Source organism: Microcoleus sp. S13_C5, assembly GCF_036700845.1.
Taxonomy (GTDB): domain Bacteria; phylum Cyanobacteriota; class Cyanobacteriia; order Cyanobacteriales; family Microcoleaceae; genus Microcoleus.
The window spans coordinates 1-57671 of sequence record NZ_JAUBPR010000029.1; the positions used below are offsets into that span (position 1 = coordinate 1).

The following is a 57671-nucleotide window of genomic DNA, read 5'->3' on the forward strand; positions in this document are numbered from 1 at the left end:
ATGGTTATTAAATGGGAGCGAAAAATCAAAAATAAAGGCAATGCTATTTTATCCGGTTTAGCTGCGTAGCAGCTTATAAAGCAGGGGAATGCCGAACAAAAAGCCACCCGATGCACCTCGAATTATGTCGTTTAGTTCATTTAACAACTGATTTTTGCGTCTTTTTGATTTGTTCATTTTTTAGTGAAAACGCACCTCAGAAAAGGCAATCTCTAATTTTACATATTTCAAGTGTTATCGTAGATAGCATCTGCACTCAAGTTGGTCTATAAGCTATTAAAAATTCCTCTCTATAAATTCCCACCTCAGTACAAATTGCTCTCAGTGTCCCTGATTTTATTTGATCGTGGTTAGGCATTACTAACGGAGTCTCCGTGCCCTCCTGATTTTATCGCACTATGACAATATGTTCGCGTTCTCTAATAATCCGAAAACCAAAACCATCGGAATGTTTCTCACTGACGAGCTTACATTGTTTCATCTTCGCCTCTTTATTTTTAAAATAATTTAATTCACCAAACCCGCGCGATCGCATAAGAATCAAAAATAGCATCAACGCTCAAAATCGGTATCTGTTGGGCCATAGATTGTGCAATTATCAGCCTGTCAAATGGGTCACGGTGATGCAAAGGCAGTGAAGCCACAACCTCAATGTGGTCGAAAGTTATTTCCAGTATATCAATTCTATTAACTGCGATCTGCTGCTTGATAAACTCCATAAAAGGCATACTAAAAGTTAGCCTGCCTATACTATGTTTGATCGCCATTTCCCAGACGCTAGCTGTACTGAGGAGAATATCGTCTCTCCGTTGTCAATTAACGATCGCCTGCGGTGAGTCTCGAACTGTCTGTCGTATACCAAATAAAGGCATGAGTGTCCAACAACAACCTCATTCCATGTACTCCTTAAACTCTTCTAGCGGTTCGTCAAAATCATCAGACATCCAAACCATTCCTTTGGCACTTCCTGCTTGCCGATTGGGTTTAGCTTGTTTGGGAATTACTACCAATTTTACAACAGGCTGGTTATCTTGAGTAATCGCCACTTCTTCGCCTCTCATCGCCGCTTCGATTAATTCCAGAAGCTTTTCTTTGGCCTCAATAATGTCTACTTGATACATGATTTGTGCCTCCTTACTATCAATTTATAACATCACAATTCTAACTCAATTAAACAAATCCTCTTCCTCCAAATCAACCGACTGCAATTCCATATCAGCAGACTGCAACTGAGCGGGAGTAGCCGGAATCGCCGCAATAATTGCATCGATTACTTTCGCCACCGGAATAATCTCCATCCCCAACTCTGGCACCGGTTGATTCTTAGGAATAATCGCCCTTTTGAAACCCAATTTCGCCGCCTCCCTCAGCCGCAACTCTAATTGGGAAACCGGCCGCACCTGTCCTCCCAAACCCACTTCCCCAAGCAAAACAGTGCGCGCATCAACAACCCGATCGCGAAAACTGGCCACAACGGCGATCGCAACTGCCAAATCCGCCGCCGGTTCATCCACCTTCAACCCGCCCACCGTTGCCAAAATCACATCTAATTTAGATAAAGGAATCCCCACCCTTTTCTCCAAAACCGCTAAAATTTGCTGCAATCTAGCATTGTCCACACCAGTAGTAGTGCGGCGCGGCGAACCAAAACTCGCAGGGCTGACTAAGGCCTGAATTTCCACTAAAATCGGTCGAGTTCCTTCGCAAGTAACAGTCGTCGAAGTACCGGGAGAAAATTCATCTCTATTTCCTAAAAACAACTCCGACGGATTATCTACTTCTCGCAAACCGTTGGCTACCATTTCAAAAACACCGATTTCGTGAGTCGCGCCAAAACGGTTTTTCATCGAGCGCAAAAGTCGATGAGAAGCAAAGCGATCGCCCTCAAAATAAAGTACAGTATCTACCAAATGTTCCAAAACCCTTGGCCCGGCCAAAGCTCCATCTTTCGTAACGTGACCGACAATAAATAAAGTAATATTTTCCCTTTTCGCAACCTGCATCAAAGCAGACGTACATTCCCGCACCTGAGCCACCGAACCCGGAGCCGATGTTAAACTAGCAAAATAAATAGTTTGGATGCTGTCAATCACCGCCACATTCGGTTTCAGCGCTTCCAACTCCCGCAAAACAACTTCTAAATCCGTCTCTGGAAGCAAGTAGAAATTCTCCGCTGAATTGTCCTCCGAATCCTTTTTAGCTTCCCCGTTACTGCCAGATTTATGTCCGCCGTTGCTTGACAACTCAACCGGATTAGCGACGCCCAAACGCTGCGATCGCAACTTCACCTGCTGGCCGGACTCCTCCGCACTCACATACAGTATCCGATCCTTGCGGGCCAACATATTCGCCACCTGCAACAGCAGCGTCGATTTCCCGATTCCCGGTTCCCCGCCAATCAACACCAGCGATCCGGGAACAATCCCGCCTCCCAAAACTCGATCGAGTTCCCCGTAACCCGAAGGCCAGCGAGACTGAGTTTGGTCAGCAATCTGCGATAATCTGAAAGATACCCTTGGTTGACCCTTCGACTTATCAGGGGGCGAACCGCCCACTGTCTTAGTTGTCACCCCAGTTAAACCAGCCCGCGGCACACCAGCAGTAGGTTGTTCTATCTGCTCGTCAAAAGAATCCCACTTCTGACAGCTAGGACACCTGCCAAAATATTGTGGTGAATCATAGCCGCATTCCCGACAAATATATTGTATTCGAGGTTTAGGCATTGTTTACCAAAAAGATGGGTCTAAAGCCCCGCTCTTCAGGGCTACTTGTTAATCCATAGTAGCATCTCAAGCCCTTCTTATATTAGGTGTGCTACTATAAGAATAGGAGGAAATACCATGCTAGTTCTTGAGTTCAAAGCCTACGGCAAAGCGTTTCAATTCGTTGCAGTAAACGAGGCGATTCGGATAACTCAGTTTATTCGGAACAAATCGCTCAGGCTGTGGATGGATGGCAAGGCTAAGTCTTGGTTAGAGATGTCTCGGAACTGTGCTGTTCTGGCAAAAGAGTTTGACTTTGCAAATAGATTAAATTCTATGGCAAGGCAGGCTAGTGCAGAACGGGCATGGGCTGCAATAACTCGGTTCTACGAAAATTGCCAGAAAAAGACTCTCAAGAAAAAAGGTTTCCCTAAATTCCAGAAAAATTGTCGCTCTGTAGAATACAAAACCTCTGGGTGGAAACTGGCCCAAGACCGAAAATCCATCACCTTCACCGATAAATGTGGGATAGGTAAACTCAAGCTGAAAGGGACTCGCACTCTGCTGTTCTATAGCTTAGATCAAGTAAAACGGGTTCGACTGGTGAAGAGAGCTGATGGTGTCTATGTTCAGTTTAGTATTTCCGTAGACCGCTCTGAATCTATCCCCGCAACGGGTAATGCTATAGGGTTAGATGTGGGTTTGAAGGAATTCTATACCGATTCAAACGGTGAAACAGCAATCAATCCCCGATTCCTCCGCACAGGTGAATTGAGATTAAAGAAGGCCCAAAAGCGCTTATCAAAGCGGGTTAAGGGTTCAAACAATCGTCGCAAAGCACGGGTGGTTCTGGGTAAGAGGCATCTCAAAATAAGTAGGCAACGTAAAGACCATGCTGTCAAGTTAGCGCGGTGCGTAATCACATCAAACGATGTAGTGGCTTATGAAGATTTGAGAGTGCGAAATATGGTAAAGAATCACTGCCTTGCAAAATCGATTAACGACGCATCTTGGTATCAGTTCCGTATTTGGCTGGAATATTTCGGCAAGGTGTTTGGGAAAATCACGATTGCCGTAAATCCAGCTTATACGAGCCTTGAATGCTCTAGCTGTGGGACAGTGGTGAAAAAGACTCTATCCACCCGTACCCATGCTTGTCAGTGTGGATGCGTCCTAGATAGAGACCACAATGCAGCTAGAAATATCCTGAGTCGAGGATTAAGTACGACGGGGCACGTCGGAACTTTTGGACGAGATCCAATAAACGTTTGGGGAGTTGAGACCGCTACTGAGGTTGGTGCAAACCTATCTCAGCAAGTCACGACGCGGAACCAAGAATCCCTGCGCCTTGAGGCCGGGGAGTGTCAATATGATAAATAGTCACCCTAACATTTAGAAAAGTTTGAGTTAAAGCAATTATCAAGCTTTCAGACCGAGCCCCACACATGATTCAATTGGTGTCTTCTATGATAGGGTACAAAAAATTAACATTATCTGAAATGTAACTTAAGGAGTGCTCGGTAACTTGGAAAACCATAAAGAAAAAATCCTGGTAGTCGATGACGAAGCCAGTATCCGTCGCATTCTGGAGACTCGCCTTTCGATGATTGGCTACGATGTCGTCACCGCTGCTGACGGCGAAGAAGCTCTCGAAACATTTCGCAACACCGAACCCGACTTAGTGGTTTTGGACGTGATGATGCCAAAGCTCGACGGTTACGGCGTCTGTCAGGAGTTGCGTAAAGAGTCAGACGTACCAATCATCATGCTAACCGCTTTGGGAGACGTAGCCGATCGCATCACCGGTTTAGAATTGGGCGCCGACGATTACGTCGTCAAACCTTTCTCTCCCAAAGAACTCGAAGCCCGCATCCGTTCGGTACTGCGGAGGGTTGACAAAAACGGCGCATCGGGGATTCCCAGTTCCGGAGTCATCCACGTCACCAATATTAGGATTGACACCAACAAGCGCCAAGTTTACAAAGGCGACGAACGAATTCGGCTCACGGGGATGGAATTCAGCCTGTTAGAACTGCTTGTGAGCCGTTCAGGAGAGCCTTTTTCGCGATCAGAAATTTTGCAGGAAGTCTGGGGATACACGCCAGAACGCCACGTAGACACCCGCGTAGTAGACGTTCACATCTCGCGGCTTAGGGCAAAGTTGGAAGACGACCCCAGCAATCCCGAATTAATTCTCACCGCCCGTGGCACCGGCTATCTCTTCCAGCGAATTGTCGAAATTGGAGAAGTAGGATAAAGTCACTTGGCAGTTGGCAGTTGGCAGTTGGCATTAGTTAAATTACCAACTACCAATTACCAATGACTAATGATTACTGACTAATGACTAATGACTAATGACAAAATCTGATCCCAATAAAGTTTTGCGGCAATTGCCCTTAGTTGCAGGAGGCTTAGCAGGTACGCTGCTAATGGTCAACCGCTTGCTGACAGAGCAAATCACAGATTCTCAAGCTCGCTCGGACGCTTTGGGAGTAATTATTAGCGCTTTGCTGATTTTAACAGGTTTGCTGTGGCAGCAGGTGCAAGCGCGATCGCCGGATTCGGTAAAACTTATCGGCGAAGAAGGTTTTGAATTTGCGCCGGATTTGCCTGAGGCGGTGAAAATAGAATTAGCCTGGGCGTCGCGTTTGCTGTTGACAAATACCGCCACAAGGTCGATCGTAATTGTGTATCAGGGAAAAGTCCTATTGCGGCGCGGCATTTTAGGCATCAATCCCGAAGTCAAACCAGGGCCGATATTGCAGCGAGTGCTCGACAAAAATAAACCAGTTTATTTAGTAAATCTCAATATTTATCCCGGAAAAATTGAATTTGACTATTTGCCAGAAAATACTCAAGGAGTCATCTGTCAGCCCATCGGCACCCAAGGCGTTTTAATCTTAGGTGCTAACGCGCCCCGCAGCTACACCAAACAAGATGAAAACTGGGTTGAAGGCATTGCTGACAAACTAGAAAATACCATCAATCAATTTTAGATTTTAGATTTTAGATTTTAGATTGTGGATTTTAGATTTTAGATTTTAGATTGTGGATTGCACAATGCCAGCTCTGTCAAGGTGCGATCGTCTTCGAGGGCTGCGCTAACGACGGATTTGCCACATTCTAGGTGTGGGCTATCGGCAATAAACAAGATTTATTACCGATATCTTTTGAAAAGAAGAAGAGCGAGCGCTCCCCCTAACGAAATTTCCAGGGTTTGAGGGTCTTCTTTCTTCTTAACCACCAAGACGCGGGCTGCCTTTACAGGGCGCACCTTAACCTTAGTCCTCAACAAGACTCTCCGGGTGCGCTAGGCGCACCTTACTAGCTCAAAACTCGCAACTCAAAATTCAAAACTACTACCGAGCCCAGTCAGTACCGCGCCACAGCGTAAAAAACAAAACACTAGAAATCAGCGCGCCCAGCAGCCACTTAATAGCATTTTTAAATAACCCCAAGCGCTGACTAGACTGAACCGCAGCACTTTGCGTCTGTAACCGTTCCTTAGCCGGAGTAATTCTCGAAAGAATTTGCTCTTTCAATTGCTGTGGGTTTTGCGTATCCGCTTGTACCCCCAAACGGGTGAGTTCCCCCGCCAAATTCCTTAAATCTTCAGGACTACCCTTCTTTAGCCGATCTTCCACCTGCTGCAACTGAGCTAATTGTTGGTTTGCTTGAGTAGTAATTTGCTGGTTGTTTTGATTGTTGACGTAGATAGTGCCAAAAATTCCCAAAGGCAGCATCAACAGAAAAACCAGACCTAGCAGCAGACAAACCCAAGACAAAACCTTCAAAAAAACGTCTTCCAAACTTCTGCGATCGTACCCTTCGCCAAAAAATATCAGCGCCATTGCTAGTAAAGGAACTGGCACCCGTTCCACTACAGCCCCAATCGTTTGCAATTCCCAGAGGCGATTGCCAAAATTGGCCGGTATAAGAACTGCAATCGCATCTAATACAGACAGAATTAATAGACCGTAGCCAATCCAACGCAGTCTGTAGATAGAAAAACCTTGTTCGCCTTGTAAGTCATTCATAAAATAATCAGAGTTGTTGTTAAGAAAAATCTCTCTTGACGCCGCCCAAGAACGGATACAATCGCCCGACAACAGTCGTGGAGAGTCAAAAATTTTAGATTCTTGTTCGAGCTTCCAGATTCACCTGTGGAGTAAATATAAAAGCTAAAAGCTAAAAGCTAAAATCGACTGAATCGAGTCAAGGCTCGGGGAATCGCGGCTGCCACCACTCATACCAAGAAACCCAAGCATTCTCTAGAATTTTTTTGGCATCTTCTGGAGTTGTTTTATCCAAAGGCACAGACATCTGAGTCCACAAACAGCGCCGGTCTTGAATATTTCCCCTACCCAACAACCAAAACAGAATACGGTTTGGCTGCCAGTCGCGAGTATTTCGATTATATCTAAACTGTTGGGAAGTTACTGTAGCACTGCCATGAGGATTGATACACGAACTCAAATACAGTCGATTTTGCTGTTGCAAAATTCCGTGAAACCCCGCGCCTTGAGTGTTTGCCAATGCTAGTTTACCAGGAGACGACTTGAGAATAGTATGTCCTTTCATCATACCTTCCACATCCCCAATGGTGTTGACCGCATAGCGCATCTCTATTTCTAGAACCCTGCTATTTTTTTGATATTCATATTTCCTAGCAGCTTTGAATTCAGAATTTTCGCTAAGTTCGATCGGCGCGCTCTTGTTTAGTTTCCAATCGGCTAGAGGCACCGACTCGGGAAACTCAAACGGAGTTGCCACATTTTTGCCGTCCGATGGATAGAAAACTACTTTTCCTGCCACCAACAAAACCCCTCCCAAAGTAACAGCCAACAGGGAAAGCCTAAGTGGTTTCCAAGAGGTAATAGCCATTAGCAATTCTGTCCTTCCTTATTTTGGGGTTGGTCTTTCAAAATTGCAAACCAGCAGAATAAACCGAAAATAAATACAGCAATCATCGAAAAGATTACCGAACCATTTCCTTCGTGCCAGTATTTAAATGCTTCGGGTTGAGATAGCGAGACCAGCACGGCCATGAGAGCAACTCGCGCAGCATTCACTACAAATGCACTCATTATTGCCACGAGTGGCACTACAATTTTCTGACCCACCGTTGTTGGGAACATCAGCAAGAAAATTACAGCCATTCCTAACAATTGTAGAATCACATTCGCCCCCGAACAGCCGTGATAAACTTCCACGCTGCCCTTTTCCAGGATTAGCAAAACCCCTTTCCGCACAACTTCAAAGCCTAGATAGTGCAGGATGAAAGCTGAAAATTTTGCTGTTAATAGGGCGACATCAACGAATACTCCGATCAATCCTGGAGGAATAGCTGTATAGCCAAGAATTAGGAGTTCCTGCCTATATTGTTTCAGTCCTTTTGTGCCGGAAGCCAGCAATGCGAGACTGATTCCAGACAAAAAAGGCGTTGCTCTGATAAAAAAGTCGTATCCTGATATCGACGAACTTTTGAGCAATATTAAAGCAATTAACGATGACCCAAAGAAGCTGGCGAAAATTCCGCTTTCAAAAGTTAAGGATTCGTGCCTTTCCCAAATGAGAAATGCTACGACTCCCCAAAACAGGAACATTGTGCCGAACAGGTCAGTGTCGTTTGTTCGGGAAGTCAGAGTTAGGTGTAGGACAATCAAACCGGAGGCGATGCCTAACAGCCAGTATTTAGGTTCTTGGACGTGCTTGAGCCAGTTTATTTCGGTCATTGGTGCTTTTTGTTTTTCCTAAAAGCTTCTAAAATGCTTAATGTTGTAACTCTATTAAAATTATCAGCTACAAACCCTTGAATTTATGCGTTTAGGATGATTTTTAACTAAATCTTTACAATAATTGACAAGAGTAAATATGTGTGATAAGTACCTTCTCCCAATTAATTCTGAAGTGAGAACCAAAGACCAAAGAAAACTGGTTTTTTAACTCGGATCGATCGCACTCAACTAAAAATTTTCCTTTCTCTAACCCGGTTTCTGCGCCGGGAGTTTAAATGTAAGCTTGAAGGCAAGACAGAAACCTTTCTGGACGCACTCTTGAGCTGGAAAACCAGTTTTTTACTGGTTCTGGTTTGTGGTAGCCCGTGCGTCCAGGAGTAGATTAGTTAGAGTAGACTTTCCGGTAGTAAGTTTGATATTCCTCCGAAAGCAGGGGATCCCACCAATCCCGATGGGCTAAGTACCATTCTACAGTCTGTCGCAAACCTTCTTCAACTGTTACTGAGGGAGTCCAACCTAGCTCTGTTTTAATTTTGGTGGCATCAATAGCATAACGCCGATCGTGCCCGGCTCTGTCTTTGACAAATGTGATCAATTGTTCGCAAGGACGGGCGGGTAAATCCTCAGCTAATTCGTCCATTAGCTGACACAGCATTTTTACTAAATCGAGATTTTTTACCTCGTTGTTGCCGCCAACATTGTAGGTTTCCCCAGGCTGACCACGGTGAATAACGACATCTAAAGCACGGCAGTGGTCGAGAACGTAGAGCCAATCTCGCACGTTTTGACCGTCGCCGTATACTGGCAGCGGTTTGCCCAATAGCATATTGATGCACATTAATGGAATGAGCTTTTCTGGGAAGTGATAGGGGCCGTAATTGTTGGAACAGTTGGTGATAATTGTCGGGACGCCGTAGGTATGGAAATAGGCGCGGGCGAGGTGGTCGCTGCCAGCTTTGGAGGCTGAGTAGGGACTGTTGGGCGAGTAGGCAGTGGTTTCTGTGAAGGCTGGGTCATCGGGGCCGAGACTGCCGTAAACTTCGTCGGTAGAAACGTGGAGGAAGCGCATTTGTGCTTTGAGAGATGCCTCATCAATTGCTTCAAAATGCTTGCGGAAGGCTTCTAAAAGTGTGAAGGTTCCAACAACGTTTGTTTGAACAAAGGCTGCAGGCCCGATAATTGACCTGTCAACGTGGGATTCTGCAGCAAAGTGCGCGACTGTGGTGATGTTTTCTTCTTTGAGCAAGGTATCGACTAAGGTACGATCGCAAATATCCCCCTGCACAAACCGAAAATTTTCGCCTCCTTCCAAAGTTGCCAGGGTTTGTCTGTTTCCGGCGTAGGTTAAAGCGTCGAGTACGACTACTCGATCGCCCAGATAGCTTTTGCACCAGTGATGCACAAAATTCGAGCCGATAAATCCAGCCCCGCCCGTCACCAACAATCGGCGAGGGGCTCGCTCAATGCCTTGATTCGCGCTGTCTGTCATAAAAATAAGAGTTTTTCCAATAACTAAGCCTTTACAAAAGTAGCCTTAAAAGTAGTTTGTCACCAACTGTTTGCCGCCATGTAATTAAATTTTCTACTGTCTCACCTCAGATTTTCTTATTTGGCCGCGATCTAAAGTATTGGTTCACAAAACTTGAATTTCTATCGATTTGTGAGCCGAAACGCTTACAGAGCAACCATTGCAAATTTTTAAGCCGGCAATTTTAAATTTGAATTGCGTGAGGCTATAGTTGACATTTGCGATCGATCCGCGATTTGGAAGGCGCGCAGAGTTGATACATTTGTAAAGAGCTGTTACCATTAATTTTTTAATTATCCTTTACAATCTCCAGAACACCATGAAGAAGTTTCAAGTGTTAGCTGGCATTGCTTCCGTCGTCGCGATCGCAAGCAGCATCGCCATAGGTGACGCCGCATCTGCTTTCCCCTGTTCCTACAGCAAATCTAACACGGCTAAATCTGGTTCTCCGACAACGCTCCTAGGTTCCGGCGGCTCGGAGCGAATGAATCCGTGGAAATCATACAAAACAGCAGCTCTCGGTTTCCTCGGTTTGGCTGGGCTTGGGGGCGCAGGTGCGGCCTACATGAGCTACCGCGCCGGCAAGCGCGCTTCTGCTGCTTGCGCTGCGATGACCGATAATTTTGAAGTTTTTGAAGAGTCGATCGATCCGATCGCAGATGCAGGTGTTTCTGGATACATGGAAGTTCCGGCGTTGCTCGATTTGGTGCCGGCGGGTGCTGTAGCTGAGTCAGCAGATGCGGTTGCAGCCGTTCGCGAACACCCAGAAGCTCCAGGCGGCGAGCTGGATTTGCCAGTTTCGCCAGTTGCTGAGTTGAGTTCTGAAATTGCGATCTAACAAGTCCAAAGCGCGATCGTCTAATAGTTATCCCAAACCAAAGTATTCACTTAGCGCACCTCCAATCTTGCAAGATTGGAGGTTTTTTGAGTAGAAATTATCTACCCTACAATTTCTTGTCATTGCGATCGCGAAGCACTGCAAACAATAAACAGATGAATCTATAGCACACAATATCATATTCCGACTCAGCAAATGAGCGTTAAATTAATATCAATTAAAAAAAACTCTTGCTAGAATCATCAATCTCATAGCAATTATTAAAAGTCGCTGCTCCAAGTCAGGACAAGGCTGTGCGGTTTCCCTACTGTATTTGAACTGTATTTGATCCTATTGAAAACTGCTATAAAATTAGATGAGTCAAAGCGATACAGTAGGCTGCGGAGGCGATCGCTAAAAATACTCTTCAGATCAATCTGAGGGTAGACGGCAAGAGTTCAAATCCCCTGCTATGGTTGGAAATATAGCCCTACAGATTACAACTATAGGTTATTATGAATGCTTGGCGCGATCGATTCAATCAATTTACAGGTCAAACTAGATTGGCAGTTTGCCGGGTGTTCGTTCACCTAACAGGCGAAGAAGTTGCACCGCTGTTAGGAGTTCTCAACCGCACCGCCAGACAAGCAATTGATGCCGATGGCGACATAGTAGTTTTAGGAGAAGGTCTTGTAGAAATTTGCAATCACCTGTTGCAGTACGACAGCTACTGGCAATCAGCAGCCAATGAAGGCGATGTTTTTTGGAATGAAGGCGAAGCGGGCGATTATGTGGATGAACTTTTCATTGATTCAGCCGATCGCTATCTCAGCGAGCCTCAATACAGTACATCTGTTTACGATAAAAATTCCCCCTTGTCTTTGCCGGTAACTAGAAATATAGTAGTGATGCTGACAGTTGCATATAAAGGCGAAGTTCCGGCCCTAGAAACTGACCTCGCTGACATCAGCGCGCTGAAAGTCGGTTTAAAAGCCCTGATTAATTTACATTACCAAGAAAGGCTCCGAGCTGTGCAAGTTCACTTTTCTCCCGCACAGTTGGGAGACGAACTTACCAACGACCAAGTGTTGGTCAATTTCCCCGAACTTATTCCCATTTAAGGAAGGAAGAAGTTCGGCAACGGATTCAGTAACGGATGTAACTGATATCGGGAGTAAGGAAGAAGGATCAAGTCTCAAACAACCCATGCCCACTTAAAAATTAAAAATTAAAAATTACTATTTATGATGCTGCGAAGACTGACAATTTATTTAATGGCTTTAACTTTGTTGTGGACGGCAATCGGCTGCGGTTCACCTCGCACACAAACTTATACAAATCCTGCTGGTAATCCAAATATTAACACAGTGCGTCCTGCACCAAATAATAACTTGAGTCAAGGTCAATATCCTGTACAGCAAGCTACCTACGACGATGCGGATGGCGAATACAGTTTAATGTTGCTGAATACTCCTGCCGGCAGTCCCCCAGTTTACCGCACTAGGGATTTGCAAATGGCTCGCTTAACAGAGGAAGAAATATCGGCAGGCAAGAAAAGTTATCTAAATTTGGATAACAATCAAGCGGTTTTGCATTTGACAGAAGATTTTAAAATTGAGTACGTTCACAATGTTACCGAAACTGTCAATAACCCTCAAACAGGTCAGCCACAAACCGTAGTAGTGCGGCAGCAATCTGGCTTCTGGGCACCGTTTGCTGGAGCTGTTGCTGGTCAGGCGATCGGCAGTTTGTTATTTAGACCACAATATTATATGCCGCCAGTCTATCAGCCGGGGATTATGACAGGATATGGCGGCTATGGCAATACTTACAGCCAAGCTGTTAACCAATATCAGACTCGCTACCGAACTCCGCCTCATGAGGTGAGAAACCGTCAAGTTTTAAGGACGACCGGCCGCTTGCGATCGCCCACATATAACCAGCCAGTAAGACCCTCAGCACGGCCAAATGGCAATCGATCGACCGGTTCGGGTTACGGTGGCAGCACTTTGAGGCGAGATCCCAACTCAAATTCCCGGCAGCAAAGGCGGAGTCCGAGTTTTGGTAGCGGCAGGAATTCTCGTCAACCGAGTCGGAGTCGTTCTTTTGGCAGCAGAAGGCGTTAAGAATGTAGGGTGCGTCGCCCTGGAATATCTGCGCCTTAGTGGGAAGTTTCCTGCAGCGACACACCCTACAACTACCAAGGTAGATCGAGTTATATTGTTACGCGGGGATTTTTACCGACTTATAGGGTTGGATGAGCATTTCAGCGGGAATCCCCAGTTCTTGATTCAACTTCCGAATCATCTCCAATGTCAAGGAACGTTTACGAGATAAAACCTCGGATACCCTAGCCCGACTACCGAGACATGACTCTAAATCGCGACGAGACCATCCGCGAGTTTCCATGTAATAATACATCGCTTCGATCGGATCGGGGATTGCGATCGGAATGTGTTTCTTCTCGTAGGCTTCCACTAAGGTGCTGAGTACATCTAATCGATCGTACTCAGGATTGTTTGGGACTGCATTAAACAGTAACTCAATCTCTCGAAGGGCTTCCTGATAGTCATTTTCATTTCTAATGGGGCGCAATTCCATACATTCACCATAACTAATTATAACGTATTTTCTTCACTAATTGGATTAATTGTTACTACTGCCAACCTCTTTGATTACAACTTGGTGAATAAAAGCAAACTGATTTACAACTTTTTCGTCTAAGGATCGCTGCTGATTATTTGAATCGTAGTATTCTGGATTATCTAGATTTGAGCCATAGATATTCCGAAGTAACTGATATATGAGACTAGGCTCTATATATTCAGCTAAGCTATTATATTGATTTCGTTCAAAATCCCATTTACGCGCTCTATAATCTGGGAAACTATACAGTGTCGGCAGATAACATTTCAGAAATTCAACTACACTTTTAGGATTCTCAGTTAAGGCTTCTAAAAGATACTGTTTTACTTCCTCTTTATCTCCCCAATGAGACCATACATATAATAAGCTGCTAAAATCTTCAGGAAATTGAAGATAGAGGGGAGATACTTGAGATATTTCTTTAATTTTATGACTGAAAGCTTCACCGATAATACGAGCTTGATCGACAGAAAGATGCCGTTCTATTTCCTCTCCTTCTTTAAGTGGAACCAGACATCTAAAGCATTTAATTGCAAATGCAATAGGCTTTGCATCTAAAACTATTTGCTTTGCAACGTCCACTTTTATTTGAGCGTCCGAAATATTTTCAACAAGTTTGCAGATAAGTATCTCAGCACTAGACAAATATTTGCTCAAAAAAGTCTTCTCCTTTGAAAAAATATCTCCACTCTGAGAAATTGCCAGGGCAAGATTTTTGGAAGTGGACGAAGAAAGCTTTTCTATTCTACTATTTAGCTTCAGGATAAATAGGTCGGCTCGTCGATCTCCAACAATTTGATGGATGTTCGATATAGTCGTTTCAACAGACTGATCCTCTATCTGAGATAGAAAGGACGTAATTTCTCCATCGGAAATATCATTATCTGAGATTGAGTAGGAGAAAAATCGGGAAAAATAGTGAGAAGAAGAGGCTCTTTGCTCTATATCCCATTCTCCTTTCCAACCACTAGAAATATAATTAATATTGCCAAGTATACCAGTCTGTTTTAGGCATGGAAACAAAGCTTTTAAGAGATTTTTAGCAGATTCTCCTTCATCAGTAGTTAAACCCTGAATCCCCTTGTTTATAATTTCAAGGCTGCGCTGTTTGTAATCTTCACGATTATAAGTAAACGGTGAAATTGAGAAAATCTCAGGATTATTTTTCACGACATCGTATAATACTGGATAGAAGAGTCGCATTCCCTCAATCAGCATTAAATCTGGAGAATTAACTTCTCCTTTCAATATAGGTAGAGAAAACGCAAGGGCATTTATATAGCGTTTTACCATTCTCGGTGTTTTAACCCGTATCTCTAAACCTTCAATGAAATGAGTAAGGAAGTGAGATCGAAATTCTTCCTCCGAAATTTGAATATTTGCATCTTTTAGAACCTCTTCTATTCCTACCATACAATATTCAAGCAAAGCTACTCGATCGGCCTTGGGTAAGTTTAACGGAACCTGAATTATCTTTTCTAAAAAATTTCTTCCCGCCTTAATATCTCCAGAGCCATACCTTTCACTAAGAGCAGAAGCTACCATTTCCTCATCAAAGGCTAAAACATAGGCTGTATAGTCAAAATCCGCCGATAATTTGACAAGTTTAAATACAGCTTGAATCTCGTTCTTCTCAAGCCTGTCTATATCATCCATTAGAACAACTACACGCTTCCCCTCATTTTTAAGAAGGTCCTCGATTCTCTTTTTCAATTCCTCTAGTTCAACAGATGAAAGTCCCTGAATACTTTGACTGGGATTAAATCGAAAACCAGGAAAATTGAAAGTGAACCCAGTCAGTCCAAGTCTACCTAAACGCTTGTCAAGCCATTTGCCTATCTTTTCTGGGTAGGAATCTATAGATTTTCCAAGCGCTTCCGCCAATGCTTGAAAAAATCCTTTGATCAAACTGGCTTCATCAGTAAATCGCCAAGGATTAAATTTGACACAAATGATTTCATCCGATTCTTGAAATTTTCTTTCAATAAAATTAAGAACTGTTGTTTTACCGTCACCCCAAGGACCATAAATTCCTATAACAATGCTGCTTGGATCGCTTCGAGAAGCAATCGTTTGTGCAACTCTTTGGGAAAAAGACCAGCGCTTAAACTTGTCTTGTTCCGGGTTGTTAACAGGAGCATCAATGGTATAGATATCTTTTGGCTCCAGAACATTTGAATCGGGTGCACGAGCATTTACTTTATCTTGATGCTGTTGATTATTCACAAACAATCTCTTGAAAAACTTTTTCATACTACTTTAAAGTCTAACACTAATAGCCTCAGTTGGCTTAAGGTCTCATCCCCAGAATAGGTTGCACAGCAGCGCTTCGGATTTCGTTACGTCGTCCAGTGGTTCGCGATCGCGGCAATAGTGAGCGACAAACATTTTATCAGACAGTATAAAGCCCCTCAATCTACGATCGCTATGCTCTAATTAATAAAGCATCTGTCCTTTCACCACCGGATAGCTGACATGACACAAAGCCTCAACCCCACAACATTACCCCCCGCCTTTCCCGATCACACCCAACTACCTGAGTCCGACGGCACGTTTGTAAAAAACTTCCCAGAACATCCCCAGAGTATCCTACTCACCGACTCCCTGGAAACTACACTGCAAACCCTCCACCCGGACGGACAATATGCGATCGGGCAAGATTGTGGCATTTACTGGCGCGAAACCGACCCTCCAGAAAAGGGAGCCGAAGCGCCTGACTGGTTCTACGTTCCCAACGTTCCGCCCCTAATAGATGGGGAAGTTCGCCGCTCTTACGTGATTTGGCGCGAGTATATGGTGCCGTTGATTGCGATCGAATTTGCTAGTGGTAATGGGGCTGAAGAACGAGATAATACTCCTTTATCTCGCTTACCAGAAGGTATCAACCAGAAACCAGGAAAGTTTTGGGTATACGAGCAGATTATTCGCATTCCTTACTATGCGATTTACATCATTAAAACGAGCGAATTGGAAGTCTATAACTGGGTGAATACTCGCTATCGCCGTTTGCAACCAAACGATCGCGGGCATTATCCGATCGACCTGATGGGAGTAGAGTTAGGTGTGTGGGAAGGTAGCTATCAAAATCAGCATCAGCGATGGTTGCGTTGGTGGGATAATCAGGGGAATTTGTTGTTAACTGGTAGCGAACAAGCTAAACTAGAACGCCTCCATACCGAACAGGAACGCCAAAGAGCCGATCGCGCAGAACAAACCCAACGGGATGCGATTCCCCAACTGCTGGCAATGGGTTTAACCGTAGAGCAAGTGGCTCAGGCGCTGTCGCTGTCGGTGGAAGATGTACAGAGATTGGGCTGACAGTTAACTTTGATGATTCAGAAACCAAATCTCTTTTCTCGAATTGCTGGTATTTCTACGATCGCCCTTTGTGCAGTCGGCGGATTATTTTTACTTAAAAAACCCGTACAATCTATTCCCGCAAAACCAGCACCAGAGGAAATTGTACTAGATGCCGAAGTGCGATCGCTCCCCGGAAAACTCGACAACATCCCCCTCTTCAACAGCGACAGTCCCGAATGGGTCAAAAAAGAAGGCATTTTGCTCTCAACCTTTCCCCCAGACGGCAAAAAAGTCCCAGCGGCTCACCTTAACTTTGCCTTTCAAGGGCAATTCAACCTGTTTGCTCACCATTTTTCTCACACTCCGCTGCATTCTAGAACTTTGTATATCGGCGCTTTGCTCTACAATCCCAGCTCCGAACCCGTGACGGTGGAAGTTTTGCAGGCAGCCAGTTACCTGATGGAACCGGACGCGCCGTTTAAACAAAAACCAGCACAAAGTGAGAGTCCCAACGGCGAAGTATATTCCGGCCCTGGAATTCGCGCTGTCGATAGCGTTTTGCGGGGAATGCGGCAGCCGGATTTTCCCGAAAAACTGCTGATTGCACCGGGAGAAACCGCATTGTTGATGAATCGCCCCATTCCCGTGCGGGGTCTGGAAAAGCCGATAAATGGTCGTTCTACCTTTGTGCGGCTCAAAAGTAGCGGCAAGGTTTATGCCGCTACTTTGGCAATGTATGCACCTCAAAATGCTGATGGGGCCGATCGCGCGCCAACTCTGGAAGAATGGCAGCAATTGCTGAATAATGGCGGCTTGGCAGGCCCCCGCGACAAAACCCCGACTCCCCCCGACGCGACTGCGGGAAGCCTGATTTACGGCCGCGTGGCAGGGGTGCAGCAAGGTTCTGGATGGGAAGCGGAATTAGTCGATCGCGATGCTAAAAATCTGGCAATTCCCCCGACTGGAAAAGCGATATCCTATGCGATCTCTACCTTGCGCGGGGGCACTTTGGGAACCCAACAAGTGCAAGCAGGAAAAATGCTGGCGCGCTATCCCGACACCGCTTACGAAGCCCACGGCAATTACGGCGTACACTACAATCTGATTTTGCCACTGCATAACACTGCCCAAAAACCGCAAACGGTAGCGGTGAGTTTGGAAACGCCTTTAAAAGAAGATCGACTCTCAAAAAATGGATTGCGATTTCGCCAACCTTCCTTAGATTTTCCCTATTTTCGAGGTACTGTGCGGCTGCGCTACCGAGATGATGGAGGTTACGATGTAACTCGCTACGTGCATTTGTGGCACCGTTTCGGTCAAGTTGTGGAACCGATGGTAAAGTTGAGGTTAGCTGCCACAGAAACGCGATCGGTAAAAGTTGATTTTATTTATCCTCCCGATTCCACGCCGCCGCAAGTATTGACAGTGAGAACTTTGGAATAGTTGATTTATTTATTTCAGTCACTACCCGACCCAAAAAATATGTGATTTAATTTCTACATTGGTATGTAGGTGACAATATGTCTTCTTCACAACCCCCGTCAGGGGAAAGAAACCCTCTAGGATTAGATGAATTGATTGCTATCTTGGTTGCCTTCGGCACGATGGGAGCAATTTTATTTTGGGTAACAGGTAAAAATCCCGATCGATTGAATGCCAGAAATTGGCAATTTCCAGCCGTTTTCTCTCAACCTGCTGTGACGCCCGCGAGCCCGGGAATATTAACACCTGCGTCGCCCAATTCGGATTTGCGATCACCCGCTACAACCCTCATTCCCTCACAACGGGAAGTCGCACCTGTGGCACCTTTAGGGCCGGTTTTACCGCAAACTCCTCCGGTGGGTGTAATCGTTGTTCCTCCCAAGCCAATTGCGCGATCGACTCCCGCTCCAGCAATTACCAAACCGAAAGGCGATAAACCCAAAGCCGATAAACCCAAGGTTGGGCCCGTTAGATTCTCTGATGTTCCCGACAAATATTGGGCGCGTCCGTTCATTGTAGCTTTAGTCGATCGTAAAATCTTTACTGATTTCACCGACAGCAAATTTCGGCCCGACGAACCGATGACGCGAGCCGAACTAGCGCGCTTGATTCAGCGAATGTCCGACGACAAAAAGCCGATCCGAAAACCGATTGATTTTAAAGACGTAAAAGACAAGAGTCCTGCCGCTCCTGCGATCGAGCACACCGTCACAACGGGATATCTTAAAGGATACCCAAACAATGAGTTCCGTCCCGAAAAACAGATTCCGCGTGTCGAAGTAATCGCAGCTTTAGCGAGCGGTTTGAGCCTGAAACCATCAACAAAAGCAACCAAAACTTTACAGGTTTATACAGACAGGACAAAAGTGCCGAAATGGGCAGTTAACAAAGTAGCAGCAGCCACGGAAGCTGGCATTGTTGTCAACCACCCGAAGCGCGCACTTTTGCAGCCTAATAGAACAGCAACTCGCGCTGAAGTAGCAGCCATGATTTACCAAGCTATGGCCAAAAAAGGCCAAGTACCTGCTAAGTCTTCTGAGTATGTTGTGAAGCCTGTAAAGTTGTCCAAGTAATATTTTAGGGGCGTTGCTCCTAGGCCGCCCCACAATAACATTTAATCGTTATTGTTTGTAGTCAGGACTGAAGCCTTCACTACGAAGCAGCTAACTTAATCTTGAAACACCATAATACTCCCCGAATAGCAAGCTACCCAAACCTGATTAGTTTGCGGATCGTAAGTAATTCCGATCGGACTTGAATTAACCTTCACTGTTTGCAGTACCTTCATATCGCTCGTCCTAACTTTGCTAACAGTATTCGAGAAATAGTTGACCACATAAAGCCGTTTTCCCTCATCAGAAATCGTCATGCTGCGAGGTGCTTTTCCAGTCGAAACTTTGTCCACCACTTTACCAGTTCTTAGGTCAATTTTGGCCACATTTCCTTCACCGTTCAAAGTGGCATAAAGATACTTTCCGTTGGGATCGATTGTCAAATGACGCGGCGCATTGCCAATATTTCTCAGCCATTCTACCGAAAAGTCTATGAGATTCACTTTCGCAATATTGGAAGAACCCATGATGGCAATATAGGCATCTTTTGAGTCGGGAGTAACAACAATACCCCGAGGATATGCACCCAGTTTCACTCGCTCGATTTCAAGATTTTTATTGATATCAACTACGCTCAAATCCCAACTGCACCAATTGCTAGTGAGGGCGAAGCGATTGTCAGGCGAAACAGCATTGAATTTCGGAACTGCACCTACAGGAATTACCTTTTCTATTTTCAAATTTTGGGTATTGATGCGGTAAAGAAAACTTTGGTCGTGTTTTGCCGCTGGAGAGCACCTGTCGCTCCCCGGATTGCTAAACCCCGAACCGTACATTTGATAGTTGGATACGTAGGCATATTTGCCGTCCGTTGAAAAAGCAGCTTCTACGGGAGAGCCTTGATAATTGCCTTTGAATTTAGAAAAGCCAAACTTCGACAAGTTTACTGTATCGGGAATAGTCTTGACTAATTTAAAGTTCCTGTCGTAAACTGTGATTGTGTGGCTGTACATCATGTTTTGAGCAAAAAACAAACCCGCTCCCGAATAAACTATTGATTTTGGCGATATCTTGCCGTAAATAGTTTTTTTCAAGGTCATTTTTCCTTGAGTGTTGTCGGGAGGATTTACTAGCTTTGTGGGGGGTAATTCACTTTCTCTGTTCTCGGAGTTTTCAGTTTTAAATGGTGGCAGAGAGGGTTCTTGAAAGAGAGGTTCTTGGGGCTGACTTTTAGTTTTATCTTCGAGTTCGTTTGTGTTTTCTGTGGGGGTAGGAGATGGCGAAGATTGATCGTGATTTGGCGCGATTTTTTCCGCAGCTTCAATACTAGCCTCTTCCGGCTTACCTTTCAGCGCGGACAAGGTTTTAGGGCCGACAATTCCGTCAACTTTCAGGTTGTTGTCTGCTTGGAACTTTTTCACAGCAGCCTGGGTAACAGAACCGTAAAATCCTGTAGCCTTACCGCCAAAATATCCTGCTGTTTGTAGAGTTTTCTGGAGTTCCGCTACTTCCTGGCCTGAATCGCCTTTTTTGATGGCGAGTGCGGGATTGATTAAATTTAAAATTGTGAGAGCGATTGTAAAGAAAAGTAAAGGAGTTGAGGCTAAATTTTGGTGCATTTTTGAGTTGGTCGATCGAGTTTGACTCGCAGCCGTTTCCCAAGTTTCAGCTAAATGTAGGTAGGCCAGTCCGTCCATAGTTTTTACCGGGTATTTTTGGTGCTATGATACACCAGTTAATACCATTTTAGATTTTAGATTTTAGATTTTAGATGGGGAATGACTGATGCAATAGGGGTTTCCAGCTTGCCTACAGTTGCATTTTTTTTTTACTTGTATAACATTGATTAAAGGAAAAATCTTATTATAATCAAACTGAGGGTAGAATATCCTAGCAGTTTTTAGAGCCGTTTTTAATGGTGTAAGCAAGTAGGAGCGATCGACAATGTGGAGTGGGGAAAAAACAACTGCAGAATCAACGACAAAAGAATCCCGCCAGACGTTGCTGTGGGACGGTGACGGGGGACTTTGCCAACGGGCTTGGGTAGAAATCGATTTAGCAGCTTTAACTCACAATGTAAAACAGCTTAAAAAGCTCTTATCTCCCCACACAGAACTGATGGCAGTTGTGAAAGCCGATGCTTACGGGCATGGTGCTGTTGCAGTCAGTGAAACAGCATTGCAAGCAGGTGCTAGTTGGCTGGGAGTGGCGACAATTCCCGAAGGAATAGAATTGCGAGAAGCTGGGATAGAAGCGCCGATTTTGCTGTTGGGGGCAACCCATACACCGGCACAGGTAAAGGCGATCGCCCAATGGCACTTGCAGCCCACTATTTGTACTGCCAAACAAGCCCTAATTTTTTCGGAAGTTCTCGCTGGTCTTAACCAATCTTTGCCAGTTCACGCTAAGTTGGATACGGGAATGTCTCGCTTGGGTACGCCCTGGCAGGAAGCTACAGAATTTGTGCAATTAGTCAAGCGGTTGCCCAATTTAAAATTAGCCAGTATTTACTCTCACTTGGCGACAGCCGACAGTCCAGATCCGGCAGTGATGAGAGAGCAGCACCAGCGGTTTAAACGGGCGATCGAGCAAATTAAAATAGCAGGAATTAACCCCCCTCGCCTGCACTTGGCAAACTCTGCTGCTGCCCTCGCTGACCCGGATTTGCACTACGATTTAGTGCGTGTCGGTTTAGCTACCTACGGTCTTTATCCAGCACCTCACTTGCAGTCGAGATCCAATTTGAAGCCAACAATGCAGGTAAAAGCTAGGGTAACGCAGGTGAAAACAATTGAAGCAGGAACCGGCGTCAGTTACGGCTATCAATTTATAGCTCAGCGGCAGACACAGATTGCCGTAATTGGTATCGGCTATGCAGATGGCATTCCGCGCAATCTTTCTAATAGGATGCAGGTTTTAGTCAGGGGTCAATTCGTGCGGCAAGTGGGAGCCGTGACGATGGATCAATTAATGTTGGATGTAACCGATATTCCAGATTTAGAAGTCGGCGAAGTGGTGACGCTGTTGGGCCAAGATGGGGAATATCAAATTACTGCTGACGATTGGGCCGCAACTTTAGGAACTATTTCCTGGGAAATACTCTGCGGTTTTAAACACCGATTGCCCCGCGTAGCAGTGGGACAAAATTCTGTTGACAGTTGACAGTTGACAGTTGACTGAAAAATTACCAATTACCAAATACCAATTGATATGACAGCGAACGGGACATTTATACTAATAGGTCAAACCTTGTATTCCCAGCTAAATGCAGAAAGAACACAAGCCTTAGAAGTAGCCCAAGAATTCTCGAAAAAATTCGTAGAATTGGGGTTTAAAATTGTACCTCAACTGCTGTGGGCGATCGGCATTTTGTTAATTACGCGATTTGCGATCGGCATTGTGGGGCGCGTGACTCGCCGAGCACTGAGTCGCACCGAAGCCACACTGCGGAAATTCTTAGTTCAAGCTGCTGAAATTACAATTTTGGTAGTGGGAGTAGTCGCCACTTTGAATCAGTTGGGAATTCAAACTACCAGCGTGGTGGCGGTGGTGGGTGCAGCGGGTTTGGCGATCGGTTTGGCGTGGCAAAATACTTTGTCGCACTTTGCTGCTGGGGTAATGTTGATTAGTTTGCGACCATTTGAAGTCGGAGATGCGATCGAAGCTGCGGATGTTAAGGGAGTGGTGGACAGCATCGGGATTTTTTCCACAACCGTGGTGACAGACGATCGCATAAAAATTATTGTCCCGAACAATCAGTTGTTTAACGGTACACTGAAAAATACAACGGCAATGGGAACGAGGCGAGTAGACTTGAGGATTGATATTGGCGATCGGCCAATTCGTCCAACTGTAGCTGAGTTATTAGAAATTGCCCACTCTCACCCGCTGGTGCTGGAGAATCCCCCCCCGACTTGTTTGGTCGCCGAGATTACTCCCGATACAACTATTTTATCTCTCCGACCTTGGTGCGCGTCGGTGGCCTACGAACAAGTGCGATCGCAAGTTCAACAATACGTCAAAGAGGCAATGGATGCCGACAAAAATCAAGAACAATAGATATAAATCTAAAATCTAAAACCCAAAATTTATCCGAGGTATTTCCCATGAGCAAGTGGTATCCGCAGCAAATTTTGCAAGAACCCGGTGTCAGAATCACCGCCACCGAGAAACAAACAATTCTCAGCAAATTCCCGCCTCCCGATGAAAACGGTGAAATCTATGCAGACGGCGTTTTTGAAGGCGGCGGCGTGCGCGGAGTTGCGTTTTTAGGATCACTCAGATGCTGCAGCGATTTAGGCATCCGGTGGCGAAAATTGGCCGGCACTTCGGCAGGTGCTATTACTGCCGCAGTATTGGCAACCGACTTGTCAATAGATGACTTAGAGGAAATTTTAGGACAGCTCGATTACACCATATTTTTAACTAAAAAAAACAGTCCTCTAATTTTAAACGGCGACCCCGCAGACGACTTGCAATCTCCTGCTTGGACGCTGCTTTTCCTAACAGTTAGCCGTCAGATGGGAGAATATTCGGCGCAGCCGTTCCGGCAGTGGCTGGAAGCAATACTCGGTCGAGGTAACTTGCACACTTTTGCCGATGTCAAACAAATCGTAAAAGACCGGGAATTAAAAGTAGTAATTTCCAACCTCACTCGCGGTGAAATGTTGGTAATACCCGACGACTTACACCGACGCGAATCGACGGATTCCGATCCTTTGTACGAGCAGTTGCGACTCCAAAGTGCTGAACATTTTAGCGTGGCTGAAGCCGTTCGGTTGTCGATGAGTATTCCGCTATTTTTTGAACCTGGAAAACTAGGCGATGACTTAATTGTAGATGGCGGAATTTTGAGCAATTTCCCCCTGTGGATTTATGACAAACAATCCGTCGGTTCGACTCCCGCTGTGCCCCGCTGGTTTACCTTTGGGTTTCGATTAGTTGATACTGGAATTGAGAGTAAAGTTAAGATTGAGACTCCGCTGTCAATGCTGGCGGCGATGTTCAGAACGATGATGAAAGCAAGAGACCGCTATCACCAGCGAGAAATGGATAAGGGCAGGGTGATTAATATTGATGTGACTGAAGCTGGGGTGACGACGACGGACTTTAATCTAGATGCCGATCGCAAGGCTCACCTGTACCGCTTGGGGTATTTGTATACTAAGAGGTTCTTTTTGAGTTCCAATTTTAGTTGGGAAAAGCACTTGAAGGCTAGGGGCTTTGGGGAGTAGGTTTCGAGTCTGGAGTTGGGCAAGAGGCGGATCTTGGGGAAAATCTGCCTTTTGCCTGCGACGGAAAGTATACAGAGTAAGGGATTGAGGAATTTTTAAATTAGGGGTTGGCAAGAAGAGGATGTGTGTGCTATAGTTAGTTACTGTCATCTTGGAGAGGTGGCTGAGTGGTCGAAAGCGGCAGATTGCTAATCTGTTAAGGGTGTTAACATCCTTCGAGGGTTCAAATCCCTCCCTCTCCGTTCTATTTAATGCTTTATGAATCAAGGGTGACGCTACCCGGGGCGATAGAACGTTAATGAATTTAACGTTGCAACGTAATTTTGAGACTGCACTAGCTATCTCACCAGGAGTACCAACCCAAGATAGACGCAAAGGTTTTAAATACGCCGACGAATCCTTGGATTTTGTAACCCAAGTAAACTCGGATTGCCCACTGCTTGAGATAACTTCTAGGAGCGAAAAAAAACAAACTTTTGAGGGTTGACCAGAGACCTTGGGTAGCATATGTAGTAAAAAGCACTTCAGGCAAACTCTTAAAGAATTTCGGTTTCCCATCTCCTATCCATAGCAATGGTTCGCTGTCCCAGGGATCGAAAACAATAAACCTTGAGGAAAAGTTCCAGTGTGGACGCACAAACATTCGACCATGTTCATTCAATAGACAAGCGGCAAAACTGAAAACACTATTGCTCGTAGCAACGATATCGCATTTACTCAAGATAAAAAAATCAATGTAGAATTCTATGTTTTTATCTTGCATTACTTCAGGTAGTTTGACCTGCAAATCTCGCGCTATGACCGGAGAAAATTTTTCAAAAGCAGGCAGAATTCGATCTATATCGTCGCTACATAGAAAGAGAATTGGGTCTTCCAAATCATTCCAAATTGTATCTAACCATTCACAATACCAACTTTCAGGGAAAACTAAAGTAAAGCCTGTTCGTACTTGAGTAATGTAATCACCTCGACGAATATGAATTCCCACAAGTGTTTTGCCTTTAGAGCGAAGAATCTTCAGGCCTTCTTCCAATGAAAAATTTAACTCACTCACAGGTTGAAATAGTGAGCGAATATAGTCCTGGTAGGGGGCAAGGAAACGAGTTGATATCTGGAAAAAGCCCCACAAATCGACATTTTCTATCCCATTCTCAAGGACTTCTGATCCAAGACGACGGCTCTTTGCTCCGGCAATTTTTTCAACGTAAGGGACAAATTCTGGAACTATATCGAATAAATTTTTTTCATCATCTTTACGCTCAATTGCAGGCTCTAGCCGACGGGAAATTGGAGCGTCATTATGTCCAAATAGAAGTTGACCAATCCAGGGCGGGCATTCCACTATAGCTCCGGTTTTGTGGGCACAAATTCGCAGAAAAGCGTACTGAAAAAGTTGGTTACCAAATCGTCCCAGTTGTCCTAAAGAAGACATAGTTAAAACTGACTGACTGGAGGTTTTAGTGTCAAGGTTTAGGGGAGATTGAATATTTTTAGCATCTTTATTGAAAGTTGCCAAAACCTCGAAAACTCGCTCTGTTTCACTTTTAGTTGTGTATTTAGGCTTGGTCATGTTTTCAATGATTGATTTTAGTGCAATAGTCCGGACAGTTTTCATATTACCCAATGGCTTATTCTATATGACTTTGAGCCCCTGTGGATAATTTAAATCCATGTCAGCTCCACCCCTGACGCGGCATTTAATTCGACTTTATTTATGATCCTTGCCCCGCGTAAGCTTGTAGTCTCCTTCCCAAAATTGTCCGGAGTATTGTTAGTGGTGCTTATATAAAATGTTAGACAGATTAACTTACCTTTTCATCAATACCAGTCTCATTTATACTGGGAGTTTGCTGGATGTAGTACACCTTCTTACCCTTATCAACAATAATCCCAAAGTGCTTAGAAGCTTGGCTAATGGTGCCATCATCCGAAATGGCTGAATGACTAAAAACGACTGTACAGTCGCTAGAAACCTCATAGGTACCTTCAACTCGGTAATTCTTCACATCACCTCCAAGGCTTAAAGTACCGCGTCCTTTTACTTTTCCATTCAGAATCTCAGCAGTTCTAAGTGTTGCCAAGGGAATAAATGGAGCAGCGGTACCACGAAAACCAGAAGAGGTATGGACATAAAGTCCTTTCAGAGTTTCATTTGAGCAAGTAGGCATGGCAGTAACTTTGGAAGTCAGACTGCTCAAAGTAATGATGGTAAGTAGTGCGAAAGAAATTAAGCCGATAAAAGCTTTTCGTAACATTATATTTCTCATATTTTTGGGTTGTATTTTAATTTCCTATTGTATGTAAGTTATCGGCAAAATAAAATTTATTCCTCGTTTTACTGCAATCCATTTTAAGTTTCTGTATTATCCATCACATTTTTACAACAAAACTGACTCACAAATCTCACGAGGTGACAAGAAATTTAAAATCCTTGCGCTGACAAGGTTTTAAGCCGATCGCGCTCTCAAAAATAGAGGCTGGCGATCGCCTCAAAGCATAGTCCCTAAAGATTTTAGAGCCGTTGTCACCCCGTCAGCTCACAAATATTACTTCTTTCCGCATAAACTCTCTCTTGAGGGTTCTTTGCACTCCGCACCTTACCTCTAATAACAGTGCTCCAAAGCAGTTTTTGTGTAAGTTTCGCTCTAATTAAACACTTTCATTGCTTCGACAAATTGCCGCGATATAAATGGCAAAATCTCTTCATTCTTGCTATTCTCTTTCCCCTCGGTAAATACAACCAACAAATACGGCCGCAAACCCGGTACTTCAATGTATGCAGCATCGTGACGCACTTGACTTGTCAGTCCCGCTTTTGACCACAATTTTGCTGATTCTGGCAATCCCCCGCCTAAAAAACCCGTTACTTGATTTTCAGGATCTGCCTCTAATTCTGCTGGGTCTAAACTGCGTTTCATTAAACCCATCATTTCTTGCGATGCTTTGGCAGAAACAGCTACGCCGCCGATTATACTGTGCAGCAAACGCGCCGCTGCATTTGTGGTCAGCATATTTCTATTTTCCATTAATTCTCCCAGAAATGCTCGCTCGCGACCGTAGGGGCCGTCACACCAGGTTTTTTGATTGGCGTTAATATTTTGTAATTCCGGCCAATCCAATGATTGAAAGTAACGATTGACGAGGTTTCGCTGCTGTTTCCAAGTTTCAAAGGGGCCTGGTGATAATTCTGGGCCGCTGGTGGTGCCGGTGAGCGCGTCTACTACTAAACTGGTGGCGTCGTTGCTGGAATCAACTATCATATCTCGCACGGCGCGTTCTAATTCTGGCGATGTTTGAATCATGCCTTTTTGCGCCCATTCCCAGATGGCAACGAGGTAGAATAATTTGACGATGCTGGCTGGATAAATTCGTTGGGAAGCTCTAGCGCTAAAACCTCGCGGTTGATACTTCCAAAATTCTTCTGGACTCAGGGCGCCGCCTGTATTGACTCGCACCGGCGGATCGTAGACTATCCAGGTAATGGCTGTACGATCGCCACTTAATCCTGTAAATTCTGACAATGTGGAGTCTATAATGCTACTGCCGAGGTTTTCTAATTGTTCGTCTTTGTGAAAAAATGTCATGGTTAATGGCTGACGGTTAACGGTTAACGGCTAGCAGCTAATGGCAATCTCTCGTTAAATGCGAACAATAAATGCGAACAATTAACAGCACACAATGAGCAATTAGCAATGGCCAATTATCAATTATCTGATGTTGTGCAGTACCGAGTCCGATCGCACATAAATATTTACGATTCCCCAAAGTGCGATCGATTGGCAACTCAAGCAGCGCTGGGGCGACATTTGCGAGTAGTTGACCCCCCCCTTCATAAGGAGGGGAGAAATGACATAGACTCGGTTGTTGAGGGGGATACAACGGCTGTAATGGTGCGACTGTGCGAAGATGATTATCCGGGATGGCTGGATATTCGAGATGTTGAGTTGCTCGACCCGACAGAAACAGTGTATCATCCTCTGGTGCTTTCTGAGGGCCAAATCAAGGAAAAATTACCAATTGTAATTACTTTCGCTCGCGAGGCTATGAACCAATCCAATTATTATCTTTGGGGCGGTACAGTCGGGCCGAATTATGATTGTTCGGGCTTGATGCAAGCTGCTTTTGTGGCTGCGGGCATCTGGTTGCCGAGGGATGCTTATCAGCAGGAAGCTTTTACTAAACCTATTAGTATCAGTGCTTTAGAACCGGGGGATTTAGTATTTTTTGGTACGCCCGAAAAAGCAACTCATGTAGGATTGTATCTCGGAGATAATCGCTACATTCACAGTTCGGGACAAGCACAAGGTCGCAACGGTATCGGTATCGATGTTTTGTCGGAGGATGGCGATCGAGTCAGTCAAGCTTATTACCAGCAATTGCGGGGATATGGTAAAGTTGTGGCAAGTTATCAACCTAATTAGTTGTTGACGGTTGACTGTTGACGGTTGACTGTTGATATTATCGAATAAATAAATGGACGCTGCATTATTTTTGGAAAAATTGGCTGCACAGCAGGCTGGCGCTGAGGTTGTTCTCGACGTTTCAGTGGTGGTGCCGGTGTATAATGAGGTGGAAAGTTTGCCTCATTTGATTGAGGCGATCGCCTCTTCTATCCAACCATCTGGACTCAGCTATCAAATTATTTGTGTAGATGACGGTTCTAAGGACGGTTCTGCTGAACTTCTCCAGCAGTTAGCCAGCACTCGCGATGATCTTTGTGCTGTAATTTTGCGCCGCAATTACGGGCAAACTGCTGCCATGTCGGCAGGTTTCGATCGCGCTCGCGGTCGTGCTATTGTTACCCTAGACGGCGATTTGCAAAATGACCCGGCTGATATTCCGCTATTGTTGGCAAAGTTAGATGAAGGCTACGATTTAGTTAGCGGCTGGCGCAAAAATAGGCAAGACAATACTATTAGCCGGTTGATTCCTTCTAAAATTGCGAACTGGTTAATTGGTCGCGTTACAGGCGTAACTTTGCACGACTACGGCTGTTCTTTGAAGGCTTATAAATCCGAGTTGGTAGCAGACTTAAATCTCTACGGGGAATTGCACCGCTTTTTGCCAGCGTTGGCATTTATTGAAGGGGCGAGAATTGCAGAACTGCCGGTGCGACATCACGCCCGCCGTTTCGGTCAAAGTAAGTACGGAATTTGGCGGACTTTTCGGGTGTTGATGGATTTGTTAACTATTTCTTTTATGAAAAAGTTCCTGACTCGACCGATGCACGTTTTTGGACTTTTGGGACTGAGTTCTATGACGTTAGGAACGGTTTTAGGGATTTATTTGACAGTCTTAAAATTTGCTTTTGGTCAAAGTATTGGCAATCGTCCTTTGCTGATTTTGGCTGTGGTTTTACTGTTAACTGGAGTGCAGTTATTTTGTTTTGGTTTGTTGGCGGAAGTGATGATGCGGACTTATCACGAGTCGCAGGGAAAACCGATTTATCGGGTGCGCGAGGTGTTTGGTTCTAAATAAGAGGTTGATCCAAATTATACTCGGTGATAAAAAGAGGAAAAGTTTTGAGTTTTAAGTTAAATCATTTAAAACTCAAAACTCAAAACTACTTCCTAATCTTCAATTATCCCATCTAAAATCTAAAATCTAAAATCTAAAGTTGAGTGACTTTTTGAGCTTGTCGGAGAGATGTAATAGTTGCGATCGCGTGTTCGGCGACTGCATCTATTTCTGCTTCGGTATTGAACCGGCCAATACCAAACCGAATTGAAGCATAAGCTAATTTGTCCGATCGCCCGATCGCTGCTAAAACATGAGATGGAGATATTTTCGCCGAAGTGCAAGCAGATCCCGAAGAAACTGCCGCCGCCGGTTGCAAACCCAACATCAACGCTTGACCGTCAACGCCGCCTACACTAATATTGAGATTCCCCGGCAATCTCTTAGTAGGGTGACCGTTGAGAAAAACATCGCCCAATTCACTCAAATTTTCCCACAAACGCTGCCGTAAATTAACCACTCGTTCTGTTTCCGACTCCATTTCCGTAATTGCCAATTCTACTGCTTTGGCAAACCCAACTATTTGCGGTGGGTAGAGAGTTCCCGATCGCATTCCGCGTTCGTGGCCTCCTCCGTGCATTTGTGGCGCTAGCTGCACTCTCGGTTTGTTGCGGCGCACGTAGAGAGCACCGATCCCTTTTGGCCCGTAGATTTTGTGGGCTGTCAAGGACATTAGATCGATATTCATCTCCTCTACATCGAGGGGAATTTTGCCGATCGCCTGTGCCGCATCTGTGTGGAAAAGAATGTCATTTCCCCGACAAATTGCTGCAATTTCTGCGATCGGCTGGATGACACCAATTTCGTTGTTAGCCGTCATCACTGAAACTAAAATTGTCTCGGCGCGAATCGCTTTGATCAAATCGCCTATATCAATCAGCCCGTCGCTTTTCACCGGTAAAACAGTAATGTCAAACCCCAATTTTTGCAAATAGGTACAGGGGTCGAGAATTGCATTGTGTTCGGTTTTTACTGTGATAATGTGCTTTCCTTTACTGAAATAAGCTTCGGCGATACCTTTAATCGCTAAGTTATTTGCTTCGCTGGCACCGCTGGTAAAAACAATTTCTTCTGGGGAGGCGTTGATCGCTTCTGCTATGATTTGTCGTGACTGTTTTACCGCTGCTTCTGCTTCCCAGCCGTAGACGTGGTTGATACTGGCTGCGTTGCCGAATTGTTCGGTGAAATACGGCAGCATCGCCTCAAGTACCCGTGGATCTACGGGGGTTGTGGCGTGGTTGTCGAGGTATATAGGGCGTGCGGACATAGTGCAGTTTTGGGTGAAAAAAGTGTTAGGTTTATTGTAGACGAGCCCCTTGTTCTACTACAAAACTTTATAATTAACAAATATTTGTAAAGATTTATGCGAGCTGACATTCAGGGATTAGAAATTACTCTCGGTGAGCTCAAGCACCTCACCGGCGCGGGGCCTGATCGCGTATACCGGCCGCCGACAGCGACTAAGTTTGCCCGCGAAGCTTTGAAAACAGTCGGTTTAATTGTTTTGGTTCTAATCAGTTGTTGGCTACTGGTTGCGATATTTCCTAGAGCTTATTTGTTGTGGTTCGCCCTCCACTTGGTTGCGATACTCGGTTTAATCCTTGAGGATGCGTGGAAAATTCGATGCAGTCGGCAAAACAAAGATTTAATCAATCTTTTTGATGATGTGGATCGCTATAATGGTATAATCGAAGCGATCGCCATTAATGATCAGATAGAAGATGCTGGAAATGCAGAAGTCAAAATCGGCGATCGAGCAAAAGTTATTGAAGCCTTGCAGCTCATCAGAGACGATTTAGTTCGAGCTTTGAAAACCGAAAGAATTCTTAGGGAAAACAAAAAATTTGTCGATACTAACTCCGAATTGTTTGCCAATAATTTGAGAACTTTGAATGCCCTGCAAATTAGCGATCGAGCCAGCGAACAAGGACGATTGCTCAACGAAGCTTTGCAGGTAGCCGTGGGAGTTCAAGCAGAAATGAAAAAGTTGCAAGCTCGAAACGCTGCTAATTTTAAAAATGGCAAAAGTAAGTAGCGTGCACGGCTGCGTGCGCCTCTTATCCAGTAGCAATATGCAGCTTACTGAACCGATCGAACTCAAAGACATTTTTAAAATTATGAGTTAGGAGAATTCTTAAAAAAATATCATAATTATTGTAAATTTTTTCCTGTTACGTAACAGGTAAGGATATCTTGGAAAGGTGACGTTAACAACCAGGTCAGTATGTCTTCTGCCAAACCCAAGATTATAGTTCTCGACGACGATCCGACAGGTTCTCAAACCGTGCACAGTTGCTTGCTGCTGACACGTTGGGACGAAGACACCCTGCGTTTGGGGCTGCGGGACAAGTGCCCAATTTTCTTCATACTGACAAATACTCGATCGCTCACTCCCGAAAAAGCAGCCTCCGTCACCCGCGAAGTGTGCCAAAATTTAAAAAGGGCGATCGCCAACGAAAAAATCGAAGACTTCCTAATAGTTAGCCGTTCCGATTCTACCCTGCGCGGTCACTATCCCATCGAAACCGACGTGATCGCCGAAGAACTTGGCCCCTTCGACGCCCATTTTCTAATTCCCGCCTTTTTTGAAGGAGGCAGAATTACCCGCCACAGCGTGCACTACCTAGTAGTTAACAGTGTCCCGACACCAGTACACGAAACCGAATTTGCCAAAGATTCAGTCTTCGGGTACAGTCACAGTTACCTGCCAGACTATGTAGAAGAAAAAACCAAAGGTCGCATCCCTGCTGATGCAGTCGATCGCATTTTACTCGGAGACATTCGCTACGGAAGTTTAGAGCGACTGATGGACATGACAGACAACCAATGTGCAGTTGTTGACGGCCAAAGCCAAGGCGATTTAGACACATTTGCCAAACACATTCTCAATGCAGTCAGTCAAGGCAAAAAGTTTTTATTCCGCAGTGCAGCGAGTATTTTAACATCCTTAGCTGACCTCGGCCCGCAGCCAGTAGCAGCCGACGAAATGGCAAAATATGTGAGGGGTGGCAAACCCGGTGCAGTAATAGTTGGTTCCCACGTTAAGAAAACTACTGAACAATTGGAACGCTTGTTAAAAGAACCCAATATAGTTAGCATTGAAATAGATGTATCTCACTTGCTAGAAGATTCACCCGAGTATCGCACCCAAATGCTCGATGAAATTCTCGAAAAAGCCAGCACTGCTCATGCAGAGGGCAAAACGCCTGTAATTTATACCAGCCGCAAGGAACTCGAGTTTGAAAATACCGAAGTCCGGTTAAAATTTGGAGAGGCGGTTTCTGCTTTATTGATGGATATCGTGCGGGGACTGCCTGCAGATATCGGGTTTTTGATTAGCAAGGGCGGCATTACTTCTAATGATGTTTTGAGTACAGGTTTGTCGCTGAAAAGTGTCAGGCAAATCGGTCAAATTATAGCAGGTTGTTCGGTGGTGAAAACCGAGGCAGAGCATCCTCTGTTTCCCAATTTACCAGTTGTTTTGTTTCCGGGAAATGTGGGGGATAGCCATGCTTTGGCTACGGTTTACAAGCGGCTGAGCAAGTAGTATAGCTCGTTGAATCGCAGATTAACGCAGATGAATTTAGCTTCTAGTCAGGGAGGAGAATGTTCATCTGCGGTTGGTCGATGGGTTTCAATGCTCGATCGAACTTTATGGCAACTGCCACTGCACGACCACTTCAAAAAAAATCTCTAGTCTACTTTTTTCTTGCTAAATCGACCCAAGTATGATAGGATAGAGAGTCTGTCCATAACTAAAGCCGATCGGCAAAGTTGAAAATCGCGTCATCGCTAGGCACTCTCAAAAAAATTAGATTTCTCAAAAATAGTTACCTCCGAACTCTACATATAGGGCCAACAGCACCAGAGCTACTGCTATCAGTAGCGTTTCCAGCTCGTATCAGCCTAAATTTTAAAATTAAGTAGAAATTTCCACATAGTAATTTTTAGCTGAAAGGATTAGCATATAAGGGTGACAGAACATTATCATCCCCTAAACTCATTAAAAGGTGGCCATTGGTTCAAGCTGATCTGTGGGGCGAGCTTTCAACACCTGCCTGCTGTACGAAATCTCACCTTGGCTTACACCTTAGCAGGCGCTGACTGTATCGATGTCGCGGCAGATCCCGCCGCCGTCGCCGCAGCGAAAGAAGCCCTACAAGTGGCCAGCGAATTACAGGCAAGAACTCAAAACCGCAGGTTTGGCGGCAAAGGGTTGCCGTTGCTGATGGTGAGTTTAAACGATGGGGAAGACCCGCATTTTCGCAAAGCCGAATTCAACCCAGCCGATTGTCCGGCGGACTGCTGGCGGCCGTGCGAAAAAATATGTCCAGCCGAAGCAATAGTTTTTCAGAGGGCTGGCAGTGGTTTTTCCGGGGTGATAGACGAGCAGTGCTATGGCTGCGGTCGCTGTCTGCCGATTTGTCCGAGCCAACTGATTTATACTCGTTCTTACGTGTCTGCTCCCGCCGCGATCGCACCTTTAATCTTGCAATCCGGTGCCGACGCCCTAGAAATCCACACGCAAGTAGGCAGAGAGGCAGATTTTGGGCGACTTTGGTCGAGCATAGCTCCCTGGGTCGGTCAACTCAAGGTAATAGCAATTAGTTGCCCGGATGGAGACGGTTTGATTGATTATTTGCGGACACTCTATCAAATAATTTCCCCCCTTCCTTGTCCCCTAATTTGGCAAACCGACGGTAGGCCAATGAGCGGAGATATCGGAACAGGAACTACTAGAGCCGCGGTCAAACTCGGTCAAAAAGTTTTGGCTGCCCAGTTGCCGGGATACGTGCAACTTGCAGGCGGCACTAATGCTCACACTGTCAGCAAGTTGAGAGCCGAGGGACTGATGAGGGAGTATCGGAAAAATTTGTCCATTCCTGATACCCCACACATTGCAGGTATAGCTTACGGCAGCTATGCCAGGGTTTTGCTGTCGCCAATTTTAGAACAATTAGACACAATGCAGACCGATCGAGCCTATGCCGTTCCGGTGGCAGTCGCGCGGTCAGCAGCCGGAGTTCAAACATCTCGGCTACCTCAGCTTGAAGCCGTCCCAGAACTTCTCTCGGAGGCCGTGAGTTTAGCTCGTTCTCTAGTTTCCCAGCTCAAAGAATTTTAGTCATTGGGAATTGGGCATTGGGCATTGGGCATTGGTACTAATGACTAATGACTAATGACTAATGACCACTGACTAAAAAGTTGAAAACGTCACCGAACACATCGAGGCGAATGCAGATTACAGACGACCTCAACAGATTATTAGACATCGTGCCAGATGAGATCCGGCAGCCCTTAGAGCAGCACCCGCAGCGCAACAATCTCATTGAGATTGTCATGGATTTGGGCCGCCAACCTGAAGCTCGTTTTCCCTCGCTGGCCGAACCTCTTTCTCAAACGCCAGTTTCCAAGGCACACCTCAACTATTGCATCGAGCGAGTCGGCCACTTCGGCGGCGACAATCGAGCCGGTATCGAGCAAACCCTGCACCGAATTAGCGCCCTACGCAACCGCAGTGGCGAGATTATCGGCTTGACTTTGAGGGTTGGCCGCGCTGTGTTCGGGACGATCGGCATTATCCGCGATTTGGTGGAAACCGGTCAGTCAATTTTGATGCTCGGTCGCCCCGGAGTCGGCAAAACCACGGCCCTGCGGGAAATTGCCCGCGTGCTCGCCGATGACTTGGAAAAACGGGTGGTAATCATCGACACCTCCAACGAAATTGCCGGAGATGGAGATATTCCCCACCCAGCGATCGGCAGAGCTCGCAGAATGCAAGTTTCTCGTCCCGAACTCCAGCACCAAGTCATGATCGAAGCAGTGGAAAACCATATGCCCGAAGTGATCGTGATTGACGAAATCGGCACGGAACTCGAAGCTTTGGCGGCTCGGACGATCGCCGAAAGGGGCGTGCAGTTGGTCGGTACCGCCCACGGGAACCGGATCGAAAACTTGATGAAAAACCCAACTCTGGCAGATTTAATTGGGGGCATCCAAGCGGTGACGCTGGGAGATGACGAAGCAAGACGGCGCGGTTCTCAAAAGACGGTTTTGGAGCGCAAAGCACCGCCAACTTTTGAAATTGCCATCGAAATGCTCGAACGCGAGCGCTGGGTAATCCACGAGCGAGTCGCAGATGCGATCGACACTTTGCTGCGGGGACGCGAACCGCACCAGCAAATCAGAAGCGTCAGCGAGACTGGAGAAATAATTATCGAGCGCGAGTCAGCCGCTCCCCCCGCCCGGTTTCCGGGCATGGCAGCTTCCAGCGGCCCGGCTGCTGTATCAGCAATCCGGCCCGTCACACCGATCTCAGGGTGGCGGAGTGCTGGCAAAATGGTGCCGATGCCGGCTCCCAGCGAGAACTTCGCTGCTAAAAGCGCGCCGGTTTCTGAGACTCGGTATTTCGAGCAACTGCTCGAAGAATCCCTGTCCGTCGATCCGGGACCTAAGCCCGGACGTTTTTCCCAGAATGTCGGCCCTAACGGCGAAGATTTGCCCCTCCACGTTTATCCTTACGGCATAGCTCGCCACCAGCTCGAACAGGTGATTTCGACGCTGAACCTGCCGGTACTGCTGACAAAGGATATTGAGAGCGCTGACGTGGTTTTGGCTTTGCGATCGAACGTTCGGAACCAGTCGAAATTGAGGCACTTGGCCAAAACTCGCCAAGTTCCCCTGCATACAATTAAGGCCGGCACTATTCCCCACGTAGCGAGAGCTTTGCGGCGTCTGTTAGACATGGATGACCCCGGTACCCCGGAAGTGGCAGACCTCGCCTTATTCGCCCGCAGCGGTTCTTCTGACGAGCTCGAAGCTCTCGAAGAAACGCGCTTAGCAGTCGAGCAAATTGTCATTCCGAAGGGACAGCCGGTGGAACTCCTGCCCCGTTCTCCCAACGTCCGCAAAATGCAGCACGAACTTGTGGAACACTATCACCTGAAATCCCACAGTTTTGGAGAAGAACCCAATCGCCGCCTGCGGATATATCCAGCTTAAAGTTGGAGATTAGTACCTTTGAAGGCAGAAGGTGGAAGACAGAAGGGAGAATTTTTTCCTGGCTTCTGTCTTTTACCTTTTGCCTTTTTCCTTTAAGTAGCTGACCACTTTCTGATATTATGATGTTGTGTGACAGTGTTCTTGTTAATGCGATCGGCTAAATTCCCGATTTCTAATTTCCAATTCCCCAATTTCCCATTACCAATACTTCGACTACACGAGCTTACAAGTTTCCCAATTCTCAATAGTTCAGCTACGCACTTCCCTTCGGCTCCCTTCGGCTTCGCGAACGGACGAGCCACAGGCTAGCAGCTATGCTCAGCACAAACTCAGCACCAGCTCAGTAAAAGTTGCCACTTCCCAAATTATTAAATTAATCTACATGAGTTGACATGAATGATTCCATAGTTCAGCTATTTATCAACTTAATTACAACGGAGATGGGTGTACGAATTCGCTCCCAAGATAGAGCGGGTTTGTCTCATAAAATCATGACTAGAATGAGAGAAAAAAAAATTGCAGAACCAGAAAAATATTATAAACTTTTAACCGCCAAAACTTTTGAAAGTAAAAATGAATGGGCAAAATTAGTATTGCTATTAACCACAACTGAAAGTTATTTTATGCGAGACAAAGGACAGTTTGCTCTGTTAAACAGAGTAATTTTTCCTGAATTGATAGAGCAGAAAAGAAACTTGCACAAGACCTTGGGAATGCAGCCTACACTGCGAATCTGGAGTGCAGGCTGCTCAACCGGTGAAGAACCTTATTCTTTAGCTATTGTTTTAAAACAATTGATTCCAGATTGGGAGCAATGGAAAATATTGATTTTAGGTACAGATATTAATGAAAAAGTCATCAAAAAAGCGCCCCAGGGAGTTTACAGTCATTGGTCGTTTCGCTTGGTAGAACCGCAGATACAAAAGCAGTATTTTCATCAGAGGCCAAATGATTGGGAAATTAATCTAGAATTGCGAGAAAGTGTCAACTTTAGTTGTGTAAATTTAATCACAGATGAGTTTCCTAATATTTACCAAAATATTTATAACATAGACTTAATTTTGTGTAGAAACGTTTTTGTTTATTTTGAACATAAGTATATTTCACTGGTACTTAAAAAATTTTCCAAGACCCTGAGACCGGGAGGATATTTAATGACCGGTCACGCTGAAGTTTACGGTCAAATTATGAACGAGTTTGAACCCAAGATTTTCCCGGAGTCGGTGGTGTATCAGCGGCGGGATGCAGTACCCGATGAAGGCTCTCAAATAAAGTCTAGGGTTGCGACGGTAGGGGAAGCCAACTCGGCATTTCGGGAATTCCCGAAAGCAGATACTATGGGCGATGATAGTGGTGAGTTGCTAACAGGGGAAACTATGCCACCTCGTTTTACTACTAACAGCAATTTTCCCGAGATAGAGATTCCACCCGTATTAAAAATAAGTAATCCGTTGGGGAATATGCTGCCCTCTCGCTATCTGGAGGACGGCTTGCCGAACAATGCCGTGTCAGTTACAGAAAAAATAATAGCAGAAAATACTCAAAATAAAACGCCTCAAATGCTAATTTTAGAGGCTAAACAATTATTTAAAAATCAAGATTATGCTGCGGCTATCAACAAGGCACAAGAGGCAATAAACTTGCAGGGACATAATTTTGATGCTTATTTTTTAATCGCTCAAGTTCAGGCTAATGCCGGCAATTATTCTCAGGCAATAGAATACTGTAATAGAGCGAGAAAAGTCGATCCTGGATCAGTATATACTGATTATTTACAAGCTCAAATTGCTGAAGAACAGGGGCAATTGGAAACAGCAAAGAATTTATTAAAGAGGACTATTTATATGTGTCCATCTTTTGTTTCAGCTTATATAGAACTAGGGAATATATACAATAAGGAAGGTCAAGTAAAAAGAGCTCTTAAAATGTACAATTCATCTTGTGAAATCTTGAAAGCACTACCGCCAAACACTCCCATAGATTCACAGGGGAAAATGACAGCTAGTCAAGTCCTGATGAATGTTAAAAAAAAATTGTTAAAATTATACAGTAAAGAAACTGTACACTAAAATATGGAAACTAAACCGTATCTTATCTTTGAACAGAACGGTTTTCTCTGCGGTATAGAAGCCTGCTACGTTCGGGAAATTTTCTTTCTGCCGGAGTTGACAGCAATTGCAGAAGCACCTCAAGATATTGTTGGGGCGATCGACCTTCGGGGCGAAATTCTGCCCGTGATGGATCTGAATCTTCGTTTTGGATACGTTTGGCAGGAGTATTCTGTGACAGATAGTACGATCGTCATCGAGTGGCAAGAATCGAAAGTCGGTATAATTGTCAATCAAGTTCGCGAAGTTAAGGAAATCTCAGAAGATACCATCACTCCGCAGCTATCTTACGGACGAGAGAATTCAGAAGCCTCTCATTATTTTGTAGCTGGACTTGCCCGCTGTGAAGCCGATATTATCATGCTGCTAAACCTCGATCACTTAATTCGATATTCTCCCGAAAGGTCACAGGAAAGCTGGCCTGTTTCTCCAAGCAATGCAGGTAATCAAGAAACAGCAGGTGAGTCAGATACGGAAAGTTTACGGTGGCAAATAGGTGCAAAAATGTTAGGCAAAAATCCTAAGATTTTGAGCAATCGTCACGTTTTTTGCCCGCAGGCTACCCCGGAAGAAAAAGCAATTTTTCAATCGCGGACTAATAATTTGAGGCTGGGAGGCGAGGGGGAAAATGATGCTGCAATCAATATGTCCCTGGCGGTGTTTGTTTTGAATGGCGAATACTTTGGTATTCATTTAGATCTAGTCCGCGAATTTACTGATATCAACCAAGTAACTCCGGTTCCTTGCACTCCCGATCGCATAGTGGGAAATATAAATTTACGGGGAGAAATTGTGACGCTAATTGATATTCGCAGTCTTTTAAATATGTCTTTAAATATGTCGGAGGCGGCAAATTATCTCTCTAAGGCGATCGTTGTCGAAGTGGCGGATGTGGTCGCTGGTATAGTGGTTGACGAAATATTAGATATTATATACTTAAATGTGTCGGAAATGGCGGCTATTCCGGCAGCACTGCATTCTGCCAACCGCGAATATTTACGGGGGACAGCTATTTACGGGGAAAAAATGATGGCTATTCTGAACTTGCAAAAACTGCTGACAAAAGGAGGAGTAGTTGTTGATGAAGAGGTTTGAATCAAGAAGAGGACTTATACAAAGCATATGTGTCATGAGTCTAGTGAAGCATCTGGCTTAATACTTCATTTCCTTAGCAATCCCTATCCAACGCACAGATCAGCACTGGTAACCAGCGGGACTTAGCATGAGAGAATTATCTTGAAATGCGTCCAGGACTAAAGAAGTTAGTTATACCACAATACGGTTGAGTTAAGCCCGAGCCCCCCTTCTCAAGGCAGGGACCAGAACTTACTCAAAGTCCTCGCAACGATGCGGTGGATGCGACGGGGATCGGTGAGGAATAAATAGTTTTAACCCAAGCGTATTGAGTTATACCAAATCCGCTTTTCAAGCGAGATTTGACTAAGCAATCTAATTCGTTTATGCACGTGCTTAAATTAAGGAGAAAAATATGTTTTCTAAGTTAATAAAATTAAATATTAGAAATAGAATGCTGCTGGCCTATGTAGCACCAGCAACTATATACTTGGGTTTTCCTGTGCTAGTTTATACAACTACTAATCAGGTATTGAATAATTTTCAAGAAGTAGAAAGGATAGAAAATGTGATCAGATACACAAATGATATGTCCACAGGTGCTGAACAAATGGTACGGGGAATGCGCGGGTATTTAATTAATAAAAATCCGCAGTTTTTAAAGGATTTTAAAACAGGAGGAGAATTAGCTAGTCAGTCGGGTAAGAGTGCGAAGTTGAAAATTAAAAATCCTGAACAGAGAATTCGTTTAGACAAGATGTTAGATCTCTGCAAAGAATATTATGAGGGTTCTAACGAAATAGTTGTTTTATTACAACAAAATAAGAGAGCCGAAGCATTGGCTATATTTAACACAGGAAAACAGACAAAATTTGTGAACGAATTTGTGGAAGTGAATAAGCAATTTCGCGAAATAGAAGTAAAAGCGATTAAGCAAGCTACAGAAAAAACGAAGCAATCTTTAGTTTTCTTGCTCTCGGCATTGGTATTTGGTTCCGTGTTTTTATTGGTGTTAGGTGCGGTTATAGCTTGGCTGATTTCGTCAGGAATTGCCCAAACTATCGATCGGGCAATTAGCTCGATCGCCACTTCTTCCACTGAGATTGCAGCCACCGTGGAAGAACAGGAACGCATGGCAAGTCAGCAAGCAGCTTCAGTAAATCAAACTACTACTACAATGGACGAATTGGGAGCATCTTCCAGGGCGACATCACAGCAAATAGAAACAGCGGTGGTTCAAGCAATGCAAGCTTTGAATTTAGCTGGAGGTGGCACAAAAGCTGTAGAACAAACTTTAGAAGCAATGGCAACTCTGAAAACTAAAGTTCAGGATATCCAAGGACAAATTATAGAGTTGAGCGAACAAACAGATCACATTGGTAATATCTCAACTGTAGTTAGCGATTTGGCCAATCAAACTAATATGTTAGCACTCAATGCTGCTGTTGAAGCAGTGCGGGCGGGAGATCACGGCAAGGGGTTTGGCGTGGTGGCGTCAGAAATTCGCAAACTTGCCGATCGCAGTAAAAAATCAGGAGCGCAAATTAATCTATTAGTTGCTGATATTCAAAAGGCAATTAACTCAACGGTAATGGTGACAGACGAAGGAACTAAAACAGTGGAATCGGGGGTGAATATTGCCTCAGAAACCGCAGTGGCATTTGCAGGAGTTGCCAATGCCATTAACAATGTGGTTTTGAGTTCTCAGCAAATTTCGCTGAATGCCAAACAGCAATCAATCGCGATCGAACAGGTAGTGCAAGCTATGAACTCTCTCAATCAAGCCGCAGCCCAAACCGCTTGCGGTATCAGTCAAACTAAAGTCGGCACTCAAAAGTTGAATGAAGCAGCCTTAGATTTGAAGGCAGTTTTGTAGGAGAGCGATGAATTATGAGTAGTTTCCTAAAAATGCCACATATATCCTTAATAATTAAAGCAATTGCTTTGGCGATCGACCTCCCTACAATTCCAGCCATATTAACCGGAGTAATAACTTGTTTATGGGCAAATTAGAACGTAATCTCAAATCAGCAGTATAGTTGTGAGTTGTGAGTTATTATTTGGGAGTTGTTATTTTTTCTGGTTCTACCAATTCCCAATTCCCTATACTTCGGCTACGCGGGAGCATCTCAATGAAAGCAGCCCAGCTAGAAATTGGAGCCAGGAGCCAGCAGCCAGGAGGAAGAAGGAAGAAGGAAGGAGCCAGAATAAGTGTTTTTACAAATATGAGATGCTCCCGGCTACGCGATCGTACAATTTTCCAATTCCCTATACTTAGACTATGCGAGCGTACAAGTTACCAGTAACCGATTTCCAGTAACCAATGATTAACCAATTTTTCCAAAAAATGCAGCACCGACTGTTGCTACTCCTAATTTTAAGTACCTTGATTCCAGTATCTATTGTTGGTTGGTATGGAATTTCTTCTTCAACAGAAGCACTGCAAAATTTAGCATTAATAACCCTTAGTGACAGTGTTAATTCCACCGCCTCTCAAATGATTAACAAGTTTGAAAATCTGAGAGCCGATATTTTGTTTCTCCGCAACACTCCCCCAGTTCAGGGACTGATTAGATCGAGAGAAGGAAAGGGATTAGACAAACAAACTAATTCAACTTATAAAGATTGGGTTGATCGAATGCAACTTACATTTTTATCCATGATGGAGGCCAAGCCATATTATATGCAATTGCGTTACATAGATAACAGCGGTAAGGAACTCGTGCGCGTAAATTCTGATGGCACAAATATCCAAGTTATTCCAGATTCTCAGCTACAAAATAAAGCAGACACAGATTACTTTGCAGCAACTATGAAGCTAAAACCTGGAGAAGTCTATGTGTCTTCCTTAAATCTGAATAAGGAAAGGGGGAAAATAGAAACTCCTTACAAGCCAACAATTCGCTACGCAACTCCAATTTTTAATCCCAAAGGAGAAAGACAAGGCTTGGTCATTAGTAATGCTCTGGGTAGCACTCTGATCCATATGATTAAAAATCTCAATCCTGAACTATCAGAGCAATCTTTTATCTTAAATCAAGATGGGTATTATCTGGCTCATCCCAATCCTAAAAAAGCCTGGGGATTTGAACTCCAAACTAAAGAAAATGTCAAAAATGATTATTCAGGAGACATTCTTGCTAAAATACTCTCAGGGGGTCAGGGAAATATTGATGAGAGGGATCTAGTGATTAGCTATAAGACAGTTTTTCCCAGCCCACAAAATACAAACAAATTTTTAGTAATTGTGGCTACTTCACCCAAAAAGTTGCTTTTTCATTCGATAGATTATCTTCAAAAAATAGCTGCACTTATTGCTCTTGTTTCCCTGGCGGTGGTGCTGGGATTTGGATGTTTTTTTTTGCAGAAAATTGTTGCTCTGATTCGGGGGTTGATTTACCAAATATCCTCATTTTCACTGCAAATAGAATCTAATATGAACCGACAAGAGCAAATAGCAAATAGGCAATTTGTCTCGGTTAATCAAACAACTATAACTCTAGAAAATTTGGGTCGCTCTTCTCAGCAAACAGCCGAGCAAGCTGAGTCTGTTGCCATTGCCGCTCGCCAAGCTTTAAATCTAGCTGAAGAAGGTACTAAAAAAGTAGATCAAACTCTCAATCAAATGCTGAATCTTAGAGAAGCTGTGGTGGCAATTTCTAAGCAAAATCATCGACTCGACGACAGCACGAGTCAGATTGGCAATATATCGACTCTCGCAAGTTTGGTTAGCGATTTAGCCAGCCAAACTAATATGCTGGCTCTCAACGCCGCTGTGGAAGCAGTCAGAGCCGGCGAGTACGGTAAAGGTTTTGCGGTGGTAGCAAGCGAAATTCGTAAGTTAGCAGATGAAAGCCAACAAGCAGCACAAAAGATTAATGGTATTATTCCAGAAATTAAGGGCGCGATCGACTCAACGGTAAAAGCAACTGAAGAGAGTCGCAAAACGGTTGCAGAAGGGGTGAAAACAGCACAAGATACGGCAGAAGCTTTTACTGGTGTGAGGGAAGCTTGCAATCTGGTGTTTGCTAGCAACCAGCAAATTTCATTTAATGTTAAACAGCAGGCGATCGCGATTCAGCAAGTAGGTGATGCCATGAGTTCTATGAAGGAATCTGCGTCTCAAACAGTCAGCGGCATTACTCAAGTTAAAATCGGTACTCAACAACTCACAGAAGCTGCCTTTAATCTTAAAGAAGTAGTGTAGTTATTAGTCATTAGTCATTAGCAAGCAACTGAGTATTCAACATAATTATCATTATCAATTACCCCTGATTCCTGCTCAATTACCTATTACTCAACAACATATATGATGATTGAAGATCAAGAACTCCGAGATGTATTTAAAGTCGCTAGTCAAGAACACTTACAGAAACTAGACGACGGATTGCTGTACTTAGAACAACATCCGAGCGACTTAGCTAAGTTAGAGCAATTGTTGCGAGAAACCCATTCTCTTAAAGGTGATGCTGGGATGCTAGGTGTAAAAGATGTAGCATCTTTAGCTCATCAAATGGAGCATATTTTTGGAGGCATCAAGCGAGGAGAAACTCAACTGAATTCGGATATTAGCGATCGACTTTCGCAAGGTTTAGACGCCATGCGGAAACTCGTTAACGAAGCCGTTACCGGCGAAGATTCCGGCGTTAATACTTTTTACATACTCGCTAGCATGATGGGTGCTTCTAGTCAGCCAAAGCCACAGGCAGCAGCCTCAATAGTAGATACCTCATCTTCACAAGTACCAGAACAACCGTTGGTAGAACCGCAATTTACTGAGCATCCTATTCCAGAACTAGAAACAAATGTTGAAACTTCTGAAGTCCTTAACTTAGAGAAAAATTCCTCTTTTTTACCCCTACAATCCAAGCCAGAATTTCTACTGCAAGCTCAAAACTTGCCGGCACCTTCTGGGCCCACCAGTGAGTCGGCTTCGCAGTCGGCAGTTACTGCATCCTCAACTTCATCCTACCGCATTGAAACCATTCGCGTTGCTACTCAAAATTTAGACGATTTAATGACTCAAGCAGGGGAACTTACTGTCACCAAAACTCGGCTAGGGCACCGAGTTGCAGAGATAGAACAAATTACAACTTTGTGGGAAGAGTGGAGCCGAGAATATTTTGTAACTAGCTTGACTGTTGATCGGATGCAAATAGATGAAAACGGCATTAAAGCCAACGGTAAATTTAGCCAATTGCAGGATTACTATCAACGTACAGAAGAACGTTTAGAACGTCTCGGAACTTTAGTCAACAGCTTGAGAAATCGAGTTTATGAAGATACTGCCAGACTCGAATTAATTACTGAGGCATTAGAATCAGGAATTCGCACTCTGAGACTGCTGCCTTTATCTACTATTTTTAATTTATTTCCTCGAACTGTTCGAGACTTAGCGAAACGGGAAGGTAAAGAAGTTGCCTTAGTGATTGAAGGAGGTGAAACTACAGCAGATAAACGCATTTTAGAGGAAATGAAAGACCCTTTAATGCACATGATTAGAAATGCGATCGACCACGGTATTGAAAATGTTGAGGAGCGGAAAAAACTAGGTAAACTTCCCGTGGCAACTCTCCGAATTAAAGGCTATAATATGGCTAGCAATATTATTATTGAAGTTGCTGATGATGGCCGGGGACTAAATCTAGAGAGTATTAAACAAACGGCAGTAAAACGTAATATTTGTACGCTTGAACAACTGGCAGAAATGACAGAGAACCAAGTCCACAATTTAATTTTTACTCCGGGTTTCTCGACCAAAAAATTTGTTACAGAAGTATCGGGGCGCGGGGTGGGTTTAGATGTAGTTCGTACTAATGTTGAAGCCCTAAAAGGTAGTATTCAAGTAGAGTCTTTACCGGGTAAAGGATGCACTTTGAGGCTGCAAATCAGCACGTCTTTAGCTACAGCAAATGTATTGATTGTCATAGTTGAAGACATTCCTTATGCTCTGCCAGTCGAGTTTGTAGACACGGCTCAACAGGTGTCTCAGTCTGAGATATTTGCTATAGAAGGTAAGGAAACTATACTTTCAAAGGGTCAGCCTCTGTCAGTTGCTCATCTGACAGATTTACTAGAATTAAACAATAGACAAGGGTGGCAAAAAAATCGGTATTTGAGACAGGAAAGCGGCAGCGAAGCTCTAAGAAAAAATCAAAACTACTTCCTCAATTCAACTTCTTCAAAAATGCCTTGTATTATTTTGAAAGTTGGGGAGGAAAGATTGGGATTATTTGTAGATGCTTTGATAGACGAACAGGATGTGGTGATGAAGCCTCAAAGTCAATTGCTGAAACGGGTGCGAAATGTTTCGGGGGCCACAATTCTAGGTACTGGGGAAGTTTGTATGGTACTCAATCCCCACGATTTGATAAAATCTGTACGCCAGCAAGTTTCGTCCCGGGGGGTTTTTGGTGCGCGATCGCAACTTGAGACTGCCAGCAGAAAACAAGTTATACTATTAGCAGAAGACTCGATCGCCACGCGCACTCAAGAAAAGCGCATCCTGGAAGGTGCGGGTTACGAAGTTGTGACTGCGGTAGACGGATTGGATGCTTTCCATAAATTAAAAACTCGCGATTTTGATGCTGTGATTTCTGACATACAAATGCCAAATTTAGACGGTTTGGCCCTGACTATTAAGATTCGGGAGCAAAAAGAGTACAGTGAGTTGCCGATAATTTTAGTGACATCTTTGGCATCGGATGAAGATAGAAAAAGAGGGGCGGATGCGGGGGCAAATGCTTATATTCCTAAAGGTACTTTCAATCAAGATGTGTTGGTAGAGACACTAAAAAGGTTAGTTTAGTCATTAGTCATTACTCCTTGGTTATGAGGCATTTGTTATTTACTAGCAATTAGCACGACCCAATATCCAGTGCCCAGTGCATCATTACCAGTGCATCGATGCCCAATGCCCAATACTTTGACTACGCGGTTACTGAGCGACTCGTGCTGAGCTTAGCCACTCGCCCTGCGCGCCTTGCCCGCTAAGCTTCGCCCAAGGGAAGTAAGTCGAAGGGCAGCACAAGTGCCCTCTTCCCCATTCCCCATTTCCCATTCCCCATTCCCCAGCAAACTGATGTTATCGCCCATTAAACTATTGTTAGTTGAAGATTCTCCAGTAGTTACGCTCGTCCTCAAACGAATTTTTGAGTCCTCGCCAGACATCCAAGTTGTAGGAACCGCTTGCAACGGATTAGAAGGACTAGAATTAATCCCTAAACTTCAGCCCCAAGTAATCTGTACGGATTTGAACATGGCACCAATGAACGGGTTAGAATTTACGGAAGAAGTAATGAAGAAATATCCGCTACCAATTTTAGTAATTAGTGCTTCAGTGCAAGCGAATGATACTCACAATGTATTTCAAGTGTTAAATGCTGGTGCATTGGATGTTTTTCCGAAACCGATTGGCGGGTTGGTATCTGATTACGCTCGCCTAGCCAATCAATTAATAGCTAAAGTTAAAATACTCTCTGGAGTTAAAGTATTTACACGGCATCCCAAAAAGATGCCAACTGAAGATAATAATCAAATTATAAAAATCAACCAAGCGCCAGTTCCTAATTACAAATTCTCCAACCAAGATGTTAAATCTCCAACTATTAAATTATTGGCTATAGGGGCTTCTACAGGCGGACCGCAAGCACTGTACGCGATTATTTCTAAACTTCCGGCTAGTTTCCCAGTGCCTATAATTTGTGTCCAGCACATCAGTGAAGGTTTTTTGCAAGGATTAGTTGATTGGCTAGGTTATGAATCGAAACTGCCTGTTAAGATAGCTTCTTTTGGGGAATTGCCACAAGCAGGGACTGTTTATTTCCCGCCAGAAAAACGTCATTTAGAATTGGACTCTCAAGGGCGATTTGTTTATTCAGAAGCTGCTCAGGTCGCGGGACACTGCCCTTCTGTAACGGTGACATTTAAGTCGGTAGCTAATTTTTATGGCCGGGCAGCAGCGGGAGTTTTGCTGACAGGAATGGGTAGAGATGGTGCTGACGGAATGTTGGCGATCGCCAGACAAGGGGGGTTGACAATTGCCCAAGACGAAGCTAGCTGCATTGTCTTCGGAATGCCCAAGGAGGCGATCGCCCTCGGTGCTGCCCAATATGTTCTACCTGTCAGTGCGATCGCCCCCCTACTCCTGGCTAAATTAAAAATTTAGGACTTACTTCGCAAATTGTGCAGAATACCCCGCCGCCAGACTTGTTAAATAGGTCGAGGATCAGATAGCGCGATCGCAAATTTTTAGTTCATTAATTACTCAAATTACTTCATTAATTACTCAAAACTGATTTTTTTCCTAAGTCGGATTATTTGATTTTGATAAACTTACCAATTACCTCGCGCAACTTATCAGCATCAAAAGGCTTAGTTAAATACTCTGTTGCTCCCGCCAAACGCCCCTGTACCTTATCAAAGGCTCCATCTCGCGCTGTCAGCATTACGATCGGCAAATTCTGAAACTGAGGCAAGCTCCGCACTGTGCGGCAGAGTTCCAATCCGTCAATACCAGGCATCGAAACATCCAGCAACAAAACAGAAATTTGTTCGTGATAAATCGTTGACAAAGCATCCACTGCATTGTCGGTTACGAGAACTCGAAACTCTTTGCTTAAGGCCTGTTTAACAAGTCCTTGCATCACGACGCTATCATCAACTGCCAAAATAGTTGGTACTTGACTGCTACTTGCAGACATATTCTTCTCCCTGTTTATTTATAGTTCTTGAAAATACAAAACATACTTCCTGCAGTTATTTTTTGAGAGTTGCCTCTATGCAATAATTGTCAACCCCGTTGGAGCGTTAGTTGAAACATTACCCCTGTTTTTTTACCTCAAACTCGAAAAAAGGAATTGGGAGAGTGGTTGATCGGCAATTACAACAGTTGCAAAATGTGAATCCTGCCCCATAAACCCTAAAAGGTCGAGTTTGAACAACTCTTGTTACAAAGTTTAACATCTTACCAATCTTTTGTAATTCATCTCCTAACTGTAGTTGAACTCCCGGCTAAGGCACAGCTCGGTAAAGGACACTGGTATTGTGCCACAAACCCCTGATTTAAATCTACCAGCAAGCCAGCTACGCACGATTAGACAAGTCTGTTAAAATACAATTAAACTGATTAAAAAATTCTAGGTAAGCAATCGTCATATATTTTGGAAAGCGGCTTCCTCCCAACAGAGGCTCTTAGATTTAGAGAGCCGGAGGTATTCAAAAGCATAGTCAACTGGAAGTATAATTTATATAGTCTTAAGATCTGGGGTGCTCTAACTCCCATAACTCAAAAGTTTCCAGATTCAGTCAAGAGGTTAGTCTGAATTCGGCGCAGGCTGCTTGCGCCGAATTTGCGCCCACAGTCTCCTATCACACAATTCATAGCTTGTTTTTCTCGAAAGTATTGAGAAGGGCGGTTGCCAGCAACTAGACGGGCAGTTACACATGATGAAAGCACCCTTGCCTCTTGGTGAAAAAGTGTTCAAGCTCCATAACATTGACTTGTATCAGCTTCTCGGCTCTGCTCCAGACGCTTGCTTGGACAGTTTGGTCGGTTTGGCAGCTCAGATCAGCCGCACTCCTATTGCTTTCTTGAGCTTGATTGACGGTAACCGCCACTGGTTGAAGTCGCAGTTAGGTATAGATCAAAATTTGGCTCACCGTTACCTGAATTTTTGCGCTCGCGCCCTAGACCAAAATCCCGAAGAGTTCGCCCACAGATCAAGCTCAAACTCGGAATTTGACGGGGTACTTTCCCTGGAACAACCGCCAGTTGCTCCCGGATTTGCGCTCGAACTTCCTATAAATTCCTTTAAAGAACGGCCCGCCATTGTTCGAGACGCTTCCACAGATGTGAGATTTGGCGAGCATCCGCTGATCGTTTTCTACCCCTTCGTGAAATTTTACGCCGGAATCCCAGTTATCAGCTCTGATGGGCAGGTGCTGGGAGTGCTATCCGTCATGGACTCGGTGCCGCGAGACTTGACAAAAGAAACGATAGAAGGTATTAAAGCTTTGAGTCGGCAAGTTGCGAGTTTGGTGGAGCTGCGCTGGCAATTAGTCAAAGCCCAGAAACAGTTGCCAGAGGTAGAAGATATCACCTCGGACAGCTCGCAAATATCGGAGTTACTTCCTGGCTCGAACCGATCGAGCTTGTGTGCGGTACATACGCCACAGAGTAGCAGGACAATATACGGAACAAAAAAGCTCCCGACCCTGGGGGAAACAGGCAAATCTCACTATGTGTGGGAAGCTTCAGCGGGCATCGGGCGCGCGGACGATACCCAACAAATCCGAGAAATAGTTGTCGGCCCCGGCGATACCTCCGATCGCCAACTAACCGCAGCGTCCCTACAAGAGCGAGCTCGCTTGGGAACCCTGCAAGCTAAAGTCGGTGCAGCCCTCGGACAAGGCGGGAAAGTATCGGTCATCCTCAACCGCTGCACCGAGGCAATGGTAGAGTACCTAGACGCCACAGGGGTGAGCATCTGGACTTTCAACCCGCAGACAGAGCGGTTAGAATTGCAGGCCAATTCAGGACTTAGCAGCCAAGAGTGGCCACGGGAAATAGAAGATTGGGTGCGAACAGAAGCGGGAAACCTCCAAACGGCTCCTGTGTGCCTACTGTCGAACCCGTCTCTCTGCACCATTGCCTATCCGCTGATTGTGGAGGATCGGTTGGTGGGAGTGATGGCTCTGTGCAGTAGCGCTTTGGCAAGCGACGGAGCGCTAGAAGTTCTGGGTTGCATGGCTAACGCCATCGCCGTGGCGATCGATCGCGTCACTGCCCGAGAAGAATTGTTGAGCCGCCGCGAAGGCCTGATCTTCGGCCTCGCCAGCCAGATGCGGAATTCCCTAGACCTAGACAAAATTTTAGATACGGCTGTCAACGAGATTCGCAGCTTGTTGCAGGTTGACCAGTGCTACTTTTTGTGGTACTCCATCTCGCGAGACGGGCAGCCCACCTTTGCAATCACCCACGAGGCGGCAAATCCCGAACTGAAAGAGCGGCTCACAGAATACCCGATCGAACAAGTAACCCTGCTGGCCGAGAAAATTTGCCACCGCCAAACGCTCCGGATCGGCGACGCTGCAACAGCACTCTGCATAGAATCGCCCACGCGAGCTTTTTTGAGCAGTATCGGGATTGTTTCTAACCTGCTGCTGCCACTCAAGACTCGCTCCGGTCAAATGGGTGCTGTAGTTTGCAACCATTACAGCAGCCACCGTTCCTGGGCGACGAGCGAAGTGGAATTGCTGCAAGCGGTGGTGGATCAACTGGCGATCGCGATCGACCAAGCCGAACTCTACGCCCAAACCCGGGCGGCAGCCTTAGCCGCCCAAACTCAAGCCCGCCAACTGACGGAAACTTTGCAGCAGTTGCAGCAGAAAGAAGCTCAGCTCATCCAAAACGAAAAAATGTCCTCTCTTGGTCAAATGGTCGCCGGCGTCGCCCACGAAATTAACAATCCGGTTAATTTTATTTACGGCAACTTGACTTATTGCAAGCAGTACATGAAAAATCTGCTGGATTTGCTCCACTTGTATCAAAAGCACTACCCCGAGCCTGGCCCCGAAATTCTCGACAAAAACGAAGAAATCGATGTTGATTTCATAGCGCCGGATTTGCTGAAAATTCTGTCTTCAATAGAGATGGGAACTGAACGCATCCGCCAAATTGTCCTGTCTCTGCGGAACTTCGCGCGGCACGACGAAGCCGAGATGAAGCTGGTGGACATTCACGAAGGGATTGACAGCACGCTGCTGATTTTGCAGAGCCGCTTGAAGCCAAATGGGCTAATACCGGGAATTGAGGTAATTAAAGACTACGGCAACTTGCCGAAGGTAGAATGCTATGCCGGGCAGCTCAACCAAGTATTTATGAATATTTTGGCGAATGCGATCGACTCTTTGGAAAATCAGCCCCCACCCAAGACGATCAAAATCTCGACGGCGGTGGTGTCCCCAGACTCGGAGGCTGATCAGTCAGGAAAGTCGATCGGTCAAGTTGTGGTGATTCGGATTCAAGACAGCGGGCCCGGATTGCCCGAAAAAGCTAAATGCCACTTGTTTGACCCTTTCTTTACCACTAAACCTGTGGGCAAGGGTACCGGACTCGGCTTGTCTATCAGCTACCAGATTGTGGTGGAAAAACACGGAGGAAGTTTGAGCTGTATCTCGAAACCGGGACAGGGAGCTGATTTCAGGATTGAAATCCCGGTAGCTCGCCCCCTGGCGCTCAAAGAATAAACCTGCGGGCGATCGGTTTCAAAAAGATTTTTTAAATTTTATTGTCAAAATGCTTGACAGATTGCTGTGTTTGAATGTTAAGATAGTGAAGGTTAAGACGTTGGGGCGTCGCCAAGTGGTAAGGCAGCGGGTTTTGGTCCCGCCATTCAGAGGTTCGAATCCTTTCGCCCCAGTTAAATTGTGTCTGGTCAATCAATTGTTTAAATGATTGTTTATAGTCCCCGCTTGGCAGACGAGAGACAAACAACTTCATTAGTACAAACCTCATTAGCACTTGCTCACAGGATATAAGAAACCGGGTTTTTTGCTGCCGGTTTTACCTAAAAGCCTAGATTTGTGGTCAAGAAAGTGGTTTCTTTGGTCGCTAGTGCCCATTTTTCGCAAAAACCGTTGTTTGTGCGTAATATCACTTCTGACTGCGCCCCAATTGTAAAATCGAGTCAACATTCAACACTCCTATCAAATCCGGTTGCATTGGAATAATTAAACCGCTCTTGACGCAGAGAATACAGAGGAAGAGAACAGAGAGACGAATAATGCCGATGCTACCGGATTTGATATCAACCATCCTTCAGTTTTTCGACTAACAGTCAACATTCAACAGTCAACAGGGCCTACTCCCTATCACTGCAAAGTGCTGGGGCCACGAGCGTTTAGCCGATCGAAAACGTATCGGGAAATTGCCGGAAATGCTGTTTCGTCCTTGGCATAAGCCGGATCGTCTGCGAAAACAACTAAGATATAAATCGCGCGATCGTCTAAAGTTCTGACAAATGCTGCTTCGCTGCGGGAAGTAGAGGTATAGCCTACTTTGGAACCAAAATAAATATTAGTTGGTAAAGATTCGCCGAGAAATCCTTGTATCGAGTTGCTGGGGTCATTTTTCCAGGCCTTGGGGTCTAAGTCTCTAGTCAGCAAGTAAGCCATTTTGCGGCTGGCGACGCTGGAAACCGCTTGCCTAGTATAGATTTCATATATTAATCTGGCAGCTTGGTCGGTAGTTACTTGATTGCGAATCGGCTGGGAAGCATCGCCCCGCAATTGCAAGTCGCGACCGATTGGACCTTCTTGCCTCAAATAGTATATGGGATAATTTTTGGTGCTTATACGAATATCATTGTAGCCTGCTGACTGGAAAAATGTGTTAATTTGAGTGCGCTTTTTCAGCCATGTTTGCAACTCTTCTCCTGCCAGCCTGTCGCCGGATTTTGTATCTGTGATTTTGTCTAAAATTCTGCTGGCAGCATCGTTGTTGGAGACGCGAATCATTTGTTCTAGGTCGTCTTTAAAGGCCGATTCTCTTTGCGTAATGATGCCTTTTTCGATGGCTGAGTAAAAGGCTGCCATCCAAAATAACTTGGCAACGCTAGCGGGAAATCGGAGAGTTTGATTTTGATATCCGGCAAAGGTGTGAGTTTTGGAATTGCTGACATCAAATAAGGTAATTGATAGGGGTTCTGCGGGTAGTCCTTTGCTGGTTGCAATCTTCACAGATTCATCAACAATCTCTTGCAATTCTTGAGAGTAAACTGGATTGGGAGGTGTTTTGATGTTGTAGCTGAAGGTAGGCTCGCTTTGACGAGCCGCTAAATTTTCCGATGGTTCAATTGTCGGAGGCGAGAGTGTTTCTTGAGGCGAGACGGCCTGTTGAGTCAAGATGACTGGCGGTTCTGGGGGACGGCGAGTTCTGAAGGGCATTGTGACGAGCCAAAAGAACGCGATCGCCCCGGCAATTAAGCACAGGATGTTACGGTATTTTAAGCGAGAAAATTTCGTCCTGACTCGACGCCGGGATTGGACAGGACGCTGGCTGCTTTGGCGTCGGGACTCGATTGGGCGCTGGCTGCTTTGGCGTCGTCGGGATTGAATTACACCTGTTGCATGAATCTTTGCTCGATCGGTCAACCGCAGATACCAGGCAGATGAACGCAGATTAACCCAGATAATTTCAAGAATTGAGAGCGACTTTTGCAAGAGGTCTATGGGGCGTCGGGTCTGGATTGGGCGACGAGATGGGACTCGGCGCTCGGTGCTTTGGCGTCGGGACTGGACTGGACGCTCGCTGCTTTGGCGTCGGGACTCGATTGGGCGTTGGGGCCCGATGGGGCGGCGTCGGCGTTCTACTTGCATTACAGTTTTGTGCTATCAAACTCGCACGATCAGTTTATAATAGGGCGGCGTCTAAATGACAAGTGTGTCGATCGAGTCCGCTGTTGCCAATTTTATCGGTCTACTAGGCTGATTGAGACTTCTAGTAATTGTAAAATTTTCAGGATAGCACTGAGTTGAAGCAAAATCCTTTGAAAAACATGAGAAATTTTTGGAGTCTGGCTGTTTTGGGATTTGCGATCGTCGGCGTGAATAATTCTTTGATACCTGATGTTTGGGCATTTCAGTCTCAATCTACTACGGGATCTGTTGTTGAGCCACAAACAGCAGGACAGGGCGCGGATGTAGCGTTTTCCTTGACGGGAGAAAGCGAAAATGGGGAAGTAACAAACAAGCAAACTGTTTCCAGTTTCCCGAGTATGTTTTGGGACTTCAACCATTTAGCGGAAATTTCCTATTCCGAATTGCTGAAGGTGCTGGCGAGACGACCTGACTCAAATAATACGGAGAGAGAAACCGCTGCACAACCTGAAGACATAGCACGTTTTGAAAAAGTTGTACAGTATGCAAAACAACAAAATTTGCACGATCGCTCGATCGGAGAAATCGTCCAGGCGATCGCCGATAATTTCCGAGGAAAGCCCTACGCCGAGGGTTTGCTGGACAAATCCGGCGAAGAAAAGTTGATCGTAACTTTGAATAAATTTGATTGCGTTTTGTTTGTAGAAACCGTTTTGGCGATCGCCAGGGGCGTAGCAGTACAAGATTACGACTATCAAAATTTTGTAAATCGCATAGAAGAACAGCGGTATTTAAACGGTAAAATCAACGGTTATTGCAGCAGATTGCACTATTTTTCCGAATGGATTAACGACAATCAAAAACGGCAAACTGTGGAAAATATCACCGCTGAATTAGGTGGAGTGCCCATGAATAAAACACTAAATTTCATGAGCCAGCACCGCAGCAGTTACCCGCAAATGGTCAAAGACGAAGCAACTTATCAGTGCATAGTCAGTCAAGAAGCAGACTTAGCCAAAACTCCTGTTAGTTACATCCCGACAAATCAGATAAAAAGTCTTTATTCTCAGTTAAAACCAGGGGATATTGTAGCGGTAGCCACGGATGTTAAAGGATTGGATGTCACGCACACAGGTTTAGTCTACCGCAATGCTGACGGCAATATTGGTTTAATTCACGCTTCGCCGGCTGGGGAGGTGACGGTTGCTTACGACTTGCAGAGATATATTAGGAGAGTCGAAAGTGCGATCGGCATTGTAGTCGCTAGGGCGAAAACACCTTATTGAATTAGTTTGTACTCCTAGGGTGCATCAGCTTGCATTATTTTAGCTGAAAATTTAAAATCTCTGTGCTGACGCACCCTACAAACTAAAGAAAGCGGGTTTTTTGCCGAATTTACGGGTTGCCACCAAGTATTTTTGTAAAAAAACCCGGTTTCTGGGCCCCCATGCGTAAGCCTCAAATCAATTGACAATTTCGCTGCGAGATACCTTACTACTTCTAGCAGGATTTGGCGTTAATTCTGGCGGCGAAACTTGAACACTTCCCCAATCATTCAAAAAGCTTTTCAGCAAAACCTCTTGCTGAGTGCGAAATGTCTCGACATTTGCCCCGCGATTCATAATCACAAACCACACTGTTTCTTGTTTTTGAGTGGGCAGGGCTCCGCCCAAAGCGCTAACATTATCCAACGTGCCAGACTTGACCACTGCTAATTTGGGAAGCGGCCGTTCTGACAGTATTCCTTTATCTTGCCCAACTACAGTTAAGACATCAGCAACTGTCATGCTGTAAGGTTCAAGATAGCGTTCTAAAGCTATAAATAACGCGCAAGCAGCCCGGGGAGAAATGAGATTTTCTTCGCTCAATCCCGAACCGTTGACGAGTTGAATTTCTGCGGGAGGAACTCCGGTTGCTGCTGCTGCTTTTTGCGCGACAGTTTTGGCGCCGCCGACAGTATCAGCTAGCATATCTGCCATGAGATTGTTGCTGTACTGATTCATTTTTTTGATCAGTTCGGCGAGGGGTAAAGAATAATGTTTGACTAAAGGTTGCACGTCATTGGGAGATGCTGACAAAACTTTGACAGTACCCTCAATTGCTATTTGGGGTTTTGGCGTATTGGGAAGCAGTGTTTGATACTGGGCGGCGGCTTCGCTGGGCCAGATTTGACTGTTCAATCCTTGTTTGAGCAATTCTCCCGATTTGAGGGGATCAAGTTCAAAGTTCATGTAAAACTTATCGACAATTATCAAATTGCCACTGACTCGCTTGATGCCTTTTTGATTTAAGGCGTTACCGAGGGCGATCGCCTCTTCCCAAACAAACAACGGATCGGCGCTTCCCTGTACAATTAAATCGCCTTTTAATACGCCGTTTTCAATTTTTCCATTTGTACCAATTAAGGTAATAAATTGATGTTCCGGCCCGAATTGTTGCAGCGCTACGAGAGATGTTGCTACTTTGGTAATAGAAGCGGCTGACATAGGAACGGTACCTTGATGATTGGCTAGCAAAGTATTGCCAGATTGCATCCAGACGCCTTGGTTTTCTTTGGCAAAACCTTGGGCTACCAACCCGTTGAGATATTGCTGGATTTTGGTATTTGTGGGGGATTCGGGATTGGTAGCAGAGACTATTAAGGGCTGAGGCTGACTTGGTTTAACTGGCGGCGGGGAGGATTCAGCTACAGGAGAGGGAGATGCAAGTTGAGGTGATTCAGTAGCTGCACATCCGGCAATAATTGTGAGAAGGGCGATCGAACTCGCAGCAGTCAAGTAGCGGTTTTTCAGCATTACTTTAATTTTTTTCATCAAATGTTACGATCGTCTGTCAGCACGCCCGATGGAAAGTTTAGCACTAGCCCGCGCCTTTTGGAGCATCCGCATCTGCGTTACCAGAATCCGGAACCGCTGACATTAGCTATCTCCTTCTCCATCTTTCTTCGTGCTCTTAGCGCCTTGGTGGTTCCTTAAATAAATATTGTTTAAATACTGCGGGATTTTATACCCATAGCCCGGACTGTTTTTAGTTCGTAGTCTGAAACCCTCGATTTTCCGTTGGTACCTCGATTGCCTTGGAGCCTTGAAACC

44 protein-coding genes and 2 tRNA genes are annotated in these 57671 nt (G+C 45.0%); 28 read left to right on the forward strand and 18 right to left on the reverse strand.

Annotated features, from left to right (window positions below; genetic code table 11):
• Nucleotides 1–57 precede the first annotated feature (57 nt).
• The 4 genes from QUA04_RS29940 to radA form a co-directional block, all read right to left on the reverse strand.
• On the reverse strand, nt 58–177 hold the full coding sequence (locus QUA04_RS29940) for a DUF2391 family protein (RefSeq protein WP_445242313.1): 120 nt from the start codon (nt 175–177) through the stop codon (nt 58–60).
• Between the two features lie 335 nt (nt 178–512).
• A complete protein-coding gene (locus tag QUA04_RS10630; protein WP_333256471.1) occupies nt 513–767 on the reverse strand; it encodes a type II toxin-antitoxin system VapC family toxin in 255 nt (84 codons plus the stop codon).
• Between the two features lie 123 nt (nt 768–890).
• Nucleotides 891–1121, reverse strand: coding sequence for a type II toxin-antitoxin system prevent-host-death family antitoxin (locus QUA04_RS10635; RefSeq protein ID WP_333256474.1), 231 nt, complete (start codon nt 1119–1121; stop codon nt 891–893).
• Nucleotides 1122–1166: 45 nt separating this feature from the next.
• On the reverse strand, nt 1167–2723 hold the full coding sequence (gene radA / locus QUA04_RS10640) for a DNA repair protein RadA (protein WP_333256477.1): 1557 nt from the start codon (nt 2721–2723) through the stop codon (nt 1167–1169).
• Nucleotides 2724–2840: 117 nt separating this feature from the next.
• Here radA and QUA04_RS10645 point away from each other — a divergent pair, with 117 nt between their 5' ends.
• The 3 genes from QUA04_RS10645 (at nt 2841) to QUA04_RS10655 (ending at nt 5698) form a co-directional block, all read left to right on the forward strand.
• Nucleotides 2841–4082, forward strand: a complete 1242-nt coding sequence (locus tag QUA04_RS10645; RefSeq protein ID WP_333256481.1) for a transposase — start codon at nt 2841–2843, stop codon at nt 4080–4082.
• Nucleotides 4083–4227: 145 nt separating this feature from the next.
• On the forward strand, nt 4228–4959 hold the full coding sequence (rpaB, locus tag QUA04_RS10650) for a response regulator transcription factor RpaB (protein WP_071587789.1): 732 nt from the start codon (nt 4228–4230) through the stop codon (nt 4957–4959).
• A 97-nt stretch (nt 4960–5056) separates the two neighbouring features.
• Entirely contained in the window at nt 5057–5698 is a 642-nt protein-coding gene (locus tag QUA04_RS10655; RefSeq protein ID WP_333256483.1) for a cofactor assembly of complex C subunit B, read from the forward strand.
• Between the two features lie 363 nt (nt 5699–6061).
• Here the strand turns inward: QUA04_RS10655 and hpsJ-A are convergent, their stop codons facing one another.
• The 4 genes from hpsJ-A to rfbB all read right to left on the reverse strand — a co-directional run bounded on the left by hpsJ-A (nt 6062) and on the right by rfbB (nt 9929).
• Nucleotides 6062–6739, reverse strand: coding sequence for an HpsJ-like protein, cyanoexosortase A-associated (hpsJ-A, locus tag QUA04_RS10660; RefSeq protein WP_333256486.1), 678 nt, complete (start codon nt 6737–6739; stop codon nt 6062–6064).
• A gap of 178 nt (nt 6740–6917) precedes the next feature.
• The gene (locus QUA04_RS10665; protein ID WP_333256489.1) at nt 6918–7586 is read right to left on the reverse strand and encodes a cyanoexosortase A system-associated protein; all 669 of its coding nucleotides are present in this window, start codon (nt 7584–7586) and stop codon (nt 6918–6920) included.
• Nucleotides 7586–8437 (reverse strand): cyanoexosortase A, encoded by an 852-nt coding sequence (gene crtA / locus QUA04_RS10670; protein ID WP_333256492.1) that lies wholly within the window; start codon nt 8435–8437, stop codon nt 7586–7588. Before crtA ends, QUA04_RS10665 begins: the two co-directional genes overlap by 1 nt.
• Nucleotides 8438–8822: 385 nt before the next feature.
• Nucleotides 8823–9929 carry a dTDP-glucose 4,6-dehydratase gene (gene rfbB / locus QUA04_RS10675; RefSeq protein ID WP_333256495.1) on the reverse strand — a complete coding sequence of 369 codons (1107 nt, stop codon included), beginning with the start codon at nt 9927–9929 and terminating at the stop codon, nt 8823–8825.
• 358 nt (nt 9930–10287) lie between these two features.
• Here rfbB and QUA04_RS10680 point away from each other — a divergent pair, with 358 nt between their 5' ends.
• From QUA04_RS10680 to QUA04_RS10690, 3 genes are all read left to right on the forward strand, one after another.
• Nucleotides 10288–10806 carry a hypothetical protein gene (locus tag QUA04_RS10680; RefSeq protein WP_333256497.1) on the forward strand — a complete coding sequence of 173 codons (519 nt, stop codon included), beginning with the start codon at nt 10288–10290 and terminating at the stop codon, nt 10804–10806.
• Between the two features lie 494 nt (nt 10807–11300).
• Nucleotides 11301–11906 carry a DUF1517 domain-containing protein gene (locus QUA04_RS10685; RefSeq protein ID WP_333256499.1) on the forward strand — a complete coding sequence of 202 codons (606 nt, stop codon included), beginning with the start codon at nt 11301–11303 and terminating at the stop codon, nt 11904–11906.
• Between the two features lie 123 nt (nt 11907–12029).
• Nucleotides 12030–12911, forward strand: coding sequence for a hypothetical protein (locus QUA04_RS10690; protein ID WP_333256502.1), 882 nt, complete (start codon nt 12030–12032; stop codon nt 12909–12911).
• Nucleotides 12912–13008: 97 nt separating this feature from the next.
• Here the strand turns inward: QUA04_RS10690 and QUA04_RS10695 are convergent, their stop codons facing one another.
• Both QUA04_RS10695 and QUA04_RS10700 read right to left on the reverse strand, forming a co-directional pair.
• The gene (locus tag QUA04_RS10695) at nt 13009–13386 is read right to left on the reverse strand and encodes a transcriptional regulator (RefSeq protein WP_333256504.1); all 378 of its coding nucleotides are present in this window, start codon (nt 13384–13386) and stop codon (nt 13009–13011) included.
• A 45-nt stretch (nt 13387–13431) separates the two neighbouring features.
• Nucleotides 13432–15657 carry a P-loop NTPase fold protein gene (locus tag QUA04_RS10700; protein ID WP_333256507.1) on the reverse strand — a complete coding sequence of 742 codons (2226 nt, stop codon included), beginning with the start codon at nt 15655–15657 and terminating at the stop codon, nt 13432–13434.
• 249 nt (nt 15658–15906) lie between these two features.
• On the opposite strand from QUA04_RS10700, the gene QUA04_RS10705 reads away from it, so the two are divergent.
• From QUA04_RS10705 to QUA04_RS10715, 3 genes are all read left to right on the forward strand, one after another.
• A complete protein-coding gene (locus tag QUA04_RS10705) occupies nt 15907–16749 on the forward strand; it encodes a Uma2 family endonuclease (RefSeq protein WP_333256510.1) in 843 nt (280 codons plus the stop codon).
• 12 nt (nt 16750–16761) lie between these two features.
• Nucleotides 16762–18174 (forward strand): DUF3370 domain-containing protein, encoded by a 1413-nt coding sequence (locus tag QUA04_RS10710; protein WP_333256512.1) that lies wholly within the window; start codon nt 16762–16764, stop codon nt 18172–18174.
• Between the two features lie 77 nt (nt 18175–18251).
• Nucleotides 18252–19286, forward strand: a complete 1035-nt coding sequence (locus QUA04_RS10715; RefSeq protein WP_333256514.1) for an S-layer homology domain-containing protein — start codon at nt 18252–18254, stop codon at nt 19284–19286.
• A gap of 95 nt (nt 19287–19381) precedes the next feature.
• Here QUA04_RS10715 and QUA04_RS10720 read toward each other — a convergent pair whose 3' ends face one another.
• Nucleotides 19382–20962, reverse strand: coding sequence for a peptidoglycan-binding protein (locus tag QUA04_RS10720; protein WP_333256517.1), 1581 nt, complete (start codon nt 20960–20962; stop codon nt 19382–19384).
• Between the two features lie 247 nt (nt 20963–21209).
• Between QUA04_RS10720 and alr the strand changes: the two genes are divergently transcribed.
• The 4 genes from alr to QUA04_RS10740 all read left to right on the forward strand — a co-directional run bounded on the left by alr (nt 21210) and on the right by QUA04_RS10740 (nt 24741).
• Nucleotides 21210–22427 carry an alanine racemase gene (gene alr / locus QUA04_RS10725; protein WP_333256520.1) on the forward strand — a complete coding sequence of 406 codons (1218 nt, stop codon included), beginning with the start codon at nt 21210–21212 and terminating at the stop codon, nt 22425–22427.
• Between the two features lie 48 nt (nt 22428–22475).
• Nucleotides 22476–23324 carry a mechanosensitive ion channel family protein gene (locus QUA04_RS10730; RefSeq protein ID WP_333256523.1) on the forward strand — a complete coding sequence of 283 codons (849 nt, stop codon included), beginning with the start codon at nt 22476–22478 and terminating at the stop codon, nt 23322–23324.
• A 47-nt stretch (nt 23325–23371) separates the two neighbouring features.
• Nucleotides 23372–24499, forward strand: coding sequence for a patatin-like phospholipase family protein (locus QUA04_RS10735; RefSeq protein WP_333256526.1), 1128 nt, complete (start codon nt 23372–23374; stop codon nt 24497–24499).
• Between the two features lie 153 nt (nt 24500–24652).
• Nucleotides 24653–24741: transfer RNA gene (locus QUA04_RS10740), tRNA-Ser, on the forward strand.
• Between the two features lie 101 nt (nt 24742–24842).
• Here the strand turns inward: QUA04_RS10740 and QUA04_RS10745 are convergent.
• The 3 genes from QUA04_RS10745 to QUA04_RS10755 all read right to left on the reverse strand — a co-directional run bounded on the left by QUA04_RS10745 (nt 24843) and on the right by QUA04_RS10755 (nt 28083).
• Nucleotides 24843–26069: an alpha-1,2-fucosyltransferase gene (locus QUA04_RS10745; protein ID WP_333256528.1), complete on the reverse strand. Its 1227-nt coding sequence runs from the start codon at nt 26067–26069 to the stop codon at nt 24843–24845.
• Nucleotides 26070–26301: 232 nt separating this feature from the next.
• Entirely contained in the window at nt 26302–26754 is a 453-nt protein-coding gene (locus tag QUA04_RS10750; protein ID WP_333256531.1) for a hypothetical protein, read from the reverse strand.
• 390 nt (nt 26755–27144) lie between these two features.
• Nucleotides 27145–28083, reverse strand: coding sequence for a serine hydrolase (locus tag QUA04_RS10755; protein ID WP_333256535.1), 939 nt, complete (start codon nt 28081–28083; stop codon nt 27145–27147).
• Between the two features lie 108 nt (nt 28084–28191).
• Between QUA04_RS10755 and QUA04_RS10760 the strand changes: the two genes are divergently transcribed.
• Nucleotides 28192–28920 (forward strand): C40 family peptidase, encoded by a 729-nt coding sequence (locus tag QUA04_RS10760; RefSeq protein ID WP_333256537.1) that lies wholly within the window; start codon nt 28192–28194, stop codon nt 28918–28920.
• A gap of 52 nt (nt 28921–28972) precedes the next feature.
• Nucleotides 28973–29977, forward strand: a complete 1005-nt coding sequence (locus QUA04_RS10765) for a glycosyltransferase family 2 protein (RefSeq protein WP_333256540.1) — start codon at nt 28973–28975, stop codon at nt 29975–29977.
• 133 nt (nt 29978–30110) lie between these two features.
• Here QUA04_RS10765 and QUA04_RS10770 read toward each other — a convergent pair whose 3' ends face one another.
• Entirely contained in the window at nt 30111–31283 is a 1173-nt protein-coding gene (locus QUA04_RS10770) for an IscS subfamily cysteine desulfurase (RefSeq protein ID WP_333256542.1), read from the reverse strand.
• Nucleotides 31284–31379: 96 nt separating this feature from the next.
• Between QUA04_RS10770 and QUA04_RS10775 the strand changes: the two genes are divergently transcribed.
• From QUA04_RS10775 to cheB, 10 genes are all read left to right on the forward strand, one after another.
• A complete protein-coding gene (locus tag QUA04_RS10775; RefSeq protein WP_333256545.1) occupies nt 31380–32051 on the forward strand; it encodes a hypothetical protein in 672 nt (223 codons plus the stop codon).
• Between the two features lie 189 nt (nt 32052–32240).
• Nucleotides 32241–33563 carry a four-carbon acid sugar kinase family protein gene (locus QUA04_RS10780; protein ID WP_333256548.1) on the forward strand — a complete coding sequence of 441 codons (1323 nt, stop codon included), beginning with the start codon at nt 32241–32243 and terminating at the stop codon, nt 33561–33563.
• A 426-nt stretch (nt 33564–33989) separates the two neighbouring features.
• Nucleotides 33990–35141, forward strand: a complete 1152-nt coding sequence (gene ldpA / locus QUA04_RS10785) for a circadian clock protein LdpA (protein ID WP_333256549.1) — start codon at nt 33990–33992, stop codon at nt 35139–35141.
• 110 nt (nt 35142–35251) lie between these two features.
• Nucleotides 35252–37018 carry a R3H domain-containing nucleic acid-binding protein gene (locus tag QUA04_RS10790; protein ID WP_333256551.1) on the forward strand — a complete coding sequence of 589 codons (1767 nt, stop codon included), beginning with the start codon at nt 35252–35254 and terminating at the stop codon, nt 37016–37018.
• A gap of 392 nt (nt 37019–37410) precedes the next feature.
• Nucleotides 37411–39087: a CheR family methyltransferase gene (locus tag QUA04_RS10795; protein ID WP_333256554.1), complete on the forward strand. Its 1677-nt coding sequence runs from the start codon at nt 37411–37413 to the stop codon at nt 39085–39087.
• Between the two features lie 3 nt (nt 39088–39090).
• Nucleotides 39091–40221 carry a chemotaxis protein CheW gene (locus tag QUA04_RS10800; protein ID WP_333256557.1) on the forward strand — a complete coding sequence of 377 codons (1131 nt, stop codon included), beginning with the start codon at nt 39091–39093 and terminating at the stop codon, nt 40219–40221.
• A gap of 394 nt (nt 40222–40615) precedes the next feature.
• Complete coding sequence (locus QUA04_RS10805; protein ID WP_333256559.1) at nt 40616–42076, forward strand: methyl-accepting chemotaxis protein; 1461 nt, start codon at nt 40616–40618, stop codon at nt 42074–42076.
• Between the two features lie 447 nt (nt 42077–42523).
• Nucleotides 42524–44407, forward strand: coding sequence for a methyl-accepting chemotaxis protein (locus QUA04_RS10810; protein ID WP_333256562.1), 1884 nt, complete (start codon nt 42524–42526; stop codon nt 44405–44407).
• A gap of 105 nt (nt 44408–44512) precedes the next feature.
• Nucleotides 44513–47008, forward strand: coding sequence for a hybrid sensor histidine kinase/response regulator (locus QUA04_RS10815; RefSeq protein WP_333256586.1), 2496 nt, complete (start codon nt 44513–44515; stop codon nt 47006–47008).
• 273 nt (nt 47009–47281) lie between these two features.
• On the forward strand, nt 47282–48367 hold the full coding sequence (gene cheB, locus QUA04_RS10820; protein WP_333256564.1) for a chemotaxis-specific protein-glutamate methyltransferase CheB: 1086 nt from the start codon (nt 47282–47284) through the stop codon (nt 48365–48367).
• Between the two features lie 148 nt (nt 48368–48515).
• Here cheB and QUA04_RS10825 read toward each other — a convergent pair whose 3' ends face one another.
• Nucleotides 48516–48902, reverse strand: a complete 387-nt coding sequence (locus tag QUA04_RS10825; protein ID WP_015175702.1) for a response regulator — start codon at nt 48900–48902, stop codon at nt 48516–48518.
• A 742-nt stretch (nt 48903–49644) separates the two neighbouring features.
• Here QUA04_RS10825 and QUA04_RS10830 point away from each other — a divergent pair.
• Together QUA04_RS10830 and QUA04_RS10835 are read left to right on the forward strand one after the other, a co-directional pair.
• Nucleotides 49645–52449: a GAF domain-containing protein gene (locus tag QUA04_RS10830; RefSeq protein WP_333256567.1), complete on the forward strand. Its 2805-nt coding sequence runs from the start codon at nt 49645–49647 to the stop codon at nt 52447–52449.
• Between the two features lie 101 nt (nt 52450–52550).
• Nucleotides 52551–52622, forward strand: a tRNA-Gln gene (locus QUA04_RS10835).
• 451 nt (nt 52623–53073) lie between these two features.
• On the opposite strand, the gene QUA04_RS10840 is transcribed toward QUA04_RS10835, so the two are convergent.
• Nucleotides 53074–54579 carry a serine hydrolase gene (locus QUA04_RS10840; RefSeq protein ID WP_333256570.1) on the reverse strand — a complete coding sequence of 502 codons (1506 nt, stop codon included), beginning with the start codon at nt 54577–54579 and terminating at the stop codon, nt 53074–53076.
• Nucleotides 54580–54758: 179 nt separating this feature from the next.
• Between QUA04_RS10840 and QUA04_RS10845 the strand changes: the two genes are divergently transcribed.
• Complete coding sequence (locus QUA04_RS10845; RefSeq protein WP_333256573.1) at nt 54759–55865, forward strand: N-acetylmuramoyl-L-alanine amidase-like domain-containing protein; 1107 nt, start codon at nt 54759–54761, stop codon at nt 55863–55865.
• A 177-nt stretch (nt 55866–56042) separates the two neighbouring features.
• Here the strand turns inward: QUA04_RS10845 and QUA04_RS10850 are convergent, their stop codons facing one another.
• The gene (locus QUA04_RS10850) at nt 56043–57392 is read right to left on the reverse strand and encodes a D-alanyl-D-alanine carboxypeptidase (protein ID WP_333256576.1); all 1350 of its coding nucleotides are present in this window, start codon (nt 57390–57392) and stop codon (nt 56043–56045) included.
• Between the last annotated feature and the right edge of the window lie 279 nt (nt 57393–57671).

What these genes read in the sequence shown, in the direction of transcription:
- QUA04_RS10635 (WP_333256474.1), bottom strand. Translation starts at nt 1,121, where the DNA reads ATGTATCAAGTAGACATTATTGAGGCCAAAGAAAAGCTTCTGGAATTA.
- QUA04_RS10710 (WP_333256512.1), top strand. Translation starts at nt 16,762, where the DNA reads ATGATTCAGAAACCAAATCTCTTTTCTCGAATTGCTGGTATTTCTACG.
- QUA04_RS10655 (WP_333256483.1), top strand. Translation starts at nt 5,057, where the DNA reads ATGACAAAATCTGATCCCAATAAAGTTTTGCGGCAATTGCCCTTAGTT.
- QUA04_RS10680 (WP_333256497.1), top strand. Translation starts at nt 10,288, where the DNA reads ATGAAGAAGTTTCAAGTGTTAGCTGGCATTGCTTCCGTCGTCGCGATC.
- QUA04_RS10805 (WP_333256559.1), top strand. Translation starts at nt 40,616, where the DNA reads ATGTTTTCTAAGTTAATAAAATTAAATATTAGAAATAGAATGCTGCTG.
- QUA04_RS10770 (WP_333256542.1), bottom strand. Translation starts at nt 31,283, where the DNA reads ATGTCCGCACGCCCTATATACCTCGACAACCACGCCACAACCCCCGTA.
- alr (WP_333256520.1), top strand. Translation starts at nt 21,210, where the DNA reads ATGTGGAGTGGGGAAAAAACAACTGCAGAATCAACGACAAAAGAATCC.
- QUA04_RS10690 (WP_333256502.1), top strand. Translation starts at nt 12,030, where the DNA reads ATGATGCTGCGAAGACTGACAATTTATTTAATGGCTTTAACTTTGTTG.
- QUA04_RS10645 (WP_333256481.1), top strand. Translation starts at nt 2,841, where the DNA reads ATGCTAGTTCTTGAGTTCAAAGCCTACGGCAAAGCGTTTCAATTCGTT.
- QUA04_RS10665 (WP_333256489.1), bottom strand. Translation starts at nt 7,586, where the DNA reads ATGGCTATTACCTCTTGGAAACCACTTAGGCTTTCCCTGTTGGCTGTT.
- QUA04_RS10830 (WP_333256567.1), top strand. Translation starts at nt 49,645, where the DNA reads ATGATGAAAGCACCCTTGCCTCTTGGTGAAAAAGTGTTCAAGCTCCAT.
- crtA (WP_333256492.1), bottom strand. Translation starts at nt 8,437, where the DNA reads ATGACCGAAATAAACTGGCTCAAGCACGTCCAAGAACCTAAATACTGG.
- QUA04_RS10780 (WP_333256548.1), top strand. Translation starts at nt 32,241, where the DNA reads ATGTCTTCTGCCAAACCCAAGATTATAGTTCTCGACGACGATCCGACA.
- QUA04_RS10735 (WP_333256526.1), top strand. Translation starts at nt 23,372, where the DNA reads ATGAGCAAGTGGTATCCGCAGCAAATTTTGCAAGAACCCGGTGTCAGA.
- rfbB (WP_333256495.1), bottom strand. Translation starts at nt 9,929, where the DNA reads ATGACAGACAGCGCGAATCAAGGCATTGAGCGAGCCCCTCGCCGATTG.
- QUA04_RS10795 (WP_333256554.1), top strand. Translation starts at nt 37,411, where the DNA reads ATGAATGATTCCATAGTTCAGCTATTTATCAACTTAATTACAACGGAG.
- QUA04_RS10705 (WP_333256510.1), top strand. Translation starts at nt 15,907, where the DNA reads ATGACACAAAGCCTCAACCCCACAACATTACCCCCCGCCTTTCCCGAT.
- QUA04_RS10845 (WP_333256573.1), top strand. Translation starts at nt 54,759, where the DNA reads ATGAGAAATTTTTGGAGTCTGGCTGTTTTGGGATTTGCGATCGTCGGC.
- QUA04_RS10840 (WP_333256570.1), bottom strand. Translation starts at nt 54,579, where the DNA reads ATGCAAGTAGAACGCCGACGCCGCCCCATCGGGCCCCAACGCCCAATC.
- QUA04_RS29940 (WP_445242313.1), bottom strand. Translation starts at nt 177, where the DNA reads ATGAACAAATCAAAAAGACGCAAAAATCAGTTGTTAAATGAACTAAAC.
- QUA04_RS10800 (WP_333256557.1), top strand. Translation starts at nt 39,091, where the DNA reads ATGGAAACTAAACCGTATCTTATCTTTGAACAGAACGGTTTTCTCTGC.
- QUA04_RS10720 (WP_333256517.1), bottom strand. Translation starts at nt 20,962, where the DNA reads ATGGACGGACTGGCCTACCTACATTTAGCTGAAACTTGGGAAACGGCT.
- QUA04_RS10715 (WP_333256514.1), top strand. Translation starts at nt 18,252, where the DNA reads ATGTCTTCTTCACAACCCCCGTCAGGGGAAAGAAACCCTCTAGGATTA.
- QUA04_RS10630 (WP_333256471.1), bottom strand. Translation starts at nt 767, where the DNA reads ATGGCGATCAAACATAGTATAGGCAGGCTAACTTTTAGTATGCCTTTT.
- QUA04_RS10695 (WP_333256504.1), bottom strand. Translation starts at nt 13,386, where the DNA reads ATGGAATTGCGCCCCATTAGAAATGAAAATGACTATCAGGAAGCCCTT.
- QUA04_RS10685 (WP_333256499.1), top strand. Translation starts at nt 11,301, where the DNA reads ATGAATGCTTGGCGCGATCGATTCAATCAATTTACAGGTCAAACTAGA.
- radA (WP_333256477.1), bottom strand. Translation starts at nt 2,723, where the DNA reads ATGCCTAAACCTCGAATACAATATATTTGTCGGGAATGCGGCTATGAT.
- QUA04_RS10745 (WP_333256528.1), bottom strand. Translation starts at nt 26,069, where the DNA reads ATGACCAAGCCTAAATACACAACTAAAAGTGAAACAGAGCGAGTTTTC.
- QUA04_RS10730 (WP_333256523.1), top strand. Translation starts at nt 22,476, where the DNA reads ATGACAGCGAACGGGACATTTATACTAATAGGTCAAACCTTGTATTCC.
- QUA04_RS10775 (WP_333256545.1), top strand. Translation starts at nt 31,380, where the DNA reads ATGCGAGCTGACATTCAGGGATTAGAAATTACTCTCGGTGAGCTCAAG.
- QUA04_RS10790 (WP_333256551.1), top strand. Translation starts at nt 35,252, where the DNA reads ATGCAGATTACAGACGACCTCAACAGATTATTAGACATCGTGCCAGAT.
- QUA04_RS10825 (WP_015175702.1), bottom strand. Translation starts at nt 48,902, where the DNA reads ATGTCTGCAAGTAGCAGTCAAGTACCAACTATTTTGGCAGTTGATGAT.
- cheB (WP_333256564.1), top strand. Translation starts at nt 47,282, where the DNA reads ATGTTATCGCCCATTAAACTATTGTTAGTTGAAGATTCTCCAGTAGTT.
- QUA04_RS10810 (WP_333256562.1), top strand. Translation starts at nt 42,524, where the DNA reads ATGATTAACCAATTTTTCCAAAAAATGCAGCACCGACTGTTGCTACTC.
- QUA04_RS10760 (WP_333256537.1), top strand. Translation starts at nt 28,192, where the DNA reads ATGGCCAATTATCAATTATCTGATGTTGTGCAGTACCGAGTCCGATCG.
- QUA04_RS10750 (WP_333256531.1), bottom strand. Translation starts at nt 26,754, where the DNA reads ATGTTACGAAAAGCTTTTATCGGCTTAATTTCTTTCGCACTACTTACC.
- QUA04_RS10850 (WP_333256576.1), bottom strand. Translation starts at nt 57,392, where the DNA reads ATGAAAAAAATTAAAGTAATGCTGAAAAACCGCTACTTGACTGCTGCG.
- QUA04_RS10815 (WP_333256586.1), top strand. Translation starts at nt 44,513, where the DNA reads ATGATTGAAGATCAAGAACTCCGAGATGTATTTAAAGTCGCTAGTCAA.
- hpsJ-A (WP_333256486.1), bottom strand. Translation starts at nt 6,739, where the DNA reads ATGAATGACTTACAAGGCGAACAAGGTTTTTCTATCTACAGACTGCGT.
- QUA04_RS10755 (WP_333256535.1), bottom strand. Translation starts at nt 28,083, where the DNA reads ATGACATTTTTTCACAAAGACGAACAATTAGAAAACCTCGGCAGTAGC.
- QUA04_RS10765 (WP_333256540.1), top strand. Translation starts at nt 28,973, where the DNA reads ATGGACGCTGCATTATTTTTGGAAAAATTGGCTGCACAGCAGGCTGGC.